This window comes from Bradyrhizobium sp. ISRA430, assembly GCF_029909975.1.
Lineage (GTDB): Bacteria > Pseudomonadota > Alphaproteobacteria > Rhizobiales > Xanthobacteraceae > Bradyrhizobium.
In genome coordinates, this window is sequence record NZ_CP094516.1 from 3,901,065 (window position 1) to 3,958,735 (window position 57,671).

Below are 57,671 nucleotides of genomic sequence, written 5' to 3' on the forward strand. Positions count from 1 at the left end.
AAGAAGGGCCGCCATAGTCGTCATCATAATTGGACGGAAGCGCTTGAGCGAGGCCTCGAAGATCGCCTGCTCCGGACGCAGCCCTCGCGTCCGCTCCGCATCCAAAGCGAAATCGATCATGATGATCGCGTTCTTCTTAACGATCCCGATGAGGAGGATGATAGCGATCACCGCGATCAGTGACAGGTCGTTTCCCGTGATCATAAGCGCTATCAAGGCGCCGATTCCCGCGGAAGGTAGGGTCGACAGGATCGTAATCGGGTGAATGGTGCTTTCGTAGAGCACGCCGAGTACAATGTAGACAGCGACCACGGCGGCGAGGATGAGCCAAACCTCACTTGCGAGTGAGGCTCGGAACTCGGCGGCCTCACCGGCGAATGAGCCGATGACGGAATTGGGCATGCCAATCGCCGCCTCTGCTTCGCGCAAGGTCTGCACCGCCCGTCCGAGTGAGACACCCGGCGCCGGGTCGAAGGAGAGCGTGACGGACGAAAAAAGGCCCTGATGTGTGATCGCAAGTGGCGCGTTACCAAGCCTTACCGTGGCGAAGCTTTCGAGCGGAACCTGTGCGCCCTGACTCGATGGCACGTAAAGGCGTCCCAAGTCAGCTGGATCGAGCTGGAAGTCCGGCGCCACCTCTAATACGACGTGATACTGGTTCTGCTGCGTATAGATGGTCGAGACTTGACGCTGCCCAAAGGCATCGTAAAGCGTATCGTCTATTGTCTGCGAGAGCACTCCAAGGCGTCCGGCCTTGTCGCGATCGATAACCACGTCGGCAGCGAGGCCGCCCGGCTGTTGGTCGCTCGCTACGTTCTGGAGCAACGGCGTCAAGCGCAGTTTTTCGAGCAACCGCCGTGCCCACTCGGCCAACTCCACCGGGTTTGCGTCGACCATGATGTATTGGTACTGCGTTCGACTGGTGCGCGTCCCAATCTGAATTTCGGGTGCGGGCTGGAGGTAGACCGAGAGGCCCTCCACCTCCGCCATAGCGGTACGGAGCCGCCCTGCGATTTCGGCAGCCGTGTCGGTCCGTTGGTCGCGTCGCTTGAGCACGATTGTCATGCGCCCGGTGTTCGGTGTCGCATTGACAAGTCCGACGCCAACGAACGAGTCAACGCCACCGACATCTCGATCGCGGCGGGCGATCTCAGCGGCCTTCATCTGCAGCCGCACCATCTTCTGAAACGAAATTCCGGGCTCCGCATCCGTCGTCGCAACGATGACACCCGTGTCCTGGACAGGCAAGAAGCCCTTAGGAACCAGCACGTACAGCGCCACGGTAGCGACCAGTGTCGCCGATGCAACCGCGAGAGTGGTTGCCTTTTGCCGCATCACCCACGCGAGGCTTCGTTCGTAGAGCGCTAGGCTCGTCGCGAATGCCCGCTCAGAGGCACGCAGGAACGCGTTGCTGGGCTGCTCCTGCTCCCTACGCAAGAGGTGCCCGCACATCATTGGGGTGAGCGTCAGCGATACGATGGCCGACACAACGATGGTAACCGACAGTGTCAGCGAGAATTCCCGAAACAGTCGCCCGACGATTCCCTGCATAAACAGAAGCGGGATGAACACCGCAATAATCGAGACCGTCAGGGAGATGATGGTGAACCCGATCTGACGTGCGCCCTCATAGGCGGCTTCCAGCGGTGCCTCTCCAGCCTCGATATGGCGCACGATGTTCTCGATCATGACGATCGCGTCGTCGACCAGGAAGCCGGTCGCGACCGTGAGCGCCATGAGGGAGAGATTGTCGAGGTTGAATCCCGCCAAATACATGACGCCGAACGTACCGATGATCGAAAGCGGGATGGCGACGCTCGGGATAACCGTCGCCCAGAAGCGACGGAGAAACAGAAAAATCGCGAGCACGACCAATCCGACGGTGAGCATCAGCGTGAACTCGACATCGGCAATGCTGGCCCGAATGGTCTCAGTGCGATCACTCAGGATCGTCAACCGAATGTCTTGCGGCAGGGCCGCTCGCAGCCGCGGCAGAAGCTCGTGAATCCGGTCGACCGTCTGGATAGTGTTGCTCCCGGGCTGGCGCTGAATGTCGAGTATGACGGCTGGTCGACCGTTGAACCAAGCGCCGACTTTCGCGTTCTCGGCCCCATAGACCGCGCTACCGACATCGCCTACGCGGACGGGAGCTCCGTTTCGGTACGCAAGGATCACGTTTGTATAGGCGTCAGGTGCCAGAACCTGGTCATTAGCCCCTATCATGAATGCTTGGTGGGGGCCGTCGAAGCTGCCCTTAGGTTGATCAACATTCGTGCGACCCAGGGCTGTACGGACCTGTTCCAGGCTTAGACCGTATGCCGCGAGCTGGACTGGGTTGACCTGGATCCGCACCGCAGGCTTCTGCCCGCCCTGGATCATCACCGCGCCGACGCCGGTTACTTCGCTCAGCTTCTGCGCCAGCACCGTATCGGCGAGATCCTGGACTTTCGTGATCGGCTGCGTGTCGGACGTAAGCGCCAGGATGAGGATCGGCTGGTCCGCCGGATTCACTTTTTTGTACACTGGCGGGTATGGAAGGCCACTTGGCAGCGAAGCTGCAGCTGCGTTGATGGCCGCCTGTACGTCCTGCCCAATCGCGTCAATGTCCCGGTCAAGGACGAATTGCATGGTGATCACGCTGATTCCAAACGAGCTTGTCGACGTCATCAGCGACAAACCTGCGATCTGTCCCAACTGCTGCTCGAGCGGCGTCGTGACCAGCGATGCAGTTGTGTCCGGGCCTGCACCGGGAAGCTGTGTCGAGACTTGGACCGTCGGAAAGTCGATCTCCGGCAATGAGGAGACTGGAAGCAAACGAAATCCAAGCGCTCCGGCAACAAGGATCGCGACACTTATCAATGAGGTCGCGACCGGACGGGCGATGAAGGGCGCGGACACGCTCATGGCGGCCGCCGATGCCGCCGATTCGGCGCTGCTTCTGGACGCGTTGGGGACGTGATCTGTGGGGCGGAGATGCCGCTTTCGGCGTCAGCCGTAGCCTCAGTCGGAGTCACACTCGCGCCCGGCCGCAGTTGCTCCTGGCTGGTGACAACGACTTTCTGACCAGGTTCGAGGCCGGATTCGACAAGTGCCACGTTGCCTTCGATCTGGCCGACTCGGATCGGTCGCATCTCGACCCGGTTCTCGGGATCGACCATGTAAACAAACGTGCCGCTTGAATTACGCTGGACGGCGGCACTGGGCACGACGGTGCCGTCCTTGACGGTGTCGAGCCTTACACGGACGTTGACGAACTGCCCCGGCCAAAGCTTGCGCTCGGTGTTGGCGAAGGTGGCCTTGAGTCTGATCGTGCCGGTCTGAGGATCGATGCGATTATCGAGAACCGCAAGGACGCCCTCTTCCCACAATCTCTTCCCGTCTGCATCAAGCGCCGCCACCGCAACTTTCCCTTTGGCGAGCGCGCGATTCACCGTCTCGAGATGCTGTTGGGGTAGAGAAAAGGCGACCGAGATCGGCTCCAATTGCGTGATGATGACTATTCCACTCGACTCCCGCGCGCGAACGAAATTTCCCGCGTCAATGAGCCGAACTCCTGTGCGCCCGGAAATCGGCGCCCGGATGCTGGTGTATTCGAGTTCCAACGCGGCGGCATCGATATTCGCCTGGTCCGTCTGCAAGGCCGCTTCCAGTTGCCGGACCACCGCCCGCTGGGTGTCCACGGTCTGCTGCGTTGCAAACTGACCAAGCTTGACAGCGCGATCGAGATCGAGCTTCGCGTTGGCCAGTTGAGCTTCGTCCTTCGCCTTTATGCCTTGGACCTGGCTGAGCTTGGCCTCGTAGGGACGCGGGTCGATCTGGGCCAGCAGATCACCAGCCTTTACCTCCTGACCTTCAGTGAATTCGACTTTCTGGAGGAGACCGTCGACTCTCGCTCTCACCGTGACAGTATTGAAAGCTTCAACGGTGCCAATGCCGTCAACATTAACCGGCACATCCTGACGGACCACTGGAGTCGTGACGACGTCGATCGGCCCACTGAAGCGATGCCTGCCGCGGCCACCGCCGCCTCCTCCTCCGCCTCCGCCGCCGCCTCCACCCCCGCCACGATAGGCACTTGCTACATCCGCATCGTCGCGAGTACGGGTAGCCCCGGCCTGGTCATATGCGTACCACGCGGCCGCGGCGGCCGCGATCAAAAGAACGCCCCCGGCGCGGATCGCATTCAACATGGGGGATCATCCACCTGCGCATACTGTAGGCCCGCCTGGGGAAATTGGCAAAAATTGCGCTAGGAGCTTGAAGAGCCTCTCAAGCGTTATCCTTGGTGGTTTTGAAAGGTTCCCTTTCCATCGAGGAGGTTACGTATGCGTTGCCTATCCATCCTCGCCTCAGGCTTCTTATTCCTCTGGCTTGGCGTCGGCGGTGCCGACGCCGCTCCCGGCCCGGCTCGGCTGGCGCAGCCGGAGGCGTCCCTCACCCAAGCGCAGTACTATCCCGGCTGGCGGCACCACCCTGGCTGGCGTTGGCGGTACGCTTACGCTCAGCGGTACGCTTATCCGGGTGGGCACCGTTATCCGGGCTGGCGTTGGCGGCACCCCGGTTGGCGTTGGGGCTATTAGCGTAGGGACATCGCAGGAACTCATCTGCGGTCCTGCGGCTGAAAGGTCCTGTCAGTCTGTGTTTCGGGTCGCACAGACGGGGTGACCGCCATGTAGAAGGTGCCGACTAGCATTATTGACGCGATCAAGCTGGCAAGCACCTTTTTAGCAGGTGTCGCGTCCGACCTCCGCAGCAGAAGGATCGACCAGAGTAAGAGAGACATCGCGTACGCAGCGCCAGCAAAAGCAGCGTATGTCGCGAAGAACCGAAGACTGGGCTCAAAAGTTTCAGTCGAAAAGAACGTGAACGCCGCATAGAGCAGGACGCAAGCGGTTAGCAGCGACAGAGCTTGCAGCGCAAAGCGCCGAACGAAGCCCGTTCGTACCCCAAATATCATTAGCGAGAACCAATAGAACTCCTCGGCTAGAATGACGAAGAGCACGGCCGCTCCACCAATTCGGACCGGGTCCGGCGTTTTGCGAATAAGGGTTTGAACTGCGGCAATCAGAGCGGATCCTGCGGTCCAGGCCATGAAAGCAATGAGCGCCATCGCGGCCGCGATTGCCCAGACCAGCGTAGAGCTCCGCGATCGCTTCGCTAAATTTTCTGGTCCCGAGCCTAATCCCTGAATGGCTGACCGGCCGCTCTCCGCTTTCGAGCGGTTGCTTCGGTAGCGAGCTTCCCTCACTTCTTCGGCTTGCTTGGCTTCGTCAAAAATGTTCAGCTCCGATACTGGGCGCCAGCGCTGCGTTTCATGGTCCAGGAACAACGACCGGGGTTCGACCGCGCCGGATCGGATGGCCACGATCCAGTCTGACAAATCTGACATGGTTCGCTCGACGCCGTCCGCGCCGATCACTCGATATGCGGTGCCCGCCGGTAGCTCAGGGTGGGCGATTGCACCTGGGCCCTTCGAAGCCTTGACCATTTATGTCTTCCCCGAATGGGTTCGGGAGCCGCTTGCGTTTGCAACGTTTGGCTTTGGTGAAAGTTACTCAGGGACGCTGTCACAAGGCGAGAGCATTCCGGCTGGAGGGTCCGTGCCTAACACCCATGTCAGAATGCCTGAACGCGTGCGCCGGAAACCCGCCTCTCAGCCGTGCCTACGTTCGGGGGCGAAGATCCGAAGCGCCACGTGCCTTTTGCTTTGCGCGGCTCTACTTGCCCTAGTTTACACTGGCAATGCGCGACCGGCTCAGGCCCAGCATGCGGACGTGCTCGTCTTTGCCGCGGCCAGCCTGAAAACTGCCCTCGACGAGATCAACACCCAATGGCACGAACGCACGGGCAAACATGCCGCAATCTCGTACGCCGCGAGCTCAGCGCTCGCCAAGCAAATCGAGCTGGGAGCGCCAGCCGACCTCTTCATCTCTGCCGATGAGGATTGGATGAACTATCTCGCCGAACGCAAGCTGATCAAGCCGGAAACGCGTTCGGATCTCGTCGGCAACCGCCTTGTGCTTATTTCGTCAAAAGGCACCGACCTCCATGTGAATATCGCGCCCGGATTTCCCTTAGTGTCGCTTCTTGGACAGGGACGCCTCGCGATGGCCGACACGGACGCGGTCCCGGCCGGAAAGTACGGCCGGGCGGCTCTAGAGGCGCTCGGCGTCTGGCAGTCGCTCAAGGGCCGCATCGCCCAAGCCGAAAACGTCCGCGCCGCGCTGATCATGGTCTCTCGAGGCGAAGCCCCGCTCGGCATCGTCTACGAATCCGATGCAGCGTCGGACCCAAACGTATCGCGCGTGGGGACCTTCCCGGAGAACACGCACCCTCGCATCGTTTATCCGATCGCGGTCACAGCCAGTTCGACGAAGCCGGCCGCGGGTGCCTTCGTCGATATGCTCAAGACGCCGGAGGCGCGCACTAAGTTTGAGAAGGAAGGATTCACGACACTGAAGTGAGGCCAGCCATGCTCACGCTAACGCCCGAAGAACAAGTCGCCGTCGAACTAAGCATACGGGTTTCTTTGTGGGCGACCGTGACGAGCCTGCCGCCGGGGGTTGTCGTAGCCATGCTGCTGTCTCGGGGACAATTCTGGGGCAAGCCGATCTTGAACGGAATTGTGTTTCTGCCCCTGGTTCTTCCGCCCGTGGTTACAGGCTATATCCTCCTTCTCTTGTTTGGCCGGCGAGGACCGCTCGGCGCCTTCCTCGCCGACAACCTTGGAATAGTGTTTGCCTTCCGGTGGACCGGCGCAGCGCTCGCTTGCGCCGTGATGGGATTCCCACTCTTGGTCCGAGCGCTGCAGTTGTCCATAGACGCAATCGATCGCGGGCTCGAGGACGCGGCCGGAACGCTCGGCGCCAATTCCGGCTGGGTCTTCGTGACGGTGACCTTGCCGCTCATTTTGCCGGGCATCATCGCTGGCACAATTCTTTCGTTCGCGCGCGCCATGGGAGAGTTCGGCGCGACCATCACCTTCGTTTCAAATATTCCGGGCGAAACCCAGACGCTTCCTTCGGCTATCTACACGTTCACACAGGTACCGGGTGGCGACATTGCCGCGTTCCGCCTCACGGTGATTGCGATTGTGGTATCGATGTCCGCTTTGCTCATCTCGGACGCAATCGGCTACTTCGTCGGACGGCGTATCGGAGTGAAGCGATGATCCAAGTCGACGTACAGCACCGTCTCGGCTCGTTCGAGCTCAACGCCCACTTTATCAGTGACGGGCGGATCACCGCGCTCTTTGGCCAGTCCGGCTCCGGCAAGACGTCGCTGGTCAACATTATTGGCGGCCTTATTCGCCCTGACCGCGCCTATATCTCGTTGAACGGCGACGTTATCGTCGACACAAAGCATAAGGTGTTTGTGCCAAAGCATCGCCGCCGGGTCGGGTATGTTTTCCAGGAGGGGCGGCTGTTCCCACATCTTACCGTGCGCCAGAACCTCCTATACGGCTGGTGGTTCACGCCGGCGAGCAAACGCATTGGCCAGCTTGCACCGATCGTCGACCTGCTCGGGATCGACCATTTACTTGATCGTCGTCCGGGCTCGCTTTCCGGCGGCGAGAAACAACGAGTCGCGATAGGACGGGCCTTGCTGGCTACGCCACGGCTGCTGCTGATGGATGAGCCGCTCGCTTCACTCGACGAAGCGCGGAAGGCTGAGATCCTGCCTTATCTGGAGCGCCTGCGCGACGAGACCGAAGTGCCCATTATCTATGTCAGCCATTCGGTGCCGGAAGTTGCACGTCTGGCGAGCACTATGGTCGTGATGACAGATGGTGTCGTCGTAGCGACGGGACCGACCTCCGATATCATGGCGCGCCTGGATCTGGTCCCGTTCACCAATCTTGTGGAGGCAGGGGCTGTTCTCGAAGCCGAGATCCTCGAGCACGACGAGCAATTTGGGCTGACCGTATTGGGCCTCTGCGGAGGCAGGCTCTGGGTTCCGCGTCTCAACGAGCGCATTCCTGGCAGCAAGGTCCGGGTGCATATCCGCGCTCGCGACGTAATGATCAGCACGCGCCGCCCTGAAGGACTTAGCGCGCTGAATGTATTGCGCGGAGTCGTTGCGGAGCTCGCTCCGCAGCGTGGGCCTATCCTGGATCTGCGTCTCGATTGCGGCGGGCAGGCGATCCTAGCGCGTCTGACGCAGCGGTCGGTCGAGACGCTTGGTTTGACGCCAGGCACGCCGGTTTACGCGGTGATCAAGACCGTGGGGTTCGATAGGCAGACGCTTGGGGCCGCCTTCCCTCAAGCCAATGGCGCCGACACGACAGCCATTCCGATGTGAGGCCGGAACCACTACGGCTTCGCGGTGGTTGTTGCGTTCAGCGGAATTGCCGGTTGAACGAGCAATATGGGAGGAAGACCCAAATGCCGATCCCGCGCTTTCAGAGAGCAGTGGCGCTCGTGCTGATTTTCGCCACGACGACCCTTGCAGCCGTACCAGCCGTTGCACAGGTCCGCGCCACACTGAAAGGCCACACCTTGGCTCTCGCGTCGATCGACTATTCGCCCGATGGGCGGTATGTCGCCACGGGCAGCTACGATAAGACGGCGAGGATTTGGGATGCAACGACGGGCGCCGAGATCGTAACGCTCAGAGGTCATGAGGCAACGGTCGAGGCAGTCCGTTTCTCGCCCGACGGCAAAACTCTGGCGACAGGAAGCTATGACAGCACTGTGAAGCTTTGGGACTGGGCTTCGGGGCGCGAGTTGGCCACGTTCAGGGGCCACACGAACATGATCCGGTCCCTTGCTTTCGCACCTGATGGGAAAACCATTGCCTCCGGGAGCCACGATAACACGATCAAATTGTGGGACGTGGCCACTGGAAAGGAGCGCGCTACGCTTCGACACAATGGCGCTGTGCGCTCATTGGCATTCAGCCATGACAGCAGGATTCTTTCCTCTGGCAGCAACGACTACACCGCCAAGCTGTGGGATGTCGCCACCGGCCAGGAGCTCACAACGCTCGAAGGCCACGAGCATGGTGTCCGCGGCATTGCATTCTCGCCCGATGACACCACGCTTGTCACTGGCAGCATGGATACGACCGTGCGGCTTTGGGATGTCGCCCGGCGCAAGGAGAAGGCGATACTTGAGGGCTCGACAAGCGAGGTTCTGTGCGTCGCGTTTTCACCGGACGGCAAGCTTGTGGCCGCCGGAAGCGTAGACAATTCGCTGCGGATCTGGGACGCCGCAACTGGCGAAGATCTCGTTGTGCGATGGAGCGGGGTCGGTGACCGCGTCCGTGGAGTGGCCTTCTCGCCGGATGGCAAAACCCTCGCGACGGCGACGATGGATCATCTCGCCAAGATTTGGGATGTTGATCAATTGTTGAAGTCCGGCATCGAGCCCGCACCTGAGGAGATCGGGCCGAAGGGTGAGGAACGGGCATCGCTGAAAGGGCACAAATCTTTCGTGACCGCTGTGGCTTTTACGCCCGACGATCGGATGCTCGCTTCAGCAAGCCACGATAAGACGATTAAATTGTGGGATGTTGCGACGGGCAACGAGCTTCGGACTCTTGCCGGCCACAGCGGCGCAGTTGTTACGCTCGCGATCTCGCCCGACAGCAAAATCCTCATGACAGGTTCTTACGACCGCACCGCCAAGCTCTGGGAGCTGCCATCTGGGAAGGAGATCGCCACACTCGCGGGCCACACGAACATCATCCGCGCCGTGGCTTACGCGCCCGACGGAAAGACGGCGATTTCTGCGGGCTACGACGAAACCATCAAGCTCTGGGATATCGGCAGCCATCGAGAGATCGCCACCCTCACGGGCCACACCGGCGGCGTGAAGGCGTTGGCATTCTCCCCCGACAGCCGGCTGATCGCGTCAGGCAGCATCGACGGTACCATAAAGCTTTGGGATGTCTCCTCGGCAAAGGAGGTGGCCACTATCGATGTGCATACTGGGCCGGTCCACTCAGTGACATTCTCCCCGGATGGCAAGCTGCTGGCATCAGCCGGTGCAAGTAATGATGTACAGCTCTTCGAAGTTGAGACGCGCAAGGAGTTGGCGCCGTTCAAAGGCCACACCGCCTGGGCCCGTTTTTGCGCGTTCTCGCCCGACGGCAAAATGCTCGCATCGGCTGGCCTCGATAACACAGTGCGCCTCTGGGATGTCGCAACCCGCCGGCAAACGGCCGCGCTCAAAGGACATCTCAGGCGCATCCACTTCGTCACGTTCTCGCATGACGGAAAGATTGTGGCGACCGCCGCCATGGACGGCACCATCAAACTCTGGGACACACCGAGGCAGGTGCCGCCACTCGCCGGATCCAGCGTTACAGCACCCGGACGGTAATCACGAAACCGCGCCCTCTCGACAGGAGACGCAAGATGGAAAACCAAACCTTGGATCGACTAACCTCTGCGCTCGTGGTTGGCAGCGACACCGACGAAGCGGAGATGGCGCGGCTCGATCGACAGCCGGTGATCCAGATCCTGCCGGATGCGAACGTCGTCAAGATTGGCGGACAAAGCTTCATCGATCGCGGTCGTGAGGCCGTATTTCCGCTTGTAGACGAGATCGTCGAAAACCTTTCCAAGCACAAGATGATCATCGGCACTGGAGCCGGCACCCGGGCCCGCCATGCCTACAGCGTTGGGCTCGACTTGGGCATGCCGACCGGAGTGCTGAGCGTGCTCGGGTTCTTCGTGAGCATCCAGAACGCAAAGATGATCCACTATTTGCTCGCCAAGCATGGAATTCCATCCATCGAGCCAGCTCAGTTCGCCCAGATGCCACTTTACCTCGCCGAGCGCCGAGCTTGCGTTTGCGTCGGTATGCCCCCGTACGCCTATTGGCAGCCCAACCCCGAGATCGGCCGCATTCCACCGCACCGGACCGACGCCGGATGTTACCTCATAAGCGAGACCTTGGGCGCCTGCTCAATGATCTACGTCAAGGATGAAGAGGGCCTTTACACGGCAGACCCGAAGAAGGACTCGAAGGCCAAGTTCATTCCAAGGATTACGGTCGACGAACTCATTGCGCTTGATCTTGTCGACGTGGTGTTGGAGCGGACCGTATTCCAGCTCATGAAGAATGCCAAAAACCGCCGCTCGGTTCAGGTGATTAACGGCTTGAAGCGGGGCAACCTCACGCGCGCACTCAACGGCGAGCAAGTCGGAACCGTGATTACGGCTTGAAGGGAGGTTTGCACCATGACCAAAGTCCCTGAGAATCGGGAAATCCCGATCGACAAGCGTCGTCACGTCGAATCGATGCTGATGCGCGAGAGCCTGCTCGATAAGCAGGTCATGTCATCCACTGAAACCCCAGTCGTGCCAATGCTGCCATTCTGCCACGTCATCAAGATTGGCGGACGCTCCATCATCGACCAAGGGAAGAAAACCGTTTACCCGTTAGTCGAATCTCTTGCCAGAATACTCGAAAACTTCAAACTCGTGATCGGCACCGGTGGCGGCGTGCGCAGCCGCCATGTGACTTCGATCGGCATGGATCTCGGCCTGCCGACCGGCGTGCTGGCCCAACTCCGGATCATCGACGCGCTCGGAAATGCGCATCTCCTTGGTACATTGCTGGCACCATACGGCGTCGTCGCCATTCCACCCGAAATTCTCGGGCACATGCTGCCCTTCTTCATCAGATCGGCTCCGGGCGTGATCTGCAATGGAGACCCCCCGTTCTCAATTTGGGAGCAAACACCCCGCTTAGGGCGCATCCCGCCGCATCGGACCGATGCCGGTACTTTCCTGTTAGCAGAATGCTACGGCTGCGCCACACATACCCTGATCAAGGACGTGGACGGCCTCTACGACGCCGATCCAAAGCTCAACCCAGATGCCAAGTTTATCAGCGAGATCACGGTCTCCGAACTCAGAACGCTCAACCTGCCGACGCTTCCCTTCGATCGTGTCCTGATCGATCTGCTCGCCAACGCTCGCCAAGTCAAGAAATTCCAGATCATCAACGGGCTCAAGCCCGCGCTGCTAGAGCGAGCGCTGCTGGGTGAACATGTGGGGACACTCGTCCGCAAGGACTGATCAGGCCCGCCAGTGTCGGCGAAACGAGAAGCGACCCGAATCTGGCTCAAGCAAGGATGAATCGGCTAGTGGACTGGACGTCAGGGCGCACAAGATACATCAACCAGTCTAGTTTGCAGACGGCACTAATCCCTCTCGACCGGAATCGAGCGGTGCACGTTCGGTCGCAGAGCTGCTTTCTGTGCAAGCCGGGAGCATCGATGCATGATGCCAACCGACCTTGCATCCGCGGCCCCAGCCAGGCTCCTCCTTGACCAGCATAGCAGAATGGCAGGAAATGCAGCAGCCATACATGGCTTTTAAGCTAAGTTCCGCGTCCGAATTGCTTTCGCACTCAATTGGCTGTTTCCGATTTATTCCCCTGGACTTCGGGATTTTTTTGCCGTCGAGACTGTTGATACGACTACCCAGCCGCGTAATCTTGGACAACGAAGTCGGAGGGGGAACATGCGCCAGACTTCACCGCATGCGGCCTTTCGCCTAGCTGCCGCTATCCTCGTCGCCTGCAGTTCGGTGGCTACCACGGCCGACGCCCAGCAAGCAAAGATCGCAAAAGCCGACACGCAGATCGATGCGCTGGATCCCGACATCAAACTCTTCCTCCGCGAGAAGATGGCGGAAGGCAACGCAACTTTTACGGACGACAACGTCATCCTTTTTCTGCACGGGGCGACCAGCCCTTCGATCTGCGATTTCGATCTTTCCTATCAGGACTACTCCTGGGCCGATTGGTTGGTGAACCAGGGATACGTCGTCTATATGGGAGATTATCGCAACTATGGCGGCTCGACTCGCGAGGCTGCGATGGACGATCCGCCCGCAAAAAATCAACCTCTGACGCGCTCCTATCTCGCCTTGCGAGACGTGGAAGCCATGGTCGACGCTATAAAGACCAAACGCGGCATCAGGAGGGTGACCCTGATCGGCTGGTCATGGGGCGCGATGATAGCGGGCTACTACGCGTCTTTGCACTCGGAGAACGTGCGGAAGCTCGTGCTCTACGCGCCGCTCTACAATTTCAACGATCACACGAACCTGGGACCCGGCAGCTCGCTGCAGAACAAGCGCAAACCTCGCGAATTCAACTTCTCGCTTGGAGCTTATCGCCTTGCTTCCGAGGCCGCGAATACCGGCCGTTGGAACGGCGAAATCCCTGTCGAGAACAAGGATGAATATCGCGATCCGGCTCTACCTGCCGAGTTCTGGAACGCCTGTCTTGCCACCGATCCAACCAGCAACTCGCGATCACCTCCAAGTCTTCGAGCGCCGAACGGTGTATTGGAAGACTCGTTCTATCAGGCGACCGACAGGCCACTTTGGAATGCCGCCAACATCTATGCGCCCACATTGATCATCGGCGGCAATTTCGACACCTGGTCCTATCAAGAGGATCGTGAAGGGCTGATGCGCGATCTCATCCACGCGCCGACCAAGAAGAACGTGCTCATCACAGATGCCACTCACTTTGTCCTGTTCGAGAAGAAGCGGTTTGAGTTCTTCGATCAGGTCCTCAGGTTCCTGCGCCAATAGCGAGGACGGCTGGTAGCTGGAAACAGCCTAGGGGATGATCCTGCGGATGAACGCGTTTGCATTGGGCTCTTGCAAATTGCCGGAGAATTTTTCATGAAACATCTAACTCGGCTCGTATTCATTGGATGGGAGTTTTGATTGGCTTGGCATAAGCCCATTCGCGAAGTGCGCTTTGGATAAAGAGCTCGGCTTTGCCGTTGGTTTGGAATTGTATGCCTAGTGAAGATTTCGCGCAGGCTTGGCGTTTGCAACTCTTGAGCGGTGGCACGGGCCATTGTCTCATCACATGCTCAAGACGGGCTCTGAGCCTTGGCAAAGTAAGTGGCGGAAAGCCACAGCACTTTCCTGGCGCTGATTGGGCATGACCTGCACGAACTTGACGTGCGAAGCGTCGTCAATGGAGCCGCGGACGAGCTCCCAGCAGCCGATGCCAAGATGCCGATTGACCGCGCCAGGATAGCGCCCGGTGATGCGATGTCCCACAGAGCCAACGACGGCGGCGCACGCGGCTGCTGGGGTTGGCTTGACAAGGAATGGGCAGCAGAAACGATCCCGCAAACCATCCATGATTGTAAACCCGGAGCGTGTCGACGATCGCGCCGCTCTGATTTTTGACAATGACCTCGACTGCGTACGCATCGGAGGTGTTCGAAACGGTCGCTGTACCGGAAATGGTCAGCGGCGAGCTATACTCCGCTGCACTGAGGATGTTGTCGCCATAGAGCTTGTTGATCGACATAGACGACGATGACGGCGTCGCCATTGAGATCCCCCACGAATATATCAGTGCTGTCAAATAACTTTAGGAGCTGCGACGGTGCTGACTTCGTTGCTCTGAGAAATGCTCGAGAGAAATTCTACACAGCGAAAACTGCTCCGCGAGCGTGGCTTGCACCAGCGCTTCGCAGTTCCCGCTATTCACTACTGAATAGCCCGAGATGAAGGCTTCGATTTACACGTGAAAAGAATCTCGCGGCCCTGAATCGGAACTAATGCAATCTCTGGCATTGGAGCGCAATTACAATACCCATTTGGGAGTAAGCCCTTTCGGGATTGAGACCGGTTGAATCTTGTCTTTCTCAAATTTGGCTATTGCATTGGCGATCCCCGCGTCGACCTTTTTGGGGCGCGAGGGGCGTATCGCGGGCCGGGCGAGCTTGATTTCTGGACCTATCCCCCTTGCGAGATCAGCAACTCGCATTGAAGGCGCGGGCTCGGCTTTACTGGCGCGTGCCGAGCACTTGCAGGAATCGCGGCTCGAACTCCAGCGGATCACCGAGTTGGAGGCAAGTGCGGTCTAACGGACGCTCTTTCGAGGTGCAATCTTGGTCAATGCGGCTGCATTCGCGGATGCGTTGTTATGGAAGAAATCCGGCATGCGCCAAGAACTGCTCTCCCCGTCAGGTCGCATTGACCCGATGCCGTTTTGCGCCAAGCGTCACATTAGCTAAGCAGCATTTACAAGCACTGAGTGCGATGACCATCGAAACGTGATACTCCGTCACCCACGTCCTCTCTACCTTTGCTTTGGCGGCCGCCCGGCACGCCGACGCAATGCTGACGTCAGTCCGTGCTGGCTCTTGAGGCCAACCGGCCAGGCAGCAGCCGGCTCACGCCAGCCGTCGGACGGAACGACACTTACCGCAATTGCGCGGGTATTTCGATACGACGAATTGCGAGGCTGTTCACATACCCAGATCCGACAGCATGCTATTGTGGATGGGTAAGGTCGAACTGCCCGCTGAATGGATCTTCGAGCAAGTCGAAGAAGCCCGAACCAAGGTTTGGCTTTGAGATGCCGAAGCTTTTCGCACACACCAGGGTCCTGCCATGGAAATCGGGACTTGGCTGAGAAGGCTGGGACTGGGACAACATGAGTCCCTGTTCATCGCTAACGCCATAGATTGCGATGTGTTGCCGCAATTGACCGAAGTCGACTTCGAAAAGATTGGCATCCCACTCGGCGACCGGAAGCGCCTCATGAACGCAATCAGTGTGCTTCCCTCCGGCCCTCCCTCCGGTGTCGTGAATGCTGCAATTGCGCAGTACGCGGAACGGCGCCACCTCACGGTAATGATATGTGACTTGGTCGATTCGACCGCCCTGGCGGCACGCCTTGACCCGGAAGATATGGGTGCCGTCATCGACGCCTATCACGCTGCTTGTGCTCGTATCACGCGCTCCTATGACGGCTTTCTCGCCGACTTTCGCGGAGACGGCATCTTAGCGTATTTCGGCTATCCCATTGCGCACGAGGACGATCCCGAACGAACTGTGAGAGCTGCGCTGGATATCATTGCTGCTGTCGCACGGCTTGAAACCCGCGCAGGAGAGCCACTCGCCGTGCGTATCGGCATCGCTACCGGCATGGTGGTAGTCGGCGACCTGGGCGGCGAGGGTAAACTTCGGGAGCACTCCGTGGTTGGGGGCGCTCCTAATATCGCGGCTCGCGTGCAAGCCTTGGTCGAGCCGAATACGGTGGTTGTCGCCGACTCCACCCGCCGTCTTCTTGGCGATATCTTTAGTCTTCGCGACCTTGGCGCCCACCACCTCAAAGGCATTAGCGAGCCCGTGAGCGCGTGGGCCGTTCAGGGCCTTTCGGCTTCCGAAAGCCGCTTTGAGGCGGTGCGTCCGACAGAACTCGCCCATCTCATCGGCCGCGATTCCGAGTTGGAGTTCCTGTTGGAACGTCAACGTTTGGCTCGCACGGGCGAAGGCCAGATCGTTCTCATCTCCGGCGAGCCGGGCATCGGGAAATCGCGCTTAGCGGCAGCTCTGGCTGAACGTGCGGCTAAGTACCAACCACACGTGCAATTCCGTTATCAATGCTCGCCTTACCACGCCAACAGCGCACTTCATCCCGTGGTCGAGCAGTTGGAAAGGAACGCCGGATTTAAGGCGGACGATCCCGTCGAGACGCGGCTTGACAAGCTGGAGGCGCTCCTCTCATTGAGAGCGCAGCAAGTTCAGACGGTGGTACCACTTTTTGCTGAACTGCTATCGATCCCATTCGCGGGCCGTTATCCAAAACTGGAGCTAAGCCCCGCCCAGCAGCGTCGCCGCACGCTTGCCGCACTGCTCGATCAATTCGAGAGCCGTTCCCGCAAACAGCCCATCTTGCTGCTTATCGAAGACGTTCAGTGGGCCGACGACACCACCCTCGAATTGCTCGACCTCATCGTAGAGCGAGCCCGACAGCTGCCTATCCTTGCGCTGGTTACTTTTCGACCAGAGTTCGAGCCTCCCTGGACCGGTCTCGCAAATGTCGGAAGCCTGGTGCTCGGACGGCTCAACCCGGATGATGTCAAAGGTGTTGCCATGCAGGTGGCCAATGGCCGCGCGCTTCCGATCGACGTGATGAAGCAGATCGTAACAAAGACTGACGGAAACCCGCTCTTCGTAGAGGAACTCACCAAGGCAGTCCTCGAAGCAGGCATTCTGGTTGAACATCAGGATCGCTATCAGCTCGAGGGACCGTTACCGCCCTTTGCCATCCCGGAAACCCTTCACGACTCCCTGATGGCGCGGCTCGATCGCCTGCACTCAGTGAAGGAAATCGCCCAGATTGGCGCCACCATCGGTCGCGAATTTTCTTATTCCTTGATGCGGGCTGTGGTCGCTCGAGACGAAACACGGTTGCAGCATTCCCTCACCGAGCTCGAGGAGGCCGGGCTTATTTTCCGCCAAGGTGACCTGCCGGATGCCATTTATAGCTTCAAGCACGCATTGGTGCGGGATGCGGCTTATCAGAGCCTGTTGAAGAGACGGCGGCGGCAACTCCATGCGCAAATAGCCCGCGTCCTAGAGGAAGGATTCCAGGACGCCGCCGTGAACGACCCTGAAATCCTTGCGCACCATTTCACCGAAGCCGGCATGCTTGAGCAGGCTACGGACTATTGGCTCAAGGCCGGAAAGCGCGCGCTCGGTCGCTCCTCCAATGCCGAGGCTGTAAAACATCTCACGCGAGGAATGGAGCTGACCCAGCAACTGCTCAGCTCGCCGCAACGCGATCGCAAGGAACTGGATTTCTATCTGGCTCTTGGTCCTGCAGTCGCCGCAACTGAGGGCGATGCCGCGGCTGAAACGTCGCGGGTCTTCTCACGTGCTCGCGCGCTGCTTGGCGAAAGTGCCAGCCTAGAAGAACGGATGACGATCCTGTGGGGCAACTATCTAGCCCACACTATGCGCGCGGAGTATAGCTCAGCGCTGGAGGATGCCCGGCACGGCCTCGCGTTGGCCGCAGAGCATGATCATCCCGGTGTGGCCGTCCTAGCCACACGCTTCATTGGACAGTCATTGCATCTCACGGGTGCCTTCGCCGAAGCACGCGAACACCTCGATCGCGCCCTCGCATTATGCTCAACCAATCCAGCCACGATCTCGACCTATCGCCGCTTCGGAGTCGATGATGCGGTGAACAGCCTGGCGTGGCTCTCGACGACGCTATTAGTCCTTGGCTATCCTAAACAGTCTACAACAATCGTCGAGCGGACTGAAACTCTTGCTCGAACGAGAGAACAAAGCTTTACGACGGCCTTGGCTCTGGGGAACATAGTCGTTTTAGGCACGATAGGGGGCGACGCAAAGCGCGCCTTGGCTCACGCCGACGAGGCGATATCGCTTAGCATCGAGCATGAATTTGCGGCAATTGAACGAAGAGCACGTTTTTTCCGTGGAGCACTACTAGCCCAAGGAGGAGATCTTCAAGTCGGGATCGAACTGATGCGCAGTGCCTTGGCGGCAACTTACCGAAACTCGGAACGGTGCCGCCGCACTCTCTATTTGGGCCATCTCGCCTTCGCCCATGCCCAGCTCGGAGAGCCTGAAGTTGGACTGCGCTTGCTGGATGAAGGCGTTCAGCTGGCCGAAGCAACAGGCGAGAGGTTCTTTGAGGCCGAGTTGTATCGTCTTCGGGGCAGCATCAACCTAAAACTCGGCAGACGTGACGAGGCAGAGGCAGAACTGCTGCGAGCCGTGGCGATCGCACGGCAACAACAAGCCCGCTGGTGGGAGTTGCGTGCCTCGATCTGTCTCGCGCGGCATTGGAGTAACGAAGGCAGATATTTCGAAGCCAGGTCCCTCGCAAAGCCAATATACACTTGGTTCACAGAAGGTCGGGATACACCCGATCTAAGAGACGCCAGGAATCTCGTCGACGAACTAAGCGCAGTTTCAGGAATGAAAGAGGAGCCAGATCACGGCAACTGCTAGCCAACTCCTCTCAACATCATGCCTAGCGTAAATTGACCAGCGTCCGATCACCGCCTGCCCTTCGCCCGCTTTCGAGCCTTGGTGCCTGTTCGTTCAAGCTTGGCAAGGGCGCTCTCGACATCCTTGATTGCCTTCTTGAGCTGCTTCTCGCGGTTTCCAAGAATGCTCTTGAGTTGTTTTCGCTGCTCCGCAGTCAATGTGGTAAAATCGATCACCTTCGTAAACGCGATGAAGGCCATTGCTTACCTCCCGATGATGGTGGTCGTCAGGCCGTGATCACTATGTGCAAGGCAGTGAAATGCAATATTCTCCATCATCGACCTATAGTCAAACGGCATTTCTTCCAGAAATACTCGATAGGCCTTCCTGCGCGCGGTGCCTGCGGGAGCACTAGAAGAAACGGTAGACATCTCACTAGCACGCCGTCGCTGTTTCACTTCCGCTTTTTCTTTTTGAGACACTTCGGTCGTGAGGTGCGCTTCGCGCGGGCGGGGCGGGCGGACTTTACAGTCAGAGATTCATGCTGCGGCCTTGGTCGCTGCAACAAGGCACGGAGCGTGGCAAACTCATGTTGATCCAGCTGATTGGCAAAGCTGTCGAAGTTGGCAGCGTCACTGCCAAGCTGGCTCAACCAAACAAATGCAGTATCCAGGCTGCGCAGTTCAGGCGTTTGGTATGATAGCAGATTTTGGTAATAAGCGGCCGATTCCTCGCAAAACAGATCACGCGCGATCCCGTTTACGAGCCGCCGCACTCCATATTTTATTCCCGTGATGGCCGCTCCCGAAATACCATGGCTCAGCATCGCTCCGAACGTGAAATTGTGTAGTCCTCGCAGGAACGGAGCGGCACCGCGGTGCCGCTCCGTGAATTCGAAGGCTTGACCCAAATAGGGATAGCGCGCGAGTGACTCGCTTTCTTCGCCGGATGGAGGCGTAAAGCGATCGTGCCAAAGGGCTATTTGTTCAAAGAATAGGGCGAGCTCCGGACGCGCCGAGAGGTCCGTCTCGACTCCGCTCGCAAATATCATGAAATCGAATTCGAAAGTGCGATTGCTGCTTCGGACCCTCGCAATGCCGCATGCTTCGTCAATGACGCTCCATCCGCAGTTGGGGTGCCAGCTAAAATTCTCAAACCTGCGGCATCGCCAATAGGCGTCCTGTGTCGGCGGAACCGGAAGCTCCTCGAGAATGTGGCGCATGAATCGCCAGCGGTCCAGGTCCGTCAGCTCCCCGAAGTGGCCCAACATACCGGCAAAATTCATCCAGGTGAGTGGGTTAACTCGCGGCATCTCCGAACGGCGGAAGCAAAGGTCTACTCGCGCGGCGCCCGCCTCAAGTGCGAGAGCTGCGTTGTCAAAGGCCGATGCACCGGCACCAAGGATACCAATGCGTTTTCCCGCAAGCCTGCGAAAATCGATATCATCGGCCGAATGTGCATAGAGCGCTGCGGACAAATGAGCGACCAGAGACTTAGGAGCTCGCCACCTGCCGCTCCCCTCAAAGCCCGTTGCAAGAACGATCTTTCTTGCATGCACCCGCTCAATCCCATCGGAGCGACGCAGATGGGCTAGGAAAATGTCATCCGCCGGCTCAATCAGAATTAGTTCGACCTCGTTTTCAACCGCGAGATCCAAGACATCCCGGTACCAATCCAGATACAAACGCCATACTTCCGGAGGGAGGGTGTCTATGCGATCCCATGCTCGCCGCCCAAATTTTTCCTCGTACCACGCCCGCACCGTTAGACTCGGAACGCCGAAATCAATGCCGGTCACCTCTTTCGGCGTGCGCAAATGCTTCATCCGCGCGAAACTGCGCCAAGGTCCTTCAAACCCGCGCCGACGACGATCAATGATCCTGAAATTTGTTATACGCTCCAGCCTCAGACCGAAGGCGATCCCCAGCCCGCTCTGTCCAGCGCCGACAATCAGCACGTCCAGAACCGGCACGCCGTCTATTAATCGCGGGACGGTCCACTCCCGAGCCGGATAGTCCAAATACGTCAGCTCGCGCCGAACGCGCTTCGTGAGTTCGGAAACGCTCATGGGACGTTCCTGCCGCTGCGATCTTGTTAGATATGATCTTTGCCTCTCGGCTTAGTTATGTTCCATTACCACGGGTCTGAGTGCAGAAAAATCGACCACTCGACTGCCGGCGTTGCCATGTCCGCCCAGTCAGACGCGGCGAGCGACGCTGAATGGCCGAGTGCTGCGTTCGATAAACTAGCATTGCGTCGGACCCTGCCCTTCTCGCGATCGCGGGTCACCCCGTGCGAGATATCGCAAGTGCGCGTCAACCGCCTTGCCTGCCAGCCCACGCATTCTCGGGACACGCGGCCCGCGCTCTGGACTGAGCTTGACGACCCAGGCCTTGACGACGACACGGCGGAAGCGGCCGGCGGCATCGCTTTGCCATTCACCGCTATCCCGGGGCAGCGAGGCCTTCACCTTCGCGCCGCGACCACGGGCATTGAACCGGCCGCGGCCCTTCCCGTTCCGGCCGGCTGATGATTGCGACCCGCCGATCCGAGAGGGATTGCCGACCGCTTTGCGCACGGCGATCTGAACCTGCTTGAGGAACGGCTGGGTCTTCGGGTTGAGGCGCGATCCGCCGCTGCGGGCTTGTCCCGGTCTGATCCGGAGCGAGGGCAAGGGCAGTTTCAGATCGAATCCGCAGCGCTGGAAAGCGCCGGTGTGCCCCTTCCCGGGGAGACTATCCTTGTTGCGGCCGCTCTTTTGGCCGCCGCCACCAATCAGATCGATATCGTTGTCGTGGTCGCCGCGGCCGCTGCAGGCGCAATCGTCGGAGACGGGATCGGATACACGGTCGGGCGCCGCTTCGGAATGCCGCTTCTTCGCAACTACGGGCGATACATTCGTCTGGATGAAAACCGATTGCTGATCGGTCGATACCTGTTCCTTCGCTATGGCAGAGCAGTCGTGTTTTTTGGTCGCTTTATCGCGGTGCTGCGCATGTTTGCGGCTTTGCTTGCCGGCGCAAATGGCATGCCGGCGGGCCGCCTTTTCATCTTCAACGTCACCGGGGGCATCTGCTGGGCGTGTCTCTTCGGCTTCGGTGCCCACGCAGTCGGAACCGAAATCTACAAGATTTCTGAAGCGCTGAGCCTGGCGTCGCTGGGATTGTTTATTGGCGCTGGATCTGCGCTTTCCGTCGTCATGCGGCGATATGAAATTGTGCTTCTTCGTCAGGCCCAGCGTGCGCTGCCGGATGGCTGAAGCAGAAAGAACGTTGCTGGTGGCTAAGCGGACATGATTATGGGTGCACGGCCTGGCGCTGGTCGGATCGGCAGGTGATCTCGGCTGGCGGTGCGACGATGGATGCGCGGTTTGACCAGCCACGCAGTGCTCGCCCCTGCATTTGCCGCTTATCATCGCCGCGGTTGTGTCGAAACTGCCGAACGCGATCGAGCTGAACATCTGTTCCGTACCGCTGGATATCCAGTGCGGTTTCTTTCACGCAGCCCCTAAACCACAGCATCCTCTCGCCTTTGCGCGAGAGGATGCCTATGTTGTGGAGTACCTGCGGCGACCCCAAAGCGACAATGGGAGGCATGCATGGACGCGCCCGGCAAGGAATTTGCGCTGGCGGGCAGCCTTGAGGAGCTGAAGATCGAGGGGCGGCTCGTTGTGCGCGGTGGCCATCGCCCGATCCTCGTCATCTACGACCGCGGGCGCGTCTTCGCCCTCGACAATCGGTGCCCGCACATGGGCTTTCCGCTCGAGCGCGGCAGCGTCGAGGACGGCATCTTGACCTGTCACTGGCACCACGCTCGCTTCGATCTCGAAAGCGGCTGCACCTTCGATCTGTGGGCGGACGACGTGCCGATCTGCCCGATCGAGGTGCGCGATGGTGACGTCTGGGTGAAGACCACTCAGGCCGATCCCGCTGCGCACTGGCATCAGCGGCTTGCAAATGGCCTCGCCCACGACCTCAGCCTCGTCATTGCCAAGGCGGTGCATGGTCAGCTCGCGGCCGGCGTACCGCAGGGCGAAATCGTCCGGCAGGTGGCGCTGTTCGGGGCGCAAAACCGCGACGGCTGGGGCGTCGGACTTACGATCCTCACGGCACTCGCCAATCTCCTGCCTGTGCTGCCGGAGGAGGAAGCCTATCTCGCTCTGTTCCAGGGCGCACGCCGCGTGGCAGCGGACTGTGACGGCGAGGCGCCGCGGCGGGAGCGCGCGCCGCTCGGCAGCCGACCGGATCCGGCCGCGCTCAAGCGCTGGCTGCGGCGCTGGACCAATGTGCGCCATCGCGAGGCGGCCGAGCGCACCCTGCTCACGGCGATTGCGGCCGGCTTCTCCCCGGCTGAATTCGCTGATGCCCTGTTCGCTGCCGCGACCGACCGCGCGTTCGCCGACACCGGCCACTCGCTCGACTTCGTCAACAAGGCCTTCGAGTGCCTCGACCTCGTCGGCTGGCAACACGCGGCGGCCCTGCTGCCGACTGTCGTCGGTCAGATGGTGGCAGCCCGTGGTGCCGAGGAATCGACGGCCTGGCGCCAGCCCGTTGACCTTGTTGCGTTGTGCGAGGAATCAGGCAGCGAACTGGCGGACCTGTTCGCGGCCGGACGCGGCGCGCGTGACTGGTCGGGCCACGCTGCACTGGCGCAAGAGCTGCTCGGTGACGATCCGGCCAGGATCGTTGCCGCTCTCAAGAGGGCGATCCGCGCCGGTGGCGCTCCGGCCGACCTTGGCCAATCCCTCGCGTACGCGGCCGCGCTGAGGGTGGCGCGCTTCGGCAATGCCAACGAGCACGCCGACTGGGAGACGGCGCACCACGTCTTCACCTACGCCAACGCAGTCCACCAGATGCTGACGCGGATCGGGACCGCCAGCATCGACACTCACGTCACGGCCGTCCGCGGCGTCTTGCACGGAGCGATGGCGCTCTACCTTGCTCGATATCTCAATGTGCCGCCGGCGCGCATCCCGGGCGACGGCGGCGAGCAGCTCAATGATCTGCCCGCGGATCCGAAGACGATCGGTGCCGCCTTGCTCGACGCCTTCGACCGGCAGCGACAGGTCGATCTCGCCGCACGCTTGGTGGCACGGCACCTCACGCTCGGCCATTCGCCGCAGCCGCTGATCGCTGCGCTTGCGCGTGCGGTGCTGCGCGAAGATGCAGGCTTCCATGCATATCAGATGCTGGAGGCGGGAGCCCGGCAATTCGGCGCGTGGGGCGACGTGGACGCAGGCCGGCACATCCTGATCGCGGTTGCCCGCTATCTCGCGGCGCATTCACCAACCGAACGCGCGTTCCTGCAGACGGCCGACATCGCCCGCCGCTTGATGCGGGGTGGGGAGCTGCATCAAGAGGCTGGATTGTCCTGACCTCACGCGCTGAGATCGCAGCAACGGCGATCTGAAGTGGCAAAAGCCTGCGCCGGCGAACCGAAACGCGCTTCCAATTACCATTCGCATTGCCCCTGCTTTGCGAGTAGGTATGACGACGTCCGGATCATGTCCCGGACAGAACCGCGACAGCACGGCTCACTTGGGGGTCCTCCGATCCGGCGGAGGCACCGCCTGCCTGAACCTCGATCGTCGGCGTCACACCCACGCCCTCCAGGCGCTCGCCATCGACCCGGACATCCTCGACGGCGAGCAGTAGCAGGACGCTTCCGATGAGGAATGCGGTGGCAGCAAGGACCGCGCCCTCTGTCCGGGTCCCGATGAGCTCGCCCAACCGGTACTTCTTGAAGCCATAGGCAAGGACCTCCTTGCCGCTGCGCGTACCGCCGTTGATGAGCATCGCAACGGGTTTGCGCCACTTCACGTTTACGAATTCGCTAGTGCCGCTTCCGGTCGGTGACCTGCATTGTTGGCGCTCGGGCGTTGAACAGGTCGAGATATTCGGGTTGCGCGCCGCCCCAGCCATCCCGCAAATCCCAGATCAGCGCGTCCGGGTCTTTTAGCTCACCTTGCGACAGCAGACGTTCAAGAGCGCGTTGATAGACGGAGCCTGCATAGCACCAAACATGGACATAGCCGATGCGTCGTCCGTTGGACTCAATGACGCGAGCACTGGACTCCAACCCACGAAGGAACATTGTCGTGGGCTCGAGGTCGACCGGCCTGACCGGGATTTGCACCACCGCCGCGCCGCGCTGCACCTCCAAGACCACCGATTCGCCCACCTTCCCACGGAAGGACCCGACCGGCTCAAATGCCGTCCCGTCAGCCGCAATTATCTCGTCTCCAGCACGGAGCCCCGCCTGCTGAGCCGGCGTTCCATCGATCACGCTAGTGATCGTGGTACGATCAGTCACCTCGGAACCTGAAATGATACCTATGCCAGGGTACGAAATGCGGCCGTCCGGAAACGCACGTTGCAGCCCCCGGCGTCGCAGTACGCCGGAAAAGATCTCTGCAAGTTGATATATTCCGGCGCATCCGGCGTGTAGAAACGCGTGTGCGAAGCGCGCAACTCAGACAGCATGGCATTGATGATGCGCGCCAGAGAGTTCTGGGAAGTTGCCCGTTGAACGTCCGGAAGATATCTCTCCCGAACCGCCAGCCAGTCCAGCCCGTTGTGATGCGGATCGTAAAAGCGATCACGCACGGTCTGCCAAACGCTTTCGAAGGTCGAGACGCCGTCAGCGGGAACATAGGAACTGCTTGCCTCTCCCTTTAGAGGCTCAGCGTTCGGGGCCTTCGCAGCCACGGCACATGCCGCAACCATCACTGCCAGTCGCAAAACTTGGCGACGCGAAGGCGAAATATCGATAGCCTTTTTCATCGTCTTATCTCGCGGTGAAGCGCCCGCCGGGCGAGTTCGCCGGCGCTGCGATGCCGGCGCGTTACCCATTGGCGAAAGGAGGCGGTCATTGAGGTCAGGACGTGCCAGACCAGGATAGCGATCCTGCCACCACGAGGCTACTTCTCGCAGGACTTTACCCTTGTCGAGCCCCAAAGATTAGGTTGTGCTCCTCCAACTATTTGCCTAGGCTTCGCGCATCCCGCTAAGTGGTTTCCAGCGAGCGTCGCGCCAGCTGTTAGCTAGAGAGACTTCAACGGCGCACCGTTTACTCGCGCCTAAGCCGGCTCGGCTCGATGACGCTGCTTAAATTGGCGTATCAACGTGCCGAAGTCCGCTGGACTACCAGTCGAAATAGGTGGAGAACGAGCAGATCGACTTCTGCGCGGGATACTTTACTTCCTCGATGAGGACTACCCACAGTCTGGCGTTCTCGCCCAGAAGTACGTTTTGCCCACCGCTATTCGACACGACATCTCTGAACCTGCTGGGGACAAGTGGCGAATATCCGCCCCCATCCGAACCTGGTTCGTCGGCTTGCCTGAGCCGACCAAGGTCAAGGTCCTGCATGCGATCGTGCTTCATCTGCTGACGAACTCAGGTGATCTCACGAAGAAGATCGTGTCTCGGACGTTAAAGAGGCATCATCTCACGTTTCTGCAGGGATCATTCTTCGACACGAGGATCTCCGAATACAGAACGGTGTTTCACGCCTATCAAACCGACACACGGGTCGGAGAGGGTGGAAACGGGACGGTTTGGAAAGTTCGTCGCGATGACTACCGGCCGTTTGCGATGAAGGTACTTACCAAAGTCGACCTTCTTAGTTCTCGACGTGATCGCTTTTCCAACGAGCTTTGGTTCTGCGCGCACTCCAACCATCCGAACATCGTGAAGGTACTGGATTGGGGCCTGTCGACTGTCGGCGGGCAGCCATTCTACGTGATGCCGCTCTTGAACAGCAGCCTGCGCAAGCTCATCGACGATGGAATTGAACCGGACAAGGTACCGAAGCTGTTTGCCACAGCGCTCGCTGGCGTCGAAGCAGCGCACAAACAAAACATATGGCATCGCGATCTCAAGCCAGAGAACCTGCTCTACGACAAAAATTCAGAATCGTTAGTCGTCGCAGACTTCGGCATTGCCCACTTTGCGGCAGACGCAATGAAGACCAAGGTCAACACTCAAAAGGGAGCGTGGGTAGCAAACCGAAACTACGCTGCACGCGAGCAGCGTCAAAAGAACAGAGTGGTAGATCAACACGCGGATATCCGACGAGAATCACGACAAGGGATTCGCCCCGTCGGTTCCGTTCGTCGCGTGCGTCAGCGCCTGCATGATCGCAACGGAATTCGTCCGTCACCTGAGCGAGGGACGCGTCGCGCCCGCCCCGAGATATGCGCTCAACCTGCTCTTGGGCCCGCAGCGCGGAACCGACCTTCCCGAGGCGCGGCACGCGAACTGTTTCTGCGTCGAACGCGCCCGTTTGATCGACAGGACGAGAGCCCGGCGCAAAGCCACGGGCACCTGATTCCTTGTCGGGTCGACCTAAGCGGGCCTCGGTGCGGACCTACTCGCGGCCGGTTCGCGATCCCGCTTCGAGCGCGGCTTCCTTCAGAGGTCTGGAATCTTGATGCCCATCTCCCGCAGCCGGTTCAGAGTGTAGTAGCACTGGCCGCCGCGGCAGACGCATCCGGGCCCGCAGGACGTACCGTCGTCCTTGCCGGCACAAGGATTCAGTTCGGAGGGGCGCGACAAGGGATAGAAGGTCTCCCCATCGATCTCCACGCCCTTGCCGAGGTCGACCGACCCACCGCCGCCGAATTCGCTTTCCGACACCCCGCTCTCCCTTATCTGGACTGGCTGCGAATGGCGGCGGCCGTGGCGTTGCCTGCGACCGCGGCGTCGTGCTGGACGGCGGCCTGAAGGGCGAGTTGCGCGGCACCCGCGGGTCCGGCGGGCTTGGCCAGCGGCCCGAGCGTCACGATCACCTGGCTGGTCTTCGTCCGCGAGCCGGACAGGAACGGTCCGCCCGGATTGACTGACAGGCGGATGAATTTCCAGCTCGGAGTGACGTCGCCACCGACGGAGACGACGAAGGTGAGCGTCTCCTGGAAGGTGCTGAACTGGGGGTACAGGATCGGGCGCGTCCTAGCCTCGTGCCCGCCCGCGATCGACGCCTTGTCGTAGATGAACTCGTCGATCTTCAGGTCACTCGATACGGTGACCCCGTCCTCCAAGGCGCTGCAATCGAGTCCTTGACTGGCATGGCTGGTCAGCATCGCCTCGCGCAGAAGCTCCCTGTTCTCGAGCGTGAAGGTGATAGCCTCGTTCCGCGTGGAATGCGCCGAACCGGACACCCCGCCGCCGGCGGAAAACACGTCGGAGCCGCCGATCGGCGTCGTGTAGAGGATGCCCGGATTGACGTTCGACGTCTCCTCCCAGGTGAGATTGAGAGAAATGCTGGTGCCCCATCCCGCCAGCCAAGGCACATTCCCGGTGTTTACCGCGCGATAGAGGCCCCTGGTGATTTCGCACCTGATGTTGGCAATGATGTTGCTCTCGATCTTGCCCTGGCGCGACATGCCATTGCGCGGATCGATGTCGTTTTGGACCAGCGGGTCCTTCTGCGGGACGTAGAGCCCGCAATCCGACAGGACCGGCAATAAACAAAGTAGGAGCCCTGAATTGCGAAATGAAATCACGGCGTCCCCCATAGACCCGTTACGACCAGAAATTGTCCACCGGATAAACCCTAATCAAAAGTTTTGCGGCTCGTACAGTCCTAACGGAGGTGCCGTCCGGCTCCGGCCACAGGCTTCGCTCCGCGATCTCCGGGCAGACAGCGAAGGCGACCGTCACGGCGGGGGGCGCCGGCGATGGCGCTTCGGCAGGAAGCCGGTTCGAGGGCGAGCCGGCGGCGGGCACGCAAGGATTATGGAAGACAGGAACGAGCGGTGCCGTGACGGCTCGACCGCGAAGGAGCCCGCCGCCGCCAGACTCCCCCCGTATTCGAAATGCGGCGGCTAAACGACTTCCTCCGCAGCGCGACCGCCCGGCGAATCACGGTCGGCCATAGCCCCGCGCTCCATCGCGAACCGTCCTGCTTTTGGCCGTCGGCTGCGTTGGCATACGAGGTCGGAAAACGCCGCCATCGCCCGGGTTCAAGGACTCGGCCCGTCAAGAAAAACTGCTTTCGAAGGATTCGGGCTTTCGCCAGCGGGGTAATGATGGCAACTTGAGCCTGCCGCGGTCCCCGTCAGGGTCTCCACCGCAGTTCTCCACCGTCGAATCCGGTGGCTCTCGGCGCCCCTTGTTTTACTGGGGTTTTCGCACGCTGTGGTTAGTTGGCGGAGAGGGAGAGATTCGCATCCCTGTTAGAGGACGCTGTGTTTATACGGAAACATATCCTGAGTTTTTGAGATAGTTGGCGCATTCCTGTTTGGAGAAGATATCGAGGAGTTCGCCGACCTTGCGCCAGGTTGCCTCGACATCGCGCGTCTCCGCGGTGCGCATCAGGTGTTTGAGCTTGGCGAAGACCTGTTCGATCGGATTGAGGTCGGGGCTGTAGGGCGGCAGGAAGAAACAGATGCGCACCCCTGGCGCGGATGGCGCTGCGGGCCGCCTTGCCCTTGTGGCTGCCGAGGTTGTCGAGAATGACGACCTCGCCCACGGTCAGGGTTGGTGCCAGCACCTTCTCGACATAGAGCGTGAAGAGCTCGCCGTTGATGGGACCGTCGATGACCCAGGGCGCGCCGATCCGGTCGTGACGCAGCGCTGCGATGAAGGTCATGGTCTTCCAGTGGCCGAAAGGAGCAGATGCTTCGAGACGCTGCCCCTTTGTCCCCCAGCCGCGCAGCGGTGTCATGTTGGTCTTGATCCAGGTCTCGTCGATAAAGACGAGGCGCGAGGCGTCAATCCTGCTCTGATGGGCCTTCCAGCGGATCCGTTTACGGGCGACGTCGTGCCGATCCTGCTCGGCCGGCCGAACGGTTTTTTTTGAAGCTCAGCCCCTCGGCGTGCACAAAAGTCCACACGGCCCGCACGTCTGTCTTGATCCCGCGCGCCGCCAGTTCCTGCGTGAGCTTACGCAAGGTAAACGGTCCCGAGCGAATGCGCTCGCGCAGCCAGTCGCCGTTGGCACCCGACAGAACCGGCTTCTTGTGACCGCCGATCTTGCCGGGCGATAGACCTCCTGTCTCCCGCCGCAGATTCTTCCACTTCGTCACACAGGAGGGGCTGATCTGCAGCGCTGCCGCAATCGAGCGAACCGTCTCGCCCGCATCAGCCCGCGCCAGAGCACGCTTGCGAATGTCTTCTGAAAACGGTCGCGTCATCCATGCTGGCCTCCGTTCCCCAGCATGGAGTTTGAATCAGAAATTGGTTCCTCTGGGAATCTTGAGGGTTCTGTGAGGTCGCGTGGCAGGCGCGAGCCGCGCGCTCTGTCGTGCGTGCGACCTCATAGAAGCCGGATTGAACGAAGCTGCGGAGTTGTGGGCGCTATGGGAATAGTGCAGCGGGTGCGGCTGCTGGGAAGGCGCTCCTGTGGTCGCCGCGCGTCGGCGAGACATTCATCGGATGTGAGCAGCCCGTTTGATAGGGCCAAGGGCGCGATCCAGCGAGCGACTTGCTGCGCTGGGATGCGTTGCCGAACGATTGGCGTGGTGTTCGGTGACGAGCGCGGCCGCGGCGACTTCGGACGTTGCCACCGCGAAGGTGATCACAGAGGAGGTGGATGGTGCAGGCGCTGGTCATGACGTATCACAACGAAACGGATGGTCGCGGGCGCAGGCTCGCGGGACGACATCGACGCGCCGCATGGTGCCGCCACAATGCGGGCAGACGGGGATCTTCCATTTGGTGAGGGGATCGTCGCCGGCTTCTTGATCAGTCGGAGGGTTGCGGACAGTAAGGAGTTGACGGCAGAAGGCGATTTTATCGCTGCGTCCGCCATTGGCGAGGAAACCATAGTGGCGGATGCGGTGGAAGCCGTCCGGCAGGGTGTGCAGGAGAAAGCGACGAATGAACTCATCGGCATTAAGCGTCATCACTTTGGCTTTGCGATTCTGCCGATAGTCCTTCCAGGAAAAGCTGACCTTGCCGTCGGCAAGCGAGATCAGCCGGCTGTTGGCGATGGCGACGCGATGCGTATAGCGGCCGAGATAAGCCAGCACCTGTTCGGGGCCGCCGAATGGCGGCTTGGCATAGACGACCCAGTCGGTCCGTCGGAGTTGAGCGAGGCGTTGGGTGAACGCGGCGGGATCCGCCAGATGCGCGAGATCGCCAAAGAAACCCAACTGGCCAGCCGCGAAGGCAGCTTGCAGCTCTTGCAGAAACAGGCGGCGGAACAACCGGGAGAGGACGCGTACTGGCAGGAAGAAGCCGGGCCGGCAAGCGACCCAGCGTGTGCCGTCGAGCGAGGGTCCACCGCCGGGCACGACGCAGTGGAGATGCGGATGGTGTTGCAGGGTCTGGCCCCAGGTGTGGAGGACGGCGGTCACGCCGAGCTGAGCGCCGAGATGCTTGGGGTCGGCCGCGATGGTGGCGAGCGTCTCGGCCGCGCAGCGGAACAGGATGGCGTAGACGACGGCCTTGTTCTGGAAGGCGATCTCTCCGGCGGGGGCCGGCAGGGTGAAGACGACGTGGAAATACGGTACGGGAAGGAGTTCGGCTTGCCGTTCGGCGAGCCATTGCGCGCGCGCCGCGCCCTGGCACTTCGGGCAATGCCGATTGCGACAGGAGTTGTAGGCAATGCGTGTGGCGCCGCAGTCATCGCACTGCTCGACGTGGCCGCCGAGCACAGCCGTCCGGCATGCCGTGATCGCGCCCATGACGCGCCGCTCGACGCGGCCCAGATGCTCGGCACGGGCTTGCCGAAACGCTTCGCCGTGGCGGCGGAAGATATCCGCCACTTCCAGAACCGGAGCCATCAGGTCCGCTCAGCCGGGCGGCACGACCTCCAGGCGGAGCCGGTCAAGCGGACTTGGCGTATTGCTGATGGTCTTGGTGGCGACTTGGGTATAGCGCGCCGTGCTGGCCAGACTGGCATGACCGAGCAGCACCTGGATGATGCGCACGTCGGCCCCGTTCTCCAGGAGATGGGTCGCGAATGTGTGCCGCAGCGTATGCACTGTCACCGACTTGCTCAAGCCGGCCGCAGCGCAGGCTGAACGGCAGGCGGCGTGCAGCACGTTGGGGACGAGCGGACGCTCGTCGTCTCGGCCGGGAAACAGCCATCGCTTTGGCCGAGTGAGCCGCCAATACGTCCGCAGAATCCTCAAAAGCTGCGGCGAGAGCATAACGTAACGGTCCTTGCCGCCCTTGCCGTGCTCGACCCGGATCAACATCCGTTGGCTATCAATGTCGACAACCTTCAAGAGGACCACTTCCGATACGCGCAAGCCTGCGGCATAGACGGTGGTCAGCGCGGTACGGCTCTTGAGGCTTGGGATTGCTTCCAGGAAGCGCACGACCTCGTCGGCGCTCAGCACGACCGGCAGTTTGCGCGGTTTACGCGCATAGGCGATGCGCTCCGGAACGGTGTCATGACCAAGGGTCACACCGTAGAAGAACCGCAGTGCGCAAACGATCTGGTTCAGCGCCGGCCAGGACATCCCCGTCGCAACCAGATGAACCTGGAAGGCACGGATATCCTCCAGGTCGAGGCGGTCAGGAGAACGACCGAAATATCGGCTCAACTTCGCTACGGCGTTGAGGTAGGATTGCTGCGTCGCCGGTGACAGATTGCGGACCGTCATGTCCTCGATCATGCGGCGGCGAAGTGGGCTGATCTCAGCCATCGGAAAACCTCCTGTCTAAAGGGTTGGGCTTCGAAAACCCGCAATCCTCTCAGACAGGAGGCAATCCTTGCTACGCCTCCCTACATGCCGCGCCAGCGGCTTCGTTCAATCCCGATTCCGGCAAAAGACAACATGCTCTAGGTGCGGTGGCGCTGATACCGACGTTTCCTGCACTGTCGATGCTTATCCGGTTCGGTAATCATTTCGAGCGGCTGGACGGGCGCCTCGCAGCCTCAACTAACACCATTGGCAGGCCTGATGCGCGATGCGCGCGCCCGGAAGTTCGAGGTCATCATTGCCGAGTCGCTCGACCGCCTGTCGCGCGACCTTGAAGAGTTGGCGCGGTTTCACAAGCGCACCAAGTTTTGCCGGCGTCCAGGTCATCACCGCACAGGACAACATCGTCGCCGATGATCTGCAGTCGGCGTCAAGGGGCTGTTCGCCTCGCTCTTCCTCAAGGACCCAGCGCACAAGACGCGCCGCGGTCAAGCCGGCGTTGTCCGCGACGGACTCCACAACGGCTGCCCCAGCTACGGCTATCGGCCAGCCCCGGAAAAGCCGGCGAGCTGGAGATTGACCAGACGGAAGCAGCGGTCATCCGCCAGATCTTTGCCGATTACCTCAACGCCAGGTCGCCGCGCGACATCGCGGCCACGCTGAGCAAGCAGGGCCTGCCAGGCCCGCGCGGCGGCGTCTGGAACGCATCGACCATCGCCGGCAGCCGCAAGCGGAGCAGATCACGCAGATGCGAGAGCTGGTGGCCCAGCACGGGATCGATATCGGGTGGCCGACTTGATCTTCCTTTGAAAGTTAGGCCTTGGGATTCTAATGAAGTTGTCACCGCAGGTTGTGCAAATGGAGTTGCTTGGCGACACAATCAGCATCCGGAGGCAGGCGGAAGAGCCTTGCGTACGCTTTCTTGAACTCGTCCAAGCTATTCATCGACCACGCCCGCTTCTGCTGCTTCACTTGGTGCGCTCATCGGTGACCGCTTCGAGCTCCGCCACACGCTGCAGTGCCCCCGTGACCATCGCTTGAAGTCTTCCGGCTCGCGCTTGGAGTGTTCGTATCCTTCATTTTGATCGGCCAAGTCCCGCAGCGTCGCTACTATGGCCGCAGCCTTAGTATCGGCGGAGAAGACGGTCGATGAGTGGCATGGCGACTTGGGTGGGCGACCGCGCGATGGTCCGGGCGTCCGCGGCAATGGTCGTGATCCGACCGGGCTCAAAACCGCAAGCCTCGCCGATCTCACGTTGCAGAAGTCTCAGCTCGGCGATATTGACAGGCCACCAACGCGCGAACTCCTGCGCTCGGTAGAACGCGATCGGATCCACGACGGTCGTGCCGCCAGCCTCGTTGCGACGGCGAAACTCGACCAAACAGAACGATGCGAACTCCTCCTTTGCGGGCACCGGATTGAAGTCCCGGAACGGATCGACGAGCACCGCGACCGCCCGGGTACTTTCCTTCGCTTTCAGCAAATCGATGATGCGCTTGATCTGATCGATCTTTCCACCGTAGCGGCCAAGACGCGCACCATGAATCTACGGAATCCGATGCTCGAGCTGGGACCGGTCCCGTTGCCACCACGCAGATGTAATTGGCGACTTCCGCTGGTTGTGTGGACACGACTACGATGTATCAACGAGACATCCCTCGCGTCGAAACATCGATCGGCCAACTCTGGGAAATCAAGGATTTACGCTGGATATGGTAGCGGGGGAGCGCTACCGCCTTTCCCCACACCAACCAAACCTACGATACCTCATCCAATCTTACGCATAAGACCGTTCGTGAGCCCGGGGACCAGTGCAGGTCTTCGCTCATACGGAGGAATATTGAAAGACCTCGGGCTATGGGTCGGGTGAGAGCGACCTCCGTCGCGAAAAATCGAAGGCACGCGCATTTCGGTCCCGCCATCGTCGGTAGGGCGCGGTGTCTCTGGCCAGAGAATTTTCACCCCGCTCGGATTGCAGGTTCAAATCCAGCATCGACCAAAAGCTGCGATGGCGTTGCCGCTTCTGATCGCCATGACGCGGAGCCAATTTCCGTATCACGCTGGTCGAGGTCGATCAGCGCATCAATGGCTTCATTGAGCTGCGAGGACGCGCTCGACGGCATGCCCTCCGTTGCGGACAACTCGATGCGGTATGCGTCTAGCGCCCACTGACGTAGCAGATTTCGCTTCTGCTCCGCGGATAGTTTCGGGTCACGCAGGACGTCGCTTGGATGGGCGTAGCTACTTGCAAGATTGGCCCACGCGCGATCGTCGCCCGCTAGGTCTTTTGCCGCCGTTGCTTGGGATGCGTTTTGGACGACGGCATCGGGCGAAGCGCATACCGTCGGTTGTCCGGCGACGCCCTCAGTCCCTGACAATCTGACATTTGGGATCTGGTCCGACATAGACTCCTCCCGATGAAGCGGGAGCAGGATCAGTTGCTATTGATTGCGATACGCCTCACCTCGCGTTGCGCCTGGCAGTCTTGGGCAAGGTGATCGTCAGAACCTCGTTGCGAAACGAGGGTGACTTTGTCCTCGTTGATGTCCTCGACCTGCAGCATGGACGCTTCTCCTCGAGTGAGGCGGCCTGAGCGAGGTGGCGGCGTCGGCCATCTCGAACGTGCATCGATGGATCGCCAGATTTGGAGCGACTCGCATGGTCCGGATTCGGGTCGTTCCCTGTTCTGGCGCATCCGATGCCCCTCCTCGGCCCGGCGCTTGCGGGGCGCGGGCAAAGGGTGTTCAGCGGCGAACGATTTGGGAGGCATGGTGGATGTTTCAAGGGGCTGCCAGCCAAATAACTCATTGTAATTAGTACTTTTTTTTATCTGGCAGCGCTCAAGCAAGAGGAGTGCTAATTTTTTTTGAAGGCACATCTTGAAACCGATTTTGCGCATTCCTACACCAATTTTCGCCCTGGGTAGGGCTTCTGCCTCCCGGGCGCGGCACTATCAAAATTCGGTCTTGCAGAAGGAGGAATGCATGCAGTTCCGCCCGCTCCACGACCGCGTGGTCGTCAAGCGTATCGAAGCCGAGGAAAAGTCCGCCGGCGGCATCATCATCCCGGATACGGCCAAGGAGAAGCCGCAACAAGGCGAGGTCATCGCCGTGGGGCCGGGAGGCCGCGACGAAACCGGCAAGTTGATCCCGATCGACCTGAAGATCGGTGACCGCGTTCTGTTCGGAAAATGGTCAGGCACCGAGGTCAAGCTCGATGGGATCGAATATCTCATCATGAAAGAGAGCGACGTCATGGGAGTGCTTGAAGAATCGGCGGCCAAGAAGAAAGCGGCCTGACTCCGAACTCAACCATCAGTCCCCACGCCTGGTTCGGGACGGTTCCCGAGACCTCGCCAAGGAGGCATGAATGGAGCGACTAGATCTGCCGAAGCACGTCCTGGAGCGCGTGGAGCGACGGTGGGCCCAGGAGCTTCAACCGCAGCCGGCACGGACAGAACCAGATGGCTCCACCAGTCTGGGAGAACACAATGGATCTTTGAGGAGCTACCAACATGAGCGCGAAGGAAGTCAGATTCTCCACCGAGGCGCGCGAGAAAATGCTGCGCGGCATCGATATTCTCGCCAATGCGGTGAGAGTGACGCTCGGCCCGAAGGGCCGCAACGTGGTTCTTGAAAAGTCGTTCGGCGCGCCGCGCATCAGCAAGGATGGCGTTACCGTCGCCAAGGAGATCGAGCTCGAAGACAAGTTCGAGAACATGGGCGCACAGATGGTGCGCGAGGTCGCATCCAAGACTTCCGACCAAGTCGGCGACGGCACCACGACCGCGACGGTGCTTGCTCATGCGATCGTGCACGAAGGTGCCAAGGCGGTGGCCGCCGGTATGAACCCGATGGATCTCAAGCGAGGAATCGACCTCGCGACAGAGGCGGTGGTCGAGGACCTCGGCAAGAACTCGAAGAAGCTCGCCACAAACGACGAGGTGGCCCAGGTGGCCACGATCTCGGCCAACGGCGACGCCGAGATCGGCCGCTTCCTGGCCGACGCCATGAAGAAAGTCGGCAACGAGGGCGTGATCACCATCGAAGAAGCAAAGTCCCTGAACACTGAGCTCGAAGTCGTGGAAGGTATGCGATTCGACCGCGGTTACGTCTCGCCCTACTTCGTCACGAATGCCGACAAGATGCGGGTTGAGTTGGACGACCCGTACATCCTCATCCACGAGAAGAAGCTCTCCGGGCTGCAACCGCTCTTGCCGCTGCTCGAGTCGGTTGCACAGGCCGGCAAGCCGCTCCTCATCATCGCCGAGGATATCGAGGGCGAGGCGCTGGCGACGCTGGTGGTGAATAAGCTTCGCGGCGGGCTCAAGGTTGCCGCCGTGAAAGCGCCGGGCTTCGGCGATCGCCGCAAGGCCATGCTGCAGGACATCGCCATCCTCACCGGCGGCACCTTCATCTCGGAAGATCTGGGCGCCAAGCTCGAGAACGTGGCTCTCAACATGCTTGGGCGCGCGAAGAAGGTTGAAATCGACAAGGAGAACACCACCATCGTCGCCGGCGCCGGCAAGAAGGCGGACATCGAGGCGCGCGTCAAGCAGATCAAGACCGAGATCGGGGAGACGACGTCGGATTATGATCGTGAGAAGCTGCAGGAGCGGCTTGCCAAGCTCGCGGGCGGCGTGGCGGTGATCCGCGTGGGCGGCGCCACCGAGGTCGAGGTCAAGGAGCGCAAGGATCGCGTCGACGACGCGATGCACGCGACCCGCGCCGCGGTCGAGGAAGGCATCCTGCCGGGCGGCGGGGTCGCATTGCTGCGCGCAGTGAAGGCACTGGCGCGCGTGAAACCGAAGAACGACGACCAACGCTATGGCGTCGAGATCGTCCGCAAGGCGCTTGCCTGGCCGACCCGCCAGATCGCGCGCAATGCAGGCGAAGACGGCTCCATCGTCGTCGGGAAGATCCTGGAGAAGGATACCTACGCCTATGGCTTCAATGCGCAGGACGGCGAATACACCAACCTTGTTTCCAAAGGGATCATCGATCCGACCAAAGTGGTTCGCTCTGCGTTGCAGGACGCCGCGTCGGTGGCGGGTTTGCTGATCACAACCGAAGCCATGGTCGCCGAGTTGCCAAAGAAGAAAGCCCAACCGCCGTTGCCGGACGCCGGAATGAGTGACATGGACTTCGCGGCATGAGGAACGGAACAAACTGAGGTGGCGAGGTACGCGACGGCCCCAATCAAGTGATCAATAGAGCGTTGCAGTTATGAGCTACTCGTTCGACGGCTGAGCACGTCGGATCGGAGGGTGTCTAGGATTAAGGTGTGAAATGAGCATGCTGGAGGCCGAAAATGACAGAGCTGAAATGGACAGAGCTGAAATGGAAGGAATCCGGAGTTGATATCGCAAATCTCATCCTAGCGGCTCTCTTGTTTCTGACGCCGTGGGTCTTTGGGTTTGCGCATGACTACCCCGCGGCGCCAAACGCCTGGGTGAGTGGTATCATCATTGGCGTTGTAGCGATCGCAGCGCTCACAAAATTCGCCGAGTGGGAGGAATGGGTCAATCTCGTGCTCGGAGTGTGGGTGTTGGTGTCGCCATGGGTTCTTGGCTTTGCCGCGCAGAGCGCAGCCGGATGGGCCCATGTCATCGCGGGTCTGATCGTCGCTGTGCTGGCGGGCGTGAAGCTGTGGTTCATGCATCAGACGCCACAGGTGACCGCCCGACGATAAGGACGCGGGTCGGGTGTCGACCTGGCCCGTTCTCCGCCTTGATCGTGATCGGGTCCTGTTCGCGAGCTCCATGAGCGAGGGCTGCTTTGAGCGAGGGCTGCTTTCCGTCAGCCTGTTGGTTTGCGCGGATCCGGAAGGAGGATGATCATGGAGGGCGCAATGCTCCAGCCTGAGCGAAACGAGGCCGATTTGCAGGTGGCGGAAATACGCCACAGGATCGCGAATTGCTTTCAGCTCATGATCGGTGCCATACATTGCCGGCTCAAGCAGACGGCCGATCCCGTGGCGCGGGACCAGTTGGTATGGGCCCGCGACATCATCCATACCATGAGCCTCCTGCAGGGGCGTCTGACTTCAGATGCCGGGCAGAGCTTTGCCGACTATCTCCGTGACCTGGCCAAGTACTGGCAGCCTCTGCTGGAGGTTCAATCGGTCCACATCGAAGTCGATGCCGATCCCATCGACCTTGGGCCTGGCGCATCTTCGTCGCTGGCGCTGATTGTCCAGGAACTGGTGACCAACAGTGTCAAACATGGCCTTGATGGCACCGCCGGCTGGATTCGGATTGAACTCAAACGACGCGACGCCGAGGTGGAATTGGTCGTGGCGGACAACGGTCGGGGCGTGTCCAAAGACAGGCGCGCGCGGTCCGGACTTGGGATGACGATCGTCAGCCAGCTGAGTAAGAGAATCGGCGCCGTCATGGAATTCGATTGCGGCGCATCGGGAACGATTGCCCGCTTGCGGCTCCCGATCGCCGGTGCAACGGCAGCTGGGAGATCGAGTTGTCCCTCGTACCAAATGGCCGGTTAGCTACCATGTCGTCGAGGCGTCCTATGCGGAATAGGCACCCAGTCCAATGAACAAGGCTATTGAAGCATCGACGGAGCGGCTGCCAATGACAGCCGACGGCTATGCATCTTTGCAAGACGAGCTGAGGCACCGCATTCAGGTCGAGCGACCGCGCATCGGCGAACGCATCCAGGATGCTAAGGCGGACGACACCAACCTACCTGAGAATGCGGAGTATCTAGCCGCCAAATCCGAGCAGGAGCTCAATGAGGCTCGCATCGCGCAACTCCAGGACAAGCTCGCGCGTGCCGAAGTGATCGACGTATCGAGCCTTTCCGGCGACACCATCAAGTTCGGGGCCACGGTGACCCTGACCGACGAGGACACGCGCGAGAAGCGGATGTGGCAGATCGTTGGCGAGTCCGAGGCGGACGCAAGGAGCGGTAAGATTTCGATCTTTTCGCCGCTCGCCCGCGCGCTCATCGGCAAGACCAAAGGCGCGGTCGTCGAGGTCATCGCGCCCGGCGGTGCGAGGGCCTATCAGATCGACAAGGTCGAATGGCATTGATCGGCAGGCGCTGTGTGCCGCGAGTCGGGCCCTTCGACCCTCTGTTGCTCGATCTCATGCTGCCGCCCGCGACGATATCGATGTCTCTCGCTACGTTGCCGCATCGACGGCCCATGGCGAGAGAACACGCCGGATACGACCCGGGCTCGGTCGAACGCCCTCATTCCGGCACTAATCTGTTGCGAACAATCAATTGGCACCCAAGTTATATAGACGCCAAGCCCCACCAAAAGTATCGGGTACCAAGTCAGCCATGCCGACCGGCTCAGATCTCGATATCCGCCGTGCCAGTGAGGAGGAACGAGCTTATCTTGAATCGTTGATTCGCGAGGATTTCGAGCGATGTCATCCCGGCGAGACGCTGGAAGACCTGAATCGGCGGGCTTCCTTTTCCAAGGAGGACAGAGGATTGTTGCGCGATTGGATGGCGGTGGCGGCGACCCGCGCCGCGGCTGATCCGGCCAAGCCCCCGCGGCTGAATTCAGCGGCGTAGCAGCGGCAACGGCTTGTCCGAACCTCCTTCGTATCACTGGACAGTGGTCTCTCCTCAGACGGGGGACAGCTAAGAATGATCCCAGGAATTTTCGGCCTCCTGCCAGAAAGGAGTTACTCAATGCGATCTGCGCGGAGCGCACTTCCATAATCATTCATTACGGTCGGGTGAAACCGGCCTCGGTCGCGGAAAATCGCAAGCGAGCGCATTTTCGATGCCGCCATCGTATGGTAGGGCGCGGTGTCTTTCGCGTGGGGCGGATTGCAGGTTCAAATCCCGGAGGCGCAACCACCGATACGGACATTCAGTTCGGGTTGCGACGATCTAATCGAGGGCTTTTCGCCCCTCTTTGCGTCCAACGCCGAGCGGCTTGAGCTTCGCGCGCGATGTCCTTTGTTCGGAATCCATCCTCCGACCGTGGCGCCGCCTGGGAAGCTCGGCCAACGTCACGGTCCTGAACCGCCAAGGCGAGGTCGCCGATGGTCTGATCCTGGATGGACCCCAGCCGACGAATTGTGCCTTTGCGCTCGAAGGCAAGAAGCTGCGCGTCACGGAGGTCGGCAAGGGCCAGGTCGAAGAGATCGATATGCCCTGCGAAGGTCTGCCGCTGCACCTGCCGAAATTCGCCTGACCAGGAGCCTCGCGGTTCCCGCGAGGCTCCTGCTGAGCCGCTCAAAGGAAGCCGATCGACAACCAGGGCACGGCTGCGACGATCAGGGTGCCGATCAAGAGCGCGATCATGTAGCCCATGATCGGCTTCATGCCCTCGTCCGGATTGATGCGGCTGATCGCGCAGGCCGCGTAGTAACCGACGCCGAACGGCGGTGCGAACAGGCCGATGCCCATGGCGAGGACGACCACCATCGCATAGTGGACATCGTGCACCCCGACCTGCCGCGCGATCGGGAACAGCAGCGGGCCAAACAGCACGATGGCCGGGATCCCTTCCAGCACGCTGCCCAGGATCACGAAGGTAACGATCGTGACCGCCAGGAAGACAGGGACGCCGCCGGGAAGGTTGGTCATGCACTTGGCAAGAGAGGCAGAAAATCCCGACTGAGTCAGCGCCCAGGCCATCCCCGTCGCCGCGCCGATGATGAGCAGAATTGCCCCGGACAGCGAAGCCGTCTCGACCAGCATCGGATAGAGACGGCGCCAGTCGAACTGGCGGTAGACGAGGAGACCCGCGCAGGCCGAGTACAGGATGCCGATGGTCGAGACCTCCGTTGCCGTCGCAACGCCCTCGACGACGGCAGTCCGGATCACGAATGGCAGGGCGATAGCGGGTATCGCGATGACAAAGGCTCGGCCGATCTCCGACCCCTTTGCCCTTTCGACGTGGGACAAGTCCTCGCGGCGGTATCGCCACCACACGACGGCCGCGAGCATGACCGCGAGCACCACGCCCGGCAGCAACCCGCCAGTAAACAGCGCAGAGATCGACACACCGGTGACCGAGCCGATCGTGATCAGAACCAGCGACGGTGGGATCGTCTCGGTCTGCGCGCCTGTCGCGGCCAGGAGCGCGACGAGATCGCCAGGCTTGGCCCCGCGCTGCCGCATCTCGGGAAACAACACCGGAGCCACCGCAGCCATATCTGCCGCCTTGGAGCCGGAAATACCCGAGACCAGATACATCGCTCCGACGAGCACGTAGTGCAGTCCGCCGCGCACGTGGCCCAGAAGGCTTGCCAGGAAGCCAACCATCGCGCGCGCCATGCCTGTCATCTCGATCAGCAGACCGAGAAAGACGAAGAGAGGCACCGCGAGCAGAATCAGGTGGCTCATGCCTTCGTCCATCCGCCCGATCATCACCACGTCGGGCGTGCTGGTCGTCAAGGCGAGATAGCCGACCGTGGCGAGGCCGAATGCGAACGCGATCGGCACGGCCGCGAAGACCATGGCGCCAACCACGACAACGAAGAAAATTAGAAGATTCAAATTGCCGAGCGGCTTCAACGCCGGAGCCAGCAGAATGAAGGTCGCGATGATGCCCGCGACGATCGCCAGGGACGCCAGCAAGCTGCGCGGGCTCGCGATGCGGATGAGCCGGAGGACCGCTGCGATTAGCATCAGTCCGATCCCGATCGGCAAAGCCGCCGCACGCCAGCTATTGACGATCTCGAGCGCAGGCGTGGTGACGAATGCCTCGTCTGCGGCGAATTCATAGGCGGGCCAGACGACGAGGACGAGAAATGCTAGCGATGCCGCGGCCGCGACGACGTCCAGAAACGCACGAACCTGAGCACTGAGAACACCGACGACCGCGGTCATCCGCATGTGCTCGCCGCGCTGGAACGCAATCACGGAACCGAGCATGGCGAGCCAAAGAAAGAGAAGGCCGGCGAGTTCGTCGGACCAGATGATGGGCGAGCGGAACACGTATCGACCCACGATGCCCGCAGACAGCACCGCAATCTCCGCCAGCACGAGCAGTGCTGCCGGGACCGCGACGACATGGCCAAGCACCGTGTTCGCCGTTATCACCCAACTGCACCGGCCTGCCTGCGACGCGCCGGCCGCCATACCGGCACCGACATGCGGCGTATGGCTCATGCTGGTCATGATAGCTGGCCCGCCGCTTTTTCAAGTTGCGACCACGCCTCCTCGCCGAATTTGCCCTTCCAGTCCGAATAGAAGCTGGTCTTGGACAGCGCCTGGCGGAAAGCGGCACGATCGACGTCGACGAACTTGAGGCTCTTGGCGGAGAGATCGTTACGCAGAGACCGGCTGAGCTTTGCGATATCGGCGCGCTGATCGATGGCGGAGCGGTCGAGCTCGCGAGTGACGATCTCCTGCACGTCCTTGGGGAGACGCTCGAAAGCGCGCTTGTTGCCGAGAATCCAATAGCCGTCCCAGACGTGACCGGTCAGGCTGCACGTGTTCTGCACTTCGTAAAGCCGCGCCGTCGCGATGATGGGCAACGGATTCTCCTGGCCGTCGACGACCTTGGTCTGCAGCGCGGAATAGACCTCGTTGAAGTTGATCGGGGTCGGCCCGGCGCCGAGCGCCTTGAACAGCGAGGTCAGTAGCGGCGCGGGGGGAACGCGGATCTGGAAATTCTTCAGGTCGTCCGGCGTGCGGATCTCGCGGCCGGAGGACGTCACCTGACGGAAGCCGTTGTCCCAGGCCTTCGAGACCGCCATGATCGGCGTCTTGGCGATCTGCGCCCGGATGTAGGTGCCGAGATCGCCGTCCATAGCCTTCCAGACGCTGTCGTAGTCGGCGAAGGCGAAGCCGGTATTCACGATTCCGGCGCTCGGCACCAGCGTGGCGAGGATCGAGGACGACTGGTTGAAGAACTCGACGCCGCCGCTGCGAACCTGCGTCAAGAGCTCGGTGTCCGAGCCGAGCTGGTTGGCCGGGAACAGCCTGATCTCCAGGCGGCCGCTGGTCGCTTCCTTGATGCGGTCGATCGCTTCCTGCGCCCTGATATTCACCGGATGCGTCGGGTCCTGTCCGGTCGCGAACTTGTAGACGAACTCAGCGGCGGATGCCGGGCGGGTCAAAATCCCGCAGAGAGGTACGGCCGTGGCCGCCATCAAGAGCGAACGGCGGCTGATGCTTGCGGACTTCGCGACAGGCATATTTTCCTCCTAAACCAATATTTGAGAATGGTGCCGGCTGCATCGGCCCCAGAGGGCCTGCAGCGTTGCGGTCTGTTCGTTCACCGGCTCTCGGCCGCCGGCATGTGGACAAGAGCCATCACCCGTCGCCGCAACATGCGGCGGGCGCAGCTCCTCGACTGGTTTGGTCTGGTCGCGCTTAGCGTAGGTACGCTAAAGCCAGTGTATGATCTGCCTCGCGACCTCTGCGGTCGAGATCCCGTAGCGGTCGTGCAGCGTCGGCAGTGCGCCGGCGTCAAGAAACTCGTCCGGCAATGCAATCTGGCGGAAACGCGGATGGACGCCCGAGCGCATCAGGACCGCCGCGACCGCCTCGCCGAGACCGCCGATCGTCGTGTGGTTTTCGGCAACGACGACAAGGCGGCCGGGCTTGCCGGCTTCACGCAAGATCGTCTCCGCATCGAGCGGCTTGATGGTTGGAACATGCAGCACCGCAGCATCGATGCGGTCGTTCTTCAGGCTTTGCACGGCCTCGAGGGCGCGCATGGTCATGATGCCGGATGAGATGACCAGGACGTCTTTCCCGTCACGGATCAGCTTGGCGTTTCCGAGTTCGAACTTGTAGTCATATTCGTCCAGCACGACCGGGACCTGGCCACGCAGCAGGCGCATGTAGACCGGCCCGCGATGCGCCGCGATGGCGGGCACCAGTTGCTCGATTTCATGGGCATCGCAGGGATCGACGACCGTCATGTTGGGCATGGCGCGGAACAGCGCGAGATCTTCGGCGGCCTGGTGGCTCGGGCCATAGCCGGAGGTCAAGCCGGGCAATGCGCAGATGATCTTCACGTTGCGGTCTTCCTCCGCGATCGTCTGGTGAATGAAATCGTAGGCCCGCCGCGATGCGAACACGGCGTAGGTGGTCGCGAACGGCATGAACCCTTCTGCGGCCAACCCGGAGGCGGCGCCGAACAGCAGCTGCTCGGCCATGCCCATCTGATAATAGCGGTCCGGGAATTCCTTCGCGAAGATGTGCAGGTCGGTGTATTTGCCGAGGTCGGCCGTCATACCGACCACCTCCGGCCGGCTGCGTGCGAGCTCAACAAGCGCGTTGCCGAAGGGCGCCGGCCTGGTTCGCTGTCCCTCGGCGGCGATCGAGGCGATCATGGCCGAGGTGGTCAGGCGGGGCTTGCCCGGTTGTGGTGCTGATCTGACGGTCTTCATGCCTGCCTCCCGGCTTCCAGCGCGGCAAGCGCGAGCTGCCATTCATGCTGCTCGACGCGGATGAAATGGTTTTTCTCGCGCTGCTCGAGGAAGGGAACGCCCTTCCCCATCAGCGTGTCGGCAACGATCATTCGCGGCTTGGGCTCGGGATGGGACTTGGCGGCATCGAACGCGGCAACCACCGCATCGAGATCGTTGCCGTCGATGCGCTGTACGAACCAGCCGAACGCCTCGAGCTTCTCGACCAGCGGCTCGAAAGCCATCACCTGGTTCGAAGACCGTCCGCCTGCTGATTGTTGACGTCGACGATGCCGATGAGATTGTCGAGCTTGTAATGGCCAGCCGACTGGATGGCTTCCCAGACCGAGCCTTCGTCGAGTTCGCCATCGGAGAACAACGTGTAGACCCGGGCTCCGGATTTCTTGCGCTTGAGGCCGAGCCCCATGCCGACGGCGATGCTGAGGCCCAGTCCGAGCGATCCACCCGACATTTCCATGCCGGGCGTATAGGACGCCATGCCCGACATCGGCAGACGGCTCTCGTCGCTGCCGTATGTTTCGAGCTCATCTTCGGGGACAATCCCGGCCTCGATCAACGCCGCATACAGCGCGATCGCATAATGCCCGTTCGAGAGAAGGAAGCGATCGCGCTCCTCCCAGGACGGATCTTCAGGCCGGTAGCGCATCGCGTGGAAGTAGGCCACGGCGAGAACGTCGGAAATGTCTAGCGCCTGCGCGATATAGCCCTGACCCTGGACTTCGCCCATGCGCAGCGCGTTGCGGCGAATGTTGTAGGCGCGGTCCGCCAGCTTGGGGGTGTTGGTCAGCGTGTTTACAGGCGTTTCCATCGATCTCGACCTTGTCTCGCTGTCTCAGTGGATAAGCATCCCGCCGTTGACGTCGATCACGGCGCCGGTGACGTAGGAGGATAGATCCGAGGCCAGGAAGGTGTAGATGCCGGCAACGTCTTCTGCGGTGCCGAGACGATTGAGCGGAATGCCTTCCAGGATCTTCGCCCTCATCTCGTCGGTCAGCTTGCCGGCGGTGATATCGGTGCCGATCAGGCCGGGCGTGACGCAGTTGACGCGGATGCCGTCCGGGCCGAACTCGCGGGCCATCGCCTTGGCGAGACCCAGCACACCGGCCTTCGCCGCCGAATAATGCGGGCCGCCGAAGATTCCACCGCCGCGCTGCGCCGAGACCGACGACATGCAGGCGATGGATCCGGACTTCCGCGCGCGCATATGCGGGATCACAGCCTGGGAGAGGAACAGAATGCCCTTCAGATTGACGTCCTGAATGCGATCCCAATCAGCCGGCGAGATATCGAGGAACTTGACCGGCTGGGTGATGCCCGCATTGTTGATCAGGATATCGATGCCGCCGAAGGCCTCGACCGCGCGGGCGACCGCCTGCTCGCAGGACGGCTTGTCGGCGACGTCGCAATCCAGCCCGATGTGCGATTTTCCGAGCGAAGCCGCAGCATCCGCTGCCGCGGCGGCGTCGATGTCGAGAATGGCGACCCGAGCGCCCTCGGCGGCGAACCGCCGGGCCGTGGCCAGCCCGATGCCGCGCGGCGAGGCCGCGCCCGAAATGATGGCCGTCTTACCGCTGAGCAGCATCAGTTCCTCCCGCGAAATTGTTTTTCCTTGGCAAGACAAATGAACCGCGGAGGCGCAACGGACAAGCGCACAGTTGTCACGGATCGATGAATCTGGTTCACTTATGGAATGCTGTCGAATGTCCCGATATCGGCAATTCGCGCCTTTGAGGCCGCTGCTCGCACCGGATCGTTTCGCGATGCGGCGAATGAGCTTCACCTGACGCCGAGTGCGGTCAGTCATGCCATCCGCAAGCTGGAGGACACGCTTCGGACCGTTCTGTTCGAGCGCAGTGCGCGATCAGTTCGGCTCACGCCAGCCGGCGAAAATCTGATGCGCCACACGGGAGCGGCGTTCGATCAGCTCCGCCGCGGTCTCGAGGAAGTCGCTGCGCGCGGTCCGCAATTGGTGCGCGTCCACTCAGCCCCGAGCTTTGCCGCGCAATGGCTGGCACCGCGGCTTGCACAGTTTCTGGCCGCTTATCCGAAGCTCGAGGTGCGGCTGGCTGCCAGCACGGACTATGCGCGTTTCAGCAACGATGATTTTGATATCGACATCGTCTACGGTCCGCCTCGAGCGGAAGGTGTCGAGGTCGTTCCTCTGCCGGAAGAGACGGTCACCCCGCTCTGCTCCCCCGCGCTTGCAAAATCAATCAGGAAAGCTGCCGATCTCCTCGATCAAACGCTCATCCGTTCCGACGTGAAGCAGGTTCAGTGGCACCAGTGGTTCACGGCGAACGGATTGGAATCACCTGCGCTCCACGGCATGAGGTTCGATCGCAGCTTTCTGGCAATCGCAACGGCTGCGGAGGGATTGGGAGTAGCGTTGGAATCAACGCTCCTGGCCGAACGCGAGCTGGCGAGCGGGCGACTAGTTGCGCCGCTGGCAGGGCGCGCCAACGATATCCGCTACGTCGGCCATCGCCTGATCTACCCGCGCGCCAGCCGACAGAGATCTGCGGTACGAGCCTTTGCAGATTGGCTCGTGGCGCAACTCGCTGGCGAGACCGCAGGTTCCTCGCACTAAGATCGAAGTCAAGCCGAGCATCACCGCAACCAAGCAAGCGTGCGGCTGTTTTGCGTCTCGAGCTCCGACGGTCGCGTCTTCAACGCATCGAAGTCGGCGCCAAAGCCAAAAGAAAGCGCAACAATACCTCATGGCATGGACTTCTGTGCGGCCTACTCGGCCTAGCCGCCTTGCTGGACGAGGCTCGCCGATCCGACCCAGCCTGGTATCGCGAGTTGGGGGCGGCGGTGCCGTACTCCACGGATATGCGGCAGAAGTGCGCCGCGCGGCTCGCAACATCCGAAGGAACGCTGTTCATGGAATGGAAATTGCTGGCGCTGAGGACTGAAAGCGGTAAGCCGAACGACAAGGCGCTGACGGAGATCCTTTCGCCATATCGTCAGCATCGCAGCGCCCTGACCGACGGTCTTAGGCTCAGCAAATCGAACTTTGCCGGGGCCAAAGCAATCGTCATTGCAGGCTACAGCTACAAGGACATGCCGCTTGAGCCCGCTATCGGAGCATTTGAAGCGTCCGCGGCAACGGTCGTGAAGCTTAGCCAGCGCTCTGAGGCAAGCTTCTCCGGGCTATCCCATCCCGTGCATCAGGAAGGAAAAGTCTTCGCTTGGCTCATTGAAGGCGAAGCCAATTGAAACCGCGAATCTCCTCAAGCTGGCTGGAATAAGACTTTAGGGACGATACACGCGGTGCCAAGGCACCCCGATGACCGCGCAGGCAAGTCGGCTCTACCAAAAGCTAGGCGGTGTCGGCTGATGCACGAGACGAGGCCGTCCAGTCCCCCAAGTCCGCCTTTTACCCACCTCTGATATCACCCTTCGGGCACCCCGGCCATACGCATCCCCTGAATGACGCGCCTGCCTTGCTCGCGAAACGTCGAATCGTCGCTAAATGGAATGGCTTTCAGGCGACGGATGGTGAAAGTTGGATTCAGCGCAAGTCCCTTTTTGACGGCACCTCGCGCCTCATCCAGTTTCCCGAGATGTGCGAGCGCAGCGGCGAGTTCGAAATATGCTATTGGAAAGTTTGAGTTATCATTCAGACTTCGACGAAACCATACAACTGCTTCGGCATCCGCTCCGAGCATCAATTTGCTGAAACCGACCCAAAACATCCATCGATGTGCACCTTCGTCGCGAGGAGACAAGCGTATCGCTTCGTATATGTGTGCCTCTGTTTCTTCGGCGCGTCCGATAAAATATTTGGCGACACCGATGAAAGCATGGGCTTCCGCCAAATTCGGATTTAAAGCCAACGCGTGCTCGCATTCCGCGATGCCTTCCGTCCCGCGCTTGGTACAGAACAAGACGCACCCCAGAAACGCGTGAGCAAGGGCGTACTGTGGGGCCAAGGATAAAGCCTTATTCAAGGCCGTTTCAGCCGCGGCATAAAGCGCGTCAGGGTTGTCGGTGAAATTAATGCCAGCGTTTGCTATATCGATAGCTGCGATGCCTACCAGCGCCTCGACATTGTCGGGATCAAGCTCTAAGGCACGTTCGAAGAAACTTCCTGCCTGCGCCAGGTGGGCAGGGGTCCAACCCTTGTTCCAACGGGCCATCCCCTGGAAATACAGGTCTAGTGCGCTTGGGTGCAATGAGCGTTCCGCTCGCCTTGCCTCAGCGGCGATGAGTTGAGCATTCAGCGCGTTGGCCAGTCTCGATACGATTTCATCTTGCATCTCGAAGAGATCAGAAATCGGCTTGTCAAAACGGTCGGCCCAAAGGTGAGCACCCGTTTCGGCATCGACAAGCTGAACGTTCACCCGGAGCTGGTTTTCGCTGCGCTGCACCGAACCTTCGAGCGCGTAGCGGATGTTCAACTCGCGCCCGATCTTCTTGAGGTCGAGCGCTTTGCCCTTGTAAGTGAATGCGGTGTGTCTGCCGATCACGAATGAGCCTTTGATGCGCGACAGATCAGTGGTCAAACTCTCGGTCACGCCATCCACGAAATAGTCCTGCTCCGGATCGCCGCTGAGGTTGGCGAAGGGCAGTACAACGATGGAAAGACGAGGTGGTGAAAGCGAGCCCGACCTTGCGTCGTTTGTAGCTGGGCTGGTTGCTCCCTGGACCATGGCATAGGCCCGGATGGCGTGGGGGATGTTTTTGAGGGTCTGCTCGCCCAGATCAGCGAACTCGATAGCCACCTTGCCCCGAACATGCGCGTACACCAACGACGATACGCAGATGCCACCGGGTTCGGCAATCCCCTCAAGCCTCGCAGCAATATTTACGTCATCTCCAAAGATGTCATGAGGCTCGACAATCACGTCGCCGATATTGACGCCGACACGGAAAGCAATTCGCCTGTCCTCTACCTCGCCTGCTGTAATGTCCTTGATGCGGGTCTGGAATTTCATCGCAGCCCGAACCGCTTCGACCGCGCTCGGAAACTCTGCCAATAACCCGTCCCCCGTGTTCTTTACGATGCGGCCGCCGTGTTCGGCGATTGCCGGATGGACAACCTCGGTCAGGAGAGCACTCAGTTTGGCGTGGGTAGCTTCTTCGTCGTGGTGCATAAGTCGCGAATAACCAGCCACATCGGCGGCCAGTATCGCCGATAACCTGCGCTCGACCCGGCTTGGTGGTTTCTGAGGCATGGCCTGCATCCCGACCCAAACGATACTGTACATCGGATCAGACCGCAGCACCAAAAATGCGCATAGACGGATGCCGCCCGTGCTATTGGGCTCTGCGCGGTCGTGGGAATGCACAGTCCAGGGAAAAGGGCCGCACCGCAGGGCTCCGAATGAGATACCTTGGGTGCGGCCTTTGTCTTGCGCGAGCGGCTACGCCGCCTTCACGAGTTCGCTCTTTCCACCCCTGCCCCTGCTGGCAACGTAGGTAATGCCCATCGTCTTAAGGGCCAATGTGGTCCTGTGGTTCTCATTGCGAAGGTTCTTCTGCAGGTCCTTCTTGGCGCTCGATTTGAGCCCAAGCTCACGCGCAACCACCGTCATCGACGTGCGCCCCGGAGCCCGGTTGCCCATGAAGGTCAACAAACGCTCATGAGGCGTCCCCGCGCTTCCCCTGCGAACCTTCGGACCATCAGGCTCGAAGGGCCAATCGACGACCTGGAGCCCCGGCATCTCGCGCCGAATAACGGCGAGAATGTCATCCCCTTGGTCGCCCGACGGAAGCACGATGAACACATCGGCAGGAGGGCATCCACCGCGATCATCAGTAACGTGGCGGCACCGGATGCGGTTGATCGCCTGAACGAAGGAGGCTGATACCTGTCTCCGAACCATGTGCTCACGGAGGTCCACCTGACCCTTCCATGTCGGGTTACCCAAGGTGACACCGCGAGCCTTGGCGGCCGATAGGGCCTGCCGGGTGCGCGTGGAGATTCGACTGCAACTTGCCCAGAGAGCAGCCTCCCTTGGTGTTTTAGCCGTGGCGCGTTTCCCCACCTCAGCTTTCCAGGCTTCGGTATCGGCCTTGTCTCGCTCCCAACAGCCTTCGTAGAACTCCTTGCTCGTTGTGTAGAACGTGCCGGAGTGTGCGGGGACAATGCCGACGATGGCGAAAGACAGAATAGCCAAGTAACGCATGAAATTCCTGATGGATTGAGTTGAGCAAGCGCGTGCGCTTTACGCGAAAAATGAGGGCACGACCACAATGTTATCCATCAGAACGAAACTCGAACATCGAATCAAGTGTGGATATAAGCTCGGACAAGCCTTCCATCCTGAGTTGCGGCATATATGTTCTAGACTTTCTCCGGTTGCCAGATGCCTTTTACCGTTGCCGATTCTTTCGCGCGCTTGCGCTCCAATCTTGAAATCACGGACATCCAAACGTCTGTTGTTTCGACACGTCAGCAAACCATCCGGCGCACGGTGGCCAACGGCCTCGCGGTGGTCGATGATTTCCTGACCGGCTCCTACGCTCGGTCCACGATGATTTCCCCGCTGAGTGAAGCTGACATCGACATCTTCGTCTGCCTCGACCCATCTTATTTCCATCGCTACAACAACGCCAATGGCGGACCCGCAGGGCTCCTCGATCTTGCGAAGCAGACGATACGGCGAACCTACACGACGACCCCTGACATCAGCCGCAACGGCCAGGCGGTGACCATCCGGTTTTCCGATTTTGTGGTGGACGTGGTGATTGGCTTCCACCGAAACGGCGGCGGTTACATCATCGCCAATTCGGTGAACAACTTCTGGCTTGAGACCGACCCAAAAAAGCACGTCGAGATTTTCAGCGAAGCCAACAAAGCGCATAGCGGCAATCTGGTCCCGCTCATCAAGATGATTAAGAGCTGGAACAAGGCCCACGGCTCATTCTTTCGCTCCTTCCATCTCGAAGTCCTCGCCCTTGAAGCCCTGAAAGGCGTTATCATTACCGACTTCCCTTCGGGGCTGAGGTTTTTCTTCCAGAAGGCCGCAACCCTTGTGAGAGGGAAGAACCCCGACCTTGCAGGGTACGGCGACGACATCGGTCGTTACATCACCCAAGCGACTCTCGGTGAGGCATCTCAAAAGTTTCAGGGCGCGTTCAACATGGCCGCGGCGGCCGAGCAGTACGCGAACCGTGGCCAAGTGCGCCAAGCAATCGAAATCTGGAGACACCTCCTCCCTAACCATTTCCCCGCCTATGGCTAAATCACTCCAACCCACTACCGGCGAGCTTCCCCCGTCCCAAGCGCGGCCGCAGATCGTGGACGAAGCAAAGCGCCTAGAGGAAACAACCCTTTGCTCGTCTAAGGGCCATCACAACGCCGCCGCAGCGTGGGCGTCAGCGCATTTATGGTTGGGGCTGCCGACAACTATCCTCTCCACCCTGGTCGGTGCCGCATCGTTTGCTCAGTTCGCAAAACAGAGCCCAGAGATTGCGCTTGCAGCCGGCTGCATTTCCATCGCCATCGCGGTGCTCTCTGGTATCATCACCTTCCTTAATCCGAACAAGCGTGAAGCTGCTCACCTTGCCGCCGCCCATGCATTTGACCGGCTCAATAATGAGGCTCGCGTCTTTTGGTCTGTGGACTGCTGGCTTGAGAAATCGGAGGTCGTCCTCGGCGCGAAACTCCGCGACCTGATTGACCGCAAGGCAGACCTCAACACGAAAAGCCCACAGATTCCTCGGCGGGCTTACGAAAGAGCAAAGGCTGGTATCGACGCTGGTGAGGCTGACTTCAAGGTCGATAAGGTCAATCAAAACTCAGCTCAGCCGACCATTTTCTCTCCACCTCAGCCCGCCGCCATACCGCGCCCAATAACTTCGGCTTAATCCATGATGCCGTTCACTGTGCTGCTTTCGGCCAGCGCTCCAGCGCCGCAATCTGTTCGAAACCCTTGTTGGTGGTAGCGAGACGTGCAACCCCGCCGCAGAGAGCCTGATTTGCGCTGATTTCAGAGCCATGCTGAGGCATTCGGTCCTTTCCCTAGGGAGCGCCATTCGAGCCAAACTGTGGCCGCCTTGCTCTCTCGCGAGCACAAGGACCGCGTGCTCAGGCACATGTTCGTACCGCTTGGCACAGTTCTGTCACAGGCAACTGTGACACGCCACGCACTCTTGCACGGTATCGCGAGCGCGCCTGTTTGAAGGCTTACCTAAGTGTGCTATTATCATTTGGTGTAACGGATTGGTTTCCAAAGGGAAACGGAAGCGCATCGAACGCCGTGGTTATGTCCAGCCACGCTGCACCCGTAGCTCAGCTGGATAGAGCGTTGTCCTCCGAAGGCAAAGGTCACACGTTCGAATCGTGTCGCCGATCCGGCACGATGTCCAGATGGTCATCCTTGCGCCGGCTCAGGGCGGTGTCGCTCATGCTCACTCCATCCGTCGCAGGGCGACGGCGTTGCGTCGGATCGGACCGCGGCAGCGCGCGCACGCCGCCGCCTCCCGGGCGTTCAGGCCGGCGAACGCTGGCCTCCCCCGCAGAGTCGCTGCGGTACCGGCTGGCCGAGGTCTGGTAGTACTGCGCAGGGATGGCCTCCATGGCCTCGATCAACGATCCCCACGGCGCCGTGAAGCGCTCTTCAGCCATCACCCGATGCAGCATGCGCGTATAGCCGGCCAGCTCGTCGTTGAGGAACTCCACCACAGGCATAGCTGGATAGCGCTGCAGCAGCAGGATCGCCGCGTTGTCGGCCTCGCCGGCCGACGTGTCCTTGTCGCGTCCGTGCAGATCGTTCTGCAGGCGTCCTATCGCGGAGATGAGCCGCAGGACCTGGCGAAACGCCGGACGCGCGCGCAAGGTCGCCATGTCCAGCCCCCACAGCAACGACAGGCAACAGAACACGTTCGCGTAGGCTATTGAATCGATGCCGTTGTGCAGGTACTCGGCGTAGGACCAGCGTTCCCGCCCTGCCGCCTGCGCGTGTCCGGCGCGCAGCGCCGCGCAGTAGCGCCGGGTAGCCTCGAGAAGCTGAGCATAGTCGCGACGATCGTAGGCGAGCGCGGCCAGCGAAGCGCGCAGCACAGCGCAGCCCTCGAATCCGGGGAGCGCGCACGGCTCGCCCTGCCCCAGCGCCTGCTCCACCGCGGCGAGCTGCTCCGGCAAGATCAGGCCAAGGTCGTTACAATCGTCGAGCCAGAACAGCAGCGCCAGTTCGCGATAGAACGCCAAGATCAGTGTTTCGTCCTGCGCATCGCGACCGGTGCGGACGCTGATGTCGCGCAGGCTCGGGCGGATACGCTGCAGAATGTACTGGCCGCCGTTGACCGCTTCCACGGCATGCTCGTCAGCGAACCCGGTCAGGGAACGCCCCCACTCCAGCACCTGATGCAGCGCGCGTTCTGGCTGGATCATGGCGCCGCTCCTGCTCCCTCGGCTAGGACGCGCCGCCCCCAACGAAGCGCCAGCCACAACCCTGCGAGTTCGGCCACGCGCACGACCCGAGTGGGGCAATACAGTTCCTTTCCGATCCACAACGGCGTTTTCGGCAATGCATGCGCCTCATGGCGGGCGAGCATCCACTCAAGCGCACGCGCCACCACCTGCGCGATGCGCCGGCGCCCTGTGGTCTCTTCGCTCTCGTCCATCACGCGTAACGCGAACAACGCATAGGCGGTTTCCTCGAATGTGGACGCGCGACCGGCGCCCCAGCCGCCGTCGCCGCGCTGCGCCTGCAGCAGCGACGCCAGCGCGCGCTCGTCCCGCCACTGAGGCTTGCCTTGCGCCAGCGCAGCGACCGCATGCGCGGTGGGATACAGCCACGAAACGTGCCATTTTTCGTTGTCCCATAGACCGTGCGGGTTGCGATTGGCCTCGACGTAGGCGCTGGTGCCGGCGGCGGGCTTTCCCAACAGTCGCAACGCATGCAGGGCGTGGATGTTGGTCGACACCGAGGCATTGCGCTCGCCGGGGAAGGTGACGAACAGCTCGCCGATTTCAAAATGGCGCAACGCATCGACCGCCGCGTCGCGGCCTGCCAGGTGCAGGACGCATAACGCAACGGCGGTGTCGTCCGCATCAGCCGCGAAATGCAAGGCCGGGCCCAGACCGCGCACGCTCAGGCGGGCGTCGAGCTGCGCGACAATCACGCGGACCGGCTCGGCGAGCGCGGGATGCGCGAACAGCCCGGCCAGATGCAGGGTGTACAGCGACCAGCATGGCTCGAACACGTTGATCGGCCACACGTTGGGAACGACGCCTTCGATGCCGCTGCGCGTCGCCCGCGATGCCATTTGGAGATACGCATCGGCGCGCCCGACCTGCGGCGTGCTTCCCCGCGTCACGGCGTACGCACGCCACGCGGCGGTGGCCGCCGGACTGATGCCGATGCTGCCCTCGTCATCCGGGCATGCGGTCGTCGGCGACGTCCCCCAGGCTTCCCAGGAGTGCAGCAACGGATGACCGCTCGGCAACATCGCCACCGCCCCCAGCTTGACTAGGCACGCTTGCCGCAACGGCAACAGCGCTGGATGGCGCGGAAACGCTGCGCCACCCAGTAAGGATGCGGCTTCACCGCAAAGCTGCGGCAGGATCAGCTCCGCGCCGATCGGCGCGTCTTCCGGCACCGCATGCGCGTAGGGATCGGGCTGGCGCTGGAGGAACCGGGTTGCAGCCTGGACTGCGTCGGCAGCACCGGGAAGAGGATCGGCACGCTGCAATGCCAGTAACGCTGCCAACGTGGGCGCATGGCGGAACAGCGAGAAGTCCGCGCTTCCCCATCCGCCGTCGGCCTGTTGCTGCGCGACGAGCCACGCGTATGCGTCCTGCCGACCGGTGACGTTGCCGTGGAAGCGCAGCGCCCGCGCCGTGTCGTAGACAGACGGACCGACGCTGCCGCCATCGCTCATTTCGCTCAGCAGGCCGCGCAATTCGGAAAGGATCTGTTCGGACAGCGCGTTCACGCTGGATGTTCCTTATGCAGACGGTTGAAGAGAACCGGGATCGGGCAGACGCCGCGCATGTCGCCGCAAGCTCGTCGCATAGGCAGCGCCGGACGGCCGCCCTGCTCCGGCGCGGCGAGGTCCCCGATGCTGGCGCCGGTCCGCCGCGTAGGCTTGCGCGCGGGGCGCCGCGTGCGCCGGGGCGGGCAACCGCTGCGACCGGCACCGCGACTCGGACACAGTGCAGCATGTACCTCTGTCGCCGGTCGATCGCAGTGGCACGGGGGCGGACGGGCGCGCTCATGCGCATGGCGCGTGCTTGAACAGATACGCGTTGGCCCGCTGTAGGAGTTGCGCCAACCGTTCCGCACGCGGCCCCAGCGGCGCGATGGCCTCCCCGGCATCGCGCAACAGATCCAGCGCGAACTGACGTGCTGCCTGCAGTCCCATGATCGACGCGCAGGTCGGCTTCTGCGCCGCCGCGTCCTTGCCAGGGGTCTTGCCCAGCGTCGCGGTATCCGCTGTCACGTCGAGAATGTCGTCGATCACCTGCAACGCCAGGCCGAAACAGGCGCTGTAGTGATCGAGCGCACAGTACAGCGCAGCGTGCGCGGCATTCTCCGCGAGAGCGCATAGGGCGCCCATGCGAACGGACGCGCGCACTAGCGCTCCGCTCTTCATCCGGTGCATCGCCACGATCCTGTCCAGCTCGACGTGCTTTCCCACCAGAGACAGATCCATGGCCTGCCCGCCTGCGGCACCCTCGGCTGACACCGCCCGCGCCAGTTCGCGCACGAGCGCGATACGGTTGTCGCCCGGCGCATCCAGGCTCGCCAAGGTCAGGAAGGCGTGCGCCTGCAGGGCATCGCCGACCAGGATCGCAGTAGCTTCGCCGAACTTGACGTGCACGGTCGGAAGGCCGCGGCGAAGCACGTCGTCGTCCATCGCGGGCAGATCGTCGTGGACCAGGGTGCAGGCGTGCATCATCTCGATGGCGGCGCCGACGTGATCGAGCATGTGCGCCGGCGCGTCGGCCAGTGTGCCGGCAGCCAGACAGAGCAAGGCGCGGGTGCGCTTCCCGCCATGCAAGGTGGCGTAGCGCATCGCCGCCATCAGCTCGGTCTCACCGTCATGCTCGGCGCAGAGAAGACGCGCCAGCACCTGTTCGACCCGGTTTGCGCCCTCATGCATCCATATCTGGGGCAGCAGCCCGCCGGATGCGCCGCGCGCCTGCGCGCCCAATCCGCCGAGCGCGGAATCACCAGTTCTGTCATCCTGTAGCGTAGAACCGGTCTGCATGTTGTTCATGTCCTTGTCCCTGACAGGCGAGCCGCCGCGGTGTTGTCTGCGTCGCACCGTGCGCGCGCCGAGTGCAGCAATGCCGCGCGTCGCCGGCGCCGCTACCTCGCCACAGGGGCATGTGATGCCAGTTCATGAGAATCCGATGCGGATAGTCATGGACGGATGTGCGGTCGGGTAATAGCGCCGGCCTTTTTCGACGCCGCTCAGCAACCGCGGCCGCGCCCCGCCCTCGTGCATGGTCAGCGCCAAGGCGATGCAGAACTGCACCAGTCCCAGACATGCCAGGTGGTAGCCGATGCAGACGTGTGGGCCGGTACCGAACTGCAGCATGTCCACCGGCCGGATCGGCTCGGTGCGTTCCAGCCACCGCGCCAGGCGAAACTGATGAGGCGCCTCGTGCAGCAGCGCCGAGGTCGAGAAATGCAGCAGCGGGATGCACAGATCGGTGCCCGCGGAAATGCGCCGTTGGCCGAGTCGCAATTCACGCTCTGCGCGACGCACCAGGAGCGGCGTCGGCGGATGCATGCGCAGCGTCTCGCGGAACAGCGCCTCGGCGACCGGACACTGCGCCAAGTCCGCGTGCCGCGTCGGCACCGCGCCCACGCGTTGCGCCTCCTCGACCAGAGCGTCCCACAGCCCAGGCTGCCGCGCCAGCTCGATCACCATCCAGGCCATCGTTGAGGCGGTGGTGTCGTGACCACCAAGCAGCAGCAAGCGGATATTGGCGACCAGGACCTCATCGGAGAGCGCATCGTCGCTGCGATCGAAGGCGCTCACC

General features: G+C 61.0%; 48 protein-coding genes, 1 tRNA gene and 3 pseudogenes (2 of these 52 cut by a window edge). 24 read left to right on the forward strand and 28 right to left on the reverse strand.

Features of this window, described 5'->3' with window-relative positions:
- From MTX21_RS18610 to MTX21_RS18620, 3 genes are all read right to left on the reverse strand, one after another.
- A protein-coding gene (locus tag MTX21_RS18610; protein ID WP_280966227.1) for an efflux RND transporter permease subunit crosses the window boundary here: on the reverse strand, positions 1-2,904 show its 5' portion. The gene continues 195 nt to the left of window position 1, outside the view; only the first 2,904 of its 3,099 coding nucleotides appear in the window; it begins with the start codon at positions 2,902-2,904; the stop codon falls past the left edge of the window.
- The gene (locus tag MTX21_RS18615; protein ID WP_280966228.1) at positions 2,901-4,190 is read right to left on the reverse strand and encodes an efflux RND transporter periplasmic adaptor subunit; all 1,290 of its coding nucleotides are present in this window, start codon (positions 4,188-4,190) and stop codon (positions 2,901-2,903) included. Before MTX21_RS18615 ends, MTX21_RS18610 begins: the two co-directional genes overlap by 4 nt.
- 410 nt (positions 4,191-4,600) lie before the next feature.
- Positions 4,601-5,488, reverse strand: a complete 888-nt coding sequence (locus MTX21_RS18620; RefSeq protein ID WP_280966229.1) for a hypothetical protein — start codon at positions 5,486-5,488, stop codon at positions 4,601-4,603.
- A 133-nt stretch (positions 5,489-5,621) separates the two neighbouring features.
- Between MTX21_RS18620 and modA the strand changes: the two genes are divergently transcribed.
- The 7 genes from modA to MTX21_RS18655 all read left to right on the forward strand — a co-directional run bounded on the left by modA (position 5,622) and on the right by MTX21_RS18655 (position 13,561).
- Positions 5,622-6,464: a molybdate ABC transporter substrate-binding protein gene (gene modA / locus MTX21_RS18625; RefSeq protein WP_280971093.1), complete on the forward strand. Its 843-nt coding sequence runs from the start codon at positions 5,622-5,624 to the stop codon at positions 6,462-6,464.
- An 8-nt stretch (positions 6,465-6,472) separates the two neighbouring features.
- Positions 6,473-7,171 carry a molybdate ABC transporter permease subunit gene (gene modB / locus MTX21_RS18630; protein WP_280966230.1) on the forward strand — a complete coding sequence of 233 codons (699 nt, stop codon included), beginning with the start codon at positions 6,473-6,475 and terminating at the stop codon, positions 7,169-7,171.
- Entirely contained in the window at positions 7,168-8,301 is a 1,134-nt protein-coding gene (modC, locus tag MTX21_RS18635; RefSeq protein ID WP_280966231.1) for a molybdenum ABC transporter ATP-binding protein, read from the forward strand. Before modB ends, modC begins: the two co-directional genes overlap by 4 nt.
- 53 nt (positions 8,302-8,354) lie before the next feature.
- On the forward strand, positions 8,355-10,325 hold the full coding sequence (locus tag MTX21_RS18640) for a WD40 repeat domain-containing protein (RefSeq protein WP_280966232.1): 1,971 nt from the start codon (positions 8,355-8,357) through the stop codon (positions 10,323-10,325).
- Between the two features lie 35 nt (positions 10,326-10,360).
- Complete coding sequence (locus tag MTX21_RS18645) at positions 10,361-11,173, forward strand: uridine kinase (protein WP_280966233.1); 813 nt, start codon at positions 10,361-10,363, stop codon at positions 11,171-11,173.
- A 15-nt stretch (positions 11,174-11,188) separates the two neighbouring features.
- On the forward strand, positions 11,189-12,031 hold the full coding sequence (locus tag MTX21_RS18650; protein WP_280966234.1) for a uridine kinase: 843 nt from the start codon (positions 11,189-11,191) through the stop codon (positions 12,029-12,031).
- Between the two features lie 612 nt (positions 12,032-12,643).
- Positions 12,644-13,561 carry an alpha/beta hydrolase gene (locus MTX21_RS18655; RefSeq protein ID WP_280966235.1) on the forward strand — a complete coding sequence of 306 codons (918 nt, stop codon included), beginning with the start codon at positions 12,644-12,646 and terminating at the stop codon, positions 13,559-13,561.
- Positions 13,562-13,955: 394 nt separating this feature from the next.
- Here the strand turns inward: MTX21_RS18655 and MTX21_RS18660 are convergent, their stop codons facing one another.
- Positions 13,956-14,324 (reverse strand): hypothetical protein, encoded by a 369-nt coding sequence (locus MTX21_RS18660; RefSeq protein ID WP_280966236.1) that lies wholly within the window; start codon positions 14,322-14,324, stop codon positions 13,956-13,958.
- 1,067 nt (positions 14,325-15,391) lie between these two features.
- On the opposite strand from MTX21_RS18660, the gene MTX21_RS18665 reads away from it, so the two are divergent.
- Complete coding sequence (locus MTX21_RS18665; protein WP_280966237.1) at positions 15,392-18,772, forward strand: AAA family ATPase; 3,381 nt, start codon at positions 15,392-15,394, stop codon at positions 18,770-18,772.
- 47 nt (positions 18,773-18,819) lie between these two features.
- On the opposite strand, the gene MTX21_RS18670 is transcribed toward MTX21_RS18665, so the two are convergent.
- Both MTX21_RS18670 and MTX21_RS18675 read right to left on the reverse strand, forming a co-directional pair.
- Entirely contained in the window at positions 18,820-19,011 is a 192-nt protein-coding gene (locus tag MTX21_RS18670; protein WP_280966238.1) for a hypothetical protein, read from the reverse strand.
- A 194-nt stretch (positions 19,012-19,205) separates the two neighbouring features.
- Entirely contained in the window at positions 19,206-20,819 is a 1,614-nt protein-coding gene (locus MTX21_RS18675) for an NAD(P)/FAD-dependent oxidoreductase (protein WP_280966239.1), read from the reverse strand.
- 465 nt (positions 20,820-21,284) lie between these two features.
- On the opposite strand from MTX21_RS18675, the gene MTX21_RS18680 reads away from it, so the two are divergent.
- A complete protein-coding gene (locus tag MTX21_RS18680; RefSeq protein ID WP_280966240.1) occupies positions 21,285-22,010 on the forward strand; it encodes a DedA family protein in 726 nt (241 codons plus the stop codon).
- Between the two features lie 339 nt (positions 22,011-22,349).
- Positions 22,350-24,125, forward strand: a complete 1,776-nt coding sequence (locus tag MTX21_RS18685) for a Rieske (2Fe-2S) protein (protein WP_280966241.1) — start codon at positions 22,350-22,352, stop codon at positions 24,123-24,125.
- A gap of 127 nt (positions 24,126-24,252) precedes the next feature.
- On the opposite strand, the gene MTX21_RS18690 is transcribed toward MTX21_RS18685, so the two are convergent.
- From MTX21_RS18690 to MTX21_RS18700, 3 genes are read right to left on the reverse strand one after another with little or no spacing between them, the layout of a single operon-like run.
- Positions 24,253-24,570: a S41 family peptidase gene (locus MTX21_RS18690; protein ID WP_280966242.1), complete on the reverse strand. Its 318-nt coding sequence runs from the start codon at positions 24,568-24,570 to the stop codon at positions 24,253-24,255.
- A gap of 13 nt (positions 24,571-24,583) precedes the next feature.
- Positions 24,584-25,177: a PDZ domain-containing protein gene (locus MTX21_RS18695; protein WP_341510093.1), complete on the reverse strand. Its 594-nt coding sequence runs from the start codon at positions 25,175-25,177 to the stop codon at positions 24,584-24,586.
- Positions 25,084-25,533: a hypothetical protein gene (locus MTX21_RS18700; RefSeq protein WP_280966244.1), complete on the reverse strand. Its 450-nt coding sequence runs from the start codon at positions 25,531-25,533 to the stop codon at positions 25,084-25,086. The genes MTX21_RS18695 and MTX21_RS18700 overlap by 94 nt, the downstream gene beginning before the upstream one ends.
- 342 nt (positions 25,534-25,875) lie before the next feature.
- On the opposite strand from MTX21_RS18700, the gene MTX21_RS18705 reads away from it, so the two are divergent.
- Positions 25,876-27,477 carry a protein kinase gene (locus MTX21_RS18705; RefSeq protein WP_280966245.1) on the forward strand — a complete coding sequence of 534 codons (1,602 nt, stop codon included), beginning with the start codon at positions 25,876-25,878 and terminating at the stop codon, positions 27,475-27,477.
- Here MTX21_RS18705 and MTX21_RS18710 read toward each other — a convergent pair.
- From MTX21_RS18710 to MTX21_RS18730, 5 genes and pseudogenes are all read right to left on the reverse strand, one after another.
- Complete coding sequence (locus MTX21_RS18710) at positions 27,402-28,256, reverse strand: hypothetical protein (RefSeq protein ID WP_280966246.1); 855 nt, start codon at positions 28,254-28,256, stop codon at positions 27,402-27,404. The two genes, MTX21_RS18705 and MTX21_RS18710, sit on opposite strands and share 76 nt — an antisense overlap.
- Before the next feature lie 688 nt (positions 28,257-28,944).
- A pseudogene (locus MTX21_RS18715) lies at positions 28,945-29,888 on the reverse strand (IS630 family transposase).
- Between the two features lie 414 nt (positions 29,889-30,302).
- Positions 30,303-31,484 (reverse strand): IS91 family transposase, encoded by a 1,182-nt coding sequence (locus MTX21_RS18720; RefSeq protein ID WP_280970930.1) that lies wholly within the window; start codon positions 31,482-31,484, stop codon positions 30,303-30,305.
- Positions 31,485-31,490: 6 nt separating this feature from the next.
- Complete coding sequence (locus MTX21_RS18725; protein ID WP_128943944.1) at positions 31,491-32,351, reverse strand: site-specific integrase; 861 nt, start codon at positions 32,349-32,351, stop codon at positions 31,491-31,493.
- Between the two features lie 237 nt (positions 32,352-32,588).
- The gene (locus tag MTX21_RS18730; RefSeq protein WP_280971186.1) at positions 32,589-32,840 is read right to left on the reverse strand and encodes a hypothetical protein; all 252 of its coding nucleotides are present in this window, start codon (positions 32,838-32,840) and stop codon (positions 32,589-32,591) included.
- On the opposite strand from MTX21_RS18730, the gene MTX21_RS18735 reads away from it, so the two are divergent.
- Positions 32,762-33,274, forward strand: coding sequence for a recombinase family protein (locus MTX21_RS18735; protein ID WP_280966247.1), 513 nt, complete (start codon positions 32,762-32,764; stop codon positions 33,272-33,274). The genes MTX21_RS18730 and MTX21_RS18735 overlap by 79 nt on opposite strands.
- A gap of 198 nt (positions 33,275-33,472) precedes the next feature.
- On the opposite strand, the gene MTX21_RS18740 is transcribed toward MTX21_RS18735, so the two are convergent.
- The 3 genes from MTX21_RS18740 to MTX21_RS18750 all read right to left on the reverse strand — a co-directional run bounded on the left by MTX21_RS18740 (position 33,473) and on the right by MTX21_RS18750 (position 34,912).
- On the reverse strand, positions 33,473-33,832 hold the full coding sequence (locus MTX21_RS18740; protein WP_280966248.1) for a hypothetical protein: 360 nt from the start codon (positions 33,830-33,832) through the stop codon (positions 33,473-33,475).
- Between the two features lie 475 nt (positions 33,833-34,307).
- The gene (locus tag MTX21_RS18745; RefSeq protein ID WP_280966249.1) at positions 34,308-34,754 is read right to left on the reverse strand and encodes a hypothetical protein; all 447 of its coding nucleotides are present in this window, start codon (positions 34,752-34,754) and stop codon (positions 34,308-34,310) included.
- A 29-nt stretch (positions 34,755-34,783) separates the two neighbouring features.
- Positions 34,784-34,912 (reverse strand): hypothetical protein, encoded by a 129-nt coding sequence (locus tag MTX21_RS18750; protein ID WP_280966250.1) that lies wholly within the window; start codon positions 34,910-34,912, stop codon positions 34,784-34,786.
- 421 nt (positions 34,913-35,333) lie between these two features.
- Between MTX21_RS18750 and groES the strand changes: the two genes are divergently transcribed.
- The 7 genes from groES to MTX21_RS18785 all read left to right on the forward strand — a co-directional run bounded on the left by groES (position 35,334) and on the right by MTX21_RS18785 (position 40,524).
- Positions 35,334-35,648, forward strand: coding sequence for a co-chaperone GroES (gene groES / locus MTX21_RS18755; protein ID WP_280971094.1), 315 nt, complete (start codon positions 35,334-35,336; stop codon positions 35,646-35,648).
- Between the two features lie 215 nt (positions 35,649-35,863).
- Positions 35,864-37,504 (forward strand): chaperonin GroEL, encoded by a 1,641-nt coding sequence (gene groL / locus MTX21_RS18760; protein ID WP_280966251.1) that lies wholly within the window; start codon positions 35,864-35,866, stop codon positions 37,502-37,504.
- A gap of 155 nt (positions 37,505-37,659) precedes the next feature.
- Positions 37,660-38,040: an SPW repeat protein gene (locus MTX21_RS18765; RefSeq protein WP_280966252.1), complete on the forward strand. Its 381-nt coding sequence runs from the start codon at positions 37,660-37,662 to the stop codon at positions 38,038-38,040.
- Between the two features lie 147 nt (positions 38,041-38,187).
- The gene (locus tag MTX21_RS18770; RefSeq protein ID WP_280966253.1) at positions 38,188-38,853 is read left to right on the forward strand and encodes a sensor histidine kinase; all 666 of its coding nucleotides are present in this window, start codon (positions 38,188-38,190) and stop codon (positions 38,851-38,853) included.
- A 46-nt stretch (positions 38,854-38,899) separates the two neighbouring features.
- Positions 38,900-39,400: a transcription elongation factor GreA gene (greA, locus tag MTX21_RS18775; protein WP_280966254.1), complete on the forward strand. Its 501-nt coding sequence runs from the start codon at positions 38,900-38,902 to the stop codon at positions 39,398-39,400.
- Between the two features lie 253 nt (positions 39,401-39,653).
- The gene (locus tag MTX21_RS18780; RefSeq protein WP_280966255.1) at positions 39,654-39,893 is read left to right on the forward strand and encodes a hypothetical protein; all 240 of its coding nucleotides are present in this window, start codon (positions 39,654-39,656) and stop codon (positions 39,891-39,893) included.
- 370 nt (positions 39,894-40,263) lie between these two features.
- Positions 40,264-40,524, forward strand: coding sequence for a hypothetical protein (locus tag MTX21_RS18785; RefSeq protein WP_280966256.1), 261 nt, complete (start codon positions 40,264-40,266; stop codon positions 40,522-40,524).
- 41 nt (positions 40,525-40,565) lie between these two features.
- On the opposite strand, the gene MTX21_RS18790 is transcribed toward MTX21_RS18785, so the two are convergent.
- The 5 genes and pseudogenes from MTX21_RS18790 to MTX21_RS18810 form a co-directional block, all read right to left on the reverse strand.
- Positions 40,566-42,449 (reverse strand): TRAP transporter large permease subunit, encoded by a 1,884-nt coding sequence (locus MTX21_RS18790; protein WP_280971095.1) that lies wholly within the window; start codon positions 42,447-42,449, stop codon positions 40,566-40,568.
- A gap of 5 nt (positions 42,450-42,454) precedes the next feature.
- Complete coding sequence (locus MTX21_RS18795) at positions 42,455-43,480, reverse strand: TRAP transporter substrate-binding protein (protein WP_280966257.1); 1,026 nt, start codon at positions 43,478-43,480, stop codon at positions 42,455-42,457.
- A gap of 192 nt (positions 43,481-43,672) precedes the next feature.
- A complete protein-coding gene (locus MTX21_RS18800) occupies positions 43,673-44,683 on the reverse strand; it encodes a transketolase family protein (protein ID WP_280966258.1) in 1,011 nt (336 codons plus the stop codon).
- Positions 44,680-45,530 (reverse strand): annotated as a pseudogene (locus MTX21_RS18805) (transketolase). The gene MTX21_RS18800 and the pseudogene MTX21_RS18805 overlap by 4 nt, the downstream one beginning before the upstream one ends.
- 24 nt (positions 45,531-45,554) lie before the next feature.
- Entirely contained in the window at positions 45,555-46,304 is a 750-nt protein-coding gene (locus MTX21_RS18810; protein ID WP_280966259.1) for a glucose 1-dehydrogenase, read from the reverse strand.
- Positions 46,305-46,412: 108 nt separating this feature from the next.
- Between MTX21_RS18810 and MTX21_RS18815 the strand changes: the two genes are divergently transcribed.
- Positions 46,413-47,309 (forward strand): LysR substrate-binding domain-containing protein, encoded by an 897-nt coding sequence (locus tag MTX21_RS18815; protein ID WP_280966260.1) that lies wholly within the window; start codon positions 46,413-46,415, stop codon positions 47,307-47,309.
- Between the two features lie 296 nt (positions 47,310-47,605).
- On the forward strand, positions 47,606-47,941 hold the full coding sequence (locus tag MTX21_RS18820; RefSeq protein ID WP_280966261.1) for a hypothetical protein: 336 nt from the start codon (positions 47,606-47,608) through the stop codon (positions 47,939-47,941).
- A 176-nt stretch (positions 47,942-48,117) separates the two neighbouring features.
- On the opposite strand, the gene MTX21_RS18825 is transcribed toward MTX21_RS18820, so the two are convergent.
- Entirely contained in the window at positions 48,118-49,902 is a 1,785-nt protein-coding gene (locus MTX21_RS18825) for an adenylate/guanylate cyclase domain-containing protein (protein ID WP_280966262.1), read from the reverse strand.
- A 189-nt stretch (positions 49,903-50,091) separates the two neighbouring features.
- Positions 50,092-50,856, reverse strand: a complete 765-nt coding sequence (locus tag MTX21_RS18830; protein ID WP_280966263.1) for a hypothetical protein — start codon at positions 50,854-50,856, stop codon at positions 50,092-50,094.
- 180 nt (positions 50,857-51,036) lie between these two features.
- On the opposite strand from MTX21_RS18830, the gene MTX21_RS18835 reads away from it, so the two are divergent.
- The 3 genes from MTX21_RS18835 to MTX21_RS18845 all read left to right on the forward strand — a co-directional run bounded on the left by MTX21_RS18835 (position 51,037) and on the right by MTX21_RS18845 (position 53,026).
- Positions 51,037-51,915: a CBASS oligonucleotide cyclase gene (locus MTX21_RS18835; protein ID WP_280966264.1), complete on the forward strand. Its 879-nt coding sequence runs from the start codon at positions 51,037-51,039 to the stop codon at positions 51,913-51,915.
- 55 nt (positions 51,916-51,970) lie between these two features.
- On the forward strand, positions 51,971-52,540 hold the full coding sequence (locus MTX21_RS18840) for an SLATT domain-containing protein (protein WP_280966265.1): 570 nt from the start codon (positions 51,971-51,973) through the stop codon (positions 52,538-52,540).
- 418 nt (positions 52,541-52,958) lie between these two features.
- Positions 52,959-53,026: transfer RNA gene (locus MTX21_RS18845), tRNA-Arg, on the forward strand.
- 137 nt (positions 53,027-53,163) lie between these two features.
- Here MTX21_RS18845 and MTX21_RS18850 read toward each other — a convergent pair.
- The 4 genes and pseudogenes from MTX21_RS18850 to MTX21_RS18865 form a co-directional block, all read right to left on the reverse strand.
- A pseudogene (locus MTX21_RS18850) lies at positions 53,164-54,065 on the reverse strand (hypothetical protein).
- The gene (locus MTX21_RS18855) at positions 54,062-55,612 is read right to left on the reverse strand and encodes a hypothetical protein (RefSeq protein WP_280966266.1); all 1,551 of its coding nucleotides are present in this window, start codon (positions 55,610-55,612) and stop codon (positions 54,062-54,064) included. Before MTX21_RS18855 ends, MTX21_RS18850 begins: the two are co-directional and overlap by 4 nt.
- Positions 55,613-55,891: 279 nt before the next feature.
- Entirely contained in the window at positions 55,892-56,890 is a 999-nt protein-coding gene (locus MTX21_RS18860; protein WP_280971096.1) for a polyprenyl synthetase family protein, read from the reverse strand.
- A gap of 132 nt (positions 56,891-57,022) precedes the next feature.
- On the reverse strand, positions 57,023-57,671 hold the end of the coding sequence (locus MTX21_RS18865; protein WP_280966267.1) for a cytochrome P450. Its footprint extends 695 nt past the window's final position; the window shows 649 of its 1,344 coding nt (coding positions 696-1,344); its start codon lies beyond the right edge, outside the window; the stop codon is at positions 57,023-57,025.

Bases quoted from the DNA above. Each gene is read 5' to 3' on its own strand.
- MTX21_RS18615 (WP_280966228.1), bottom strand. From the start codon at position 4,190: ATGTTGAATGCGATCCGCGCCGGGGGCGTTCTTTTGATCGCGGCCGCC.
- MTX21_RS18620 (WP_280966229.1), bottom strand. From the start codon at position 5,488: ATGGTCAAGGCTTCGAAGGGCCCAGGTGCAATCGCCCACCCTGAGCTA.
- modA (WP_280971093.1), top strand. From the start codon at position 5,622: ATGCCTGAACGCGTGCGCCGGAAACCCGCCTCTCAGCCGTGCCTACGT.
- modB (WP_280966230.1), top strand. From the start codon at position 6,473: ATGCTCACGCTAACGCCCGAAGAACAAGTCGCCGTCGAACTAAGCATA.
- modC (WP_280966231.1), top strand. From the start codon at position 7,168: ATGATCCAAGTCGACGTACAGCACCGTCTCGGCTCGTTCGAGCTCAAC.
- MTX21_RS18645 (WP_280966233.1), top strand. From the start codon at position 10,361: ATGGAAAACCAAACCTTGGATCGACTAACCTCTGCGCTCGTGGTTGGC.
- MTX21_RS18650 (WP_280966234.1), top strand. From the start codon at position 11,189: ATGACCAAAGTCCCTGAGAATCGGGAAATCCCGATCGACAAGCGTCGT.
- MTX21_RS18655 (WP_280966235.1), top strand. From the start codon at position 12,644: ATGGCGGAAGGCAACGCAACTTTTACGGACGACAACGTCATCCTTTTT.
- MTX21_RS18660 (WP_280966236.1), bottom strand. From the start codon at position 14,324: ATGGCGACGCCGTCATCGTCGTCTATGTCGATCAACAAGCTCTATGGC.
- MTX21_RS18665 (WP_280966237.1), top strand. From the start codon at position 15,392: ATGGAAATCGGGACTTGGCTGAGAAGGCTGGGACTGGGACAACATGAG.
- MTX21_RS18670 (WP_280966238.1), bottom strand. From the start codon at position 19,011: ATGGCCTTCATCGCGTTTACGAAGGTGATCGATTTTACCACATTGACT.
- MTX21_RS18675 (WP_280966239.1), bottom strand. From the start codon at position 20,819: ATGAGCGTTTCCGAACTCACGAAGCGCGTTCGGCGCGAGCTGACGTAT.
- MTX21_RS18685 (WP_280966241.1), top strand. From the start codon at position 22,350: ATGGACGCGCCCGGCAAGGAATTTGCGCTGGCGGGCAGCCTTGAGGAG.
- MTX21_RS18700 (WP_280966244.1), bottom strand. From the start codon at position 25,533: ATGAAAAAGGCTATCGATATTTCGCCTTCGCGTCGCCAAGTTTTGCGA.
- MTX21_RS18725 (WP_128943944.1), bottom strand. From the start codon at position 32,351: ATGGCTGAGATCAGCCCACTTCGCCGCCGCATGATCGAGGACATGACG.
- MTX21_RS18735 (WP_280966247.1), top strand. From the start codon at position 32,762: ATGATCTGCAGTCGGCGTCAAGGGGCTGTTCGCCTCGCTCTTCCTCAA.
- MTX21_RS18745 (WP_280966249.1), bottom strand. From the start codon at position 34,754: ATGTCGGACCAGATCCCAAATGTCAGATTGTCAGGGACTGAGGGCGTC.
- MTX21_RS18750 (WP_280966250.1), bottom strand. From the start codon at position 34,912: ATGCTGCAGGTCGAGGACATCAACGAGGACAAAGTCACCCTCGTTTCG.
- groES (WP_280971094.1), top strand. From the start codon at position 35,334: ATGCAGTTCCGCCCGCTCCACGACCGCGTGGTCGTCAAGCGTATCGAA.
- groL (WP_280966251.1), top strand. From the start codon at position 35,864: ATGAGCGCGAAGGAAGTCAGATTCTCCACCGAGGCGCGCGAGAAAATG.
- MTX21_RS18765 (WP_280966252.1), top strand. From the start codon at position 37,660: ATGACAGAGCTGAAATGGACAGAGCTGAAATGGAAGGAATCCGGAGTT.
- MTX21_RS18770 (WP_280966253.1), top strand. From the start codon at position 38,188: ATGGAGGGCGCAATGCTCCAGCCTGAGCGAAACGAGGCCGATTTGCAG.
- greA (WP_280966254.1), top strand. From the start codon at position 38,900: ATGAACAAGGCTATTGAAGCATCGACGGAGCGGCTGCCAATGACAGCC.
- MTX21_RS18780 (WP_280966255.1), top strand. From the start codon at position 39,654: ATGCCGACCGGCTCAGATCTCGATATCCGCCGTGCCAGTGAGGAGGAA.
- MTX21_RS18790 (WP_280971095.1), bottom strand. From the start codon at position 42,449: ATGAGCCATACGCCGCATGTCGGTGCCGGTATGGCGGCCGGCGCGTCG.
- MTX21_RS18795 (WP_280966257.1), bottom strand. From the start codon at position 43,480: ATGCCTGTCGCGAAGTCCGCAAGCATCAGCCGCCGTTCGCTCTTGATG.
- MTX21_RS18800 (WP_280966258.1), bottom strand. From the start codon at position 44,683: ATGAAGACCGTCAGATCAGCACCACAACCGGGCAAGCCCCGCCTGACC.
- MTX21_RS18810 (WP_280966259.1), bottom strand. From the start codon at position 46,304: ATGCTGCTCAGCGGTAAGACGGCCATCATTTCGGGCGCGGCCTCGCCG.
- MTX21_RS18815 (WP_280966260.1), top strand. From the start codon at position 46,413: ATGCTGTCGAATGTCCCGATATCGGCAATTCGCGCCTTTGAGGCCGCT.
- MTX21_RS18820 (WP_280966261.1), top strand. From the start codon at position 47,606: ATGGAATGGAAATTGCTGGCGCTGAGGACTGAAAGCGGTAAGCCGAAC.
- MTX21_RS18825 (WP_280966262.1), bottom strand. From the start codon at position 49,902: ATGCCTCAGAAACCACCAAGCCGGGTCGAGCGCAGGTTATCGGCGATA.
- MTX21_RS18830 (WP_280966263.1), bottom strand. From the start codon at position 50,856: ATGCGTTACTTGGCTATTCTGTCTTTCGCCATCGTCGGCATTGTCCCC.
- MTX21_RS18835 (WP_280966264.1), top strand. From the start codon at position 51,037: ATGCCTTTTACCGTTGCCGATTCTTTCGCGCGCTTGCGCTCCAATCTT.
- MTX21_RS18860 (WP_280971096.1), bottom strand. From the start codon at position 56,890: ATGCAGACCGGTTCTACGCTACAGGATGACAGAACTGGTGATTCCGCG.